The following is a 52,874-nucleotide window of genomic DNA, read 5'->3' as shown; positions in this document are numbered from 1 at the left end:
GGGGCCCGCGGCGGCGGCGCCCCCCGCGGCCCGGGGGGCGCCCCCCCCCCCGCGCGGGGGGGGGGGGGCCCCCCCCCGGGGGCCCCCCCCCCCCGCGCCCGTGGCGGGCGGGTCTCAGACGGTCAGGACGATCTTGCCGCGGGTGCGGCCCGCGGCACTGAGCTCCCAGGCCTTCGCGGCCTGCGCGAGCGGCAGGACGTGCTCCACGTTCACGGTGAGCCGGCCCGAGTCCGCGAGTTCGGCCAGGAAGGTGAGATCGGCGGTGTCGGGGCGGACCCAGAGCTGGTGCGCGCCCCGGGCGGCGGCCTCGTAGTCGGCGATGGACACGACCCGGTCGCGCTGCTTGACCAGGGCTTGGAGGGTCGCGATGACGCCGTCCCCGTAGAAGTCCAGGCCCGCGTCGACCCCTTCGGGCGCCAGGGCGCGGATCCGGTCGGCCATGCCCTCCCCGTAGAGGACGGGTTCGGCGCCGAGCGAACGCAGGTAGTCGTGGTTGTGCGCGCCCGCGGTGCCGATGACGCGCAGGCCCAGGGCGACGGCGATCTGTACGCCGAAGGAGCCGGTGCCGCCGGCCGCGGAGTGGATGACGACGGTCTCACCGGCCCGCAGGCCCGCGCGGGTGAGGGACTGGTAGGCCGTGAGCCCGGCCAGCGGCAGACCCGCGGCCTGCTCGAAGCTCAGCTCGCGGGGCTTGCGGGCGAGGGTGCGTACGGGGGCGGAGACCAGCTCGGCGTAGGTGCCGAGCTCGACCCACTCCTTGCGGACGTATCCGTAGACCTCGTCGCCCACGGCGTAGTCGAAGGTGTCCTGGCCGACGGCTTCGACGACACCGGCGACGTCCCAGCCGGGTATGACCGGGTGGCGCACTTCCAGGATCGGATCGAGGTGTCCGGCTGCCAGCTTCCAGTCCACCGGATTGACCCCGGCGGCCTTGACGCGGACGAGCACCTCGCCCGGCCCGACCTTGGGCTCCGGGACGTCAACGAGCTTGAGGTCCGGGGCAGTTCCGTATGCGCTGTACGTGATGGCCTTCATGATCACCCGAACCGGGCGCGGGGGTCGGCTATTCCCGATCGCCCGGGAGCGACCGGGCGCCGGGGAGCGACCGGGCGCCGGATTCAGGCGGGCAGGGTGTTGCGGTGCGAGCGCCGGCGGGCCGCGCTGAAGAGCGCCTGGATCTGCGCGCCCGACTGCTCGACGTCGTCCAGCGGGGAGGGGAAGGGCAGCCGTACGTCGTGGTGCCCGCGCCGCTCCTCCAGCCGCAGGGTGATGCCGTACCGGTCCAGGGCGAGGGGCAGCGCGCGGACGACGGCCGCGGCGGGCGGCGGCTCGACCAGGCGCAGCAGCAGGGTGACGAGGTCGCTGTGGTCGTCGAGGAGGTGGGTGAGCATGCCCGCCTCGTACTCCGCGAGGGGGTCGGGGCGGGCGGCGTCCAGCTCTTCGAGGCCGATGGAGACGGAGCCGTCGCCGGTCTCCAGTACGGCCTCCGCGAATTCCACGCAGGTGCTGCGGCCGGCCCCGGAGGGGTCGGCCGGGCCGGCCGTGACGTCGGAGCCGGCGTCCGCGTACGGGGTGAGCAGGCGTCCCAGGACGGCCACGCGGGCGCGCACCCGGTCGCGGACGGGGGTGGCGGCGATATCGGTGAACTCCAGCCGGATCACGGGCCCGCCGTCGCGCCGGACGGTGAAGGGCATGCCGGCGGCGGGTTCGGCGGGGTGCAGGTGCAGGCGGCCCAGGACGTCGGTGCCGTCGAGGTGGCGGACCTCGGTGCGCAGGCCGTCGGTGACCACGGTCATGGAATGGGCGGCGGCCAGGATCGACCGGACCCGCTCGGCGGCGGTCGGCCGGTCGGTCGGAGTGGCGGGTGCACCGGGCGTGCGCATGCGGATCTCCCATCGTCCTTTGGTTAGGCTTGCCTAACCTAACCTATCCCGACTCGCCGGAGTAGCCCGCGCGGTCCGTGTCGTTGTTGGGCTGAACGGGTGAAACGCGAGAGGATGGGGGGATGCACATGAAGCGCGCGGCCGAGGCGGCCCGGTGAGCAGGTACGACGTCACCGACGAACAGTGGGAGGGGCTCGCGCAGGTGGTGCCGCTGCGCAGTCGCAACGAATGGCCCTCCCGGGTGGACCACCGCACGATCCCCAAGTCGCCCGGGGCGTCGGCGGCGGAACAGCGGCGCTTCGTCGTGCTCCGCGTCCAGATCTTCGCGGACGCGCGGGAGGTGGCCGAGTACCTGATCGCGCAGATTCCGGTGCTGCTCGACCTCACCGGCGCCGACAGCGAAGTGGCCAAGCGCATCCTGGACTTCAGCAGCGGCGTGGTCTTCGGGCTGGGCAGTGGAATGCACCGGGTCGACCGGAACGTCTTCCTGCTGGCGCCGGTCGGGACCGAAGTCGAGGGCATCGCGGCCGCGGCCGTCCCCCGATCGTAGGAAGGTCGCGGCGACGGAACGGTTCACCGGGCCCTCGGGGGGCCGGGCGGCCCGTACCGTCCGGCGCATGGACGCCACCCTCGACGCACCGACCCCCGCCCCCGCCCTGAACCCCGCCCCGCCGGCACCCGCGCCCGGCGACTCCCGTGTGCCCGCCCGGGCCCGGGTCGCGCCGGGCGGCCCCTGCGCGCCCGCTCCGGCCGAGGCGGTGCCGGAGCCCCGGGCGACCCCCGCGCCCGCGCGGGGCCGGGCCGGTACGACCGCGGACCCGCAGGCCGTGCCCGGTCCCGTACGGTCCGGGGAGGTCCCCCCGCCCCGGGGCGCGGGCGGCCCACCGGTGCGGGCCTCGGGCGTGGTCCCGGCGCAGGCCGGCGGGCCCGCCGCGGCGGAGCCGGAGCGCGGGCACCAGCGGCCCGCCGTCACGGGGTTACGGCTGTCCGCCTTCGGACCGCACCGGGCGGCCGCCTTCGCGCTCGGGCCCGTCACCCTCTTCGCCGGGCCCAGCGGCAGCGGCAAGTCCCAGGCCCTGGACGCCTACGGGGCCCTGGCCCGGCTCGCGTCCGGCGCCACCCTGGAGGAGGCCTTCCCCGACGCGGCCGCCCGCATCCCCGACCGGGCGGTCCCCGACGCCGAGCGGCGCCGCGGATTCCGTATCGGCTGCACCGTCGACGGCCCCGCCGGTCCGGTCCGGCTCGACCTCGCCGTCCAGGCCGAGCCGACCCTGCGCATCGTCGGCGAACGCCTGTCGCGGGACGGGCAGATCCTGCTCAGCACCGCGCTGCGCGATCCCGGCCGGCGCTCCGTGCAGGCCGCCTGGCTGACCGGCGGATCCATCGGCGTCACCCGGGCGCCCCTGCCCGACGACCGGCTCGGCACGGCCCTGCTCCCGCTGCGCGTGGCCGGCGCGACGGCCGGCCAGCGCCAGGTACTGGCCGCCGGCGAGCAGGTCGTCGTGGCCCTGCGCGCGGTGTACCCCTGCGACCCGCGTCCCGAACGGATGCGCACGGCCGTCCCGCCCGGCGATGGCCGGCTGCTGGGCGACTGCGCCAACCTGGCCGACGTACTGCGCCGGACCCGCCACGAGTGCGGTACCCGCCACGCGCTGTTGGCCGAGGCGGCCCGTACCGGGTGCGCCGGACACGTGGCCGGTCTGGACGTACGGGCCTGCGAGGGCGGCCCCGTCACGGCGCTGCTGGACCGGGGCGCCGACCGGCCCGCGACGGAGCTCGGCCGGCTCGGCGCGGGCGAGTTGCGCTTCCTCGCACTGGCCCTGGTGCTGCTGACCGGGCCGGGGGTGCTCGCGGTGGACCCGGCCGCCGAGCTGCTGTCCGCGCGGCAGGCCCTGACGGTGCTGGCCGACGGGTTCGACCGGGGTCTGGACCGGGCGCAGGGAATGGAACTGCTGCGGCTGGCCCTGTTGTCCTGCGGCCGGGGCCACGTCCGGCTGGCCGCGGCGGTGGGGGAGGAGACCGCTGCTGCCGCCCGCGACCTCCCGGGTATCACGGTGGTAGACCTGGGGCCATGAACAACACGACGGACGGCGACCGCGACGAGCGGCTGGACCGACTGCGGCGCCGGCTCGCGGACTTCGCGGCCGCCCGGGGCTGGGAGCCGTACCACACGCCCAAGAACCTGGCGATCGCGCTGAGCGTGGAAGCGGCCGAACTCGTCGAGATCTTCCAGTGGCTGACGCCCGAGCAGTCGGCGGCCGTGATGGACGATCCGGAGACCGCGCACCGCGTGACCGATGAGGTGGCCGACGTGCTGGCGTATCTGCTGCAGTTCTGCGAGGTTCTCGGGGTGGATGTGCTGGATGCGCTCGCCGCGAAGATCGAGCGGAACGAGCTCCGCTTCCCCGTGACGGGCCCCCGGACCCCGGATGGTCACTCTTCGGAGTGATGGCCCCGTCCACAATCACGTTTGTGTCCACAATTTCCGAATACCCCTGGCTTTACTGACGCGTTGCCCTCACTCTGGGTAGTGATGGAACGGTGGGATGTCGTGCGGACGGGGGACGGCATATGGATGCGGTACGGCTCATCGCGGCCGGCCGGCACGCGCTGGCACAGAGCGGGGCTGCGTGGGACATCGTGGGCGAGGCCTGGCAGGCTCAGGCGCTCGCTCAGGGCATAGGAGGCTTTCTGGCGGTCACCGGACCGCCGGAAATGAGAGCGGAGGCCAGAGGGCTGGGAGAAGCGGGAGGCAGAGGCTGCGGGGTGCTCGACCGGGCGGCCCTGCGGGGAGAGGGCAGCGCGCCGGACCATCCGCCGCGGGCCGCGCAGTTGACCCGGGTGACCGACGTCCGCCAGGCGCTGCTCGGACTGCAGGCGCTGCTCGGCGAAGTGGGGATAGCCCTGGTCGGGGTGGCCTGCGGGACGGACGAGGAGTCGCTGTACTGGCAGTGCATAGAGTCCATCGACGCGGCCGACGAGTCGAGCGACCGGGTACGGGCCATCCTGCGCCGTATGACGGTCCGCGAACGGGGCTCGGCCTCAGGGGTCGTCTAGTGCTGTGGCCGGAATCCAGGTACGGCGCGCCGGTGCGGCCGCCGTAGAGGGCCGTGCCCGGCGGGTCCGGTCCGGCCCGATCGCCCCGACGCCCCGCCCCGGCGCGGCGGTGGGGGTTCGGGGTCCCGCCGGAGTGGCGGGAGGCGCGCGGTCGGAACGGCCGTGTGTCGGCGAGGTCGGCGGGCGTGCGGCCGACGACGAGTACGGCCGCGCCCTCGCCCGACCCGCCTGCGCGGTCTGTCGGGGGGTGGACCGTCCGGTTGACGCGGATTCAGCCGGCCGGGGCGGGAGGGGCAGGATGGGGACATGGATCTCCGCGTTTTCACCGAGCCCCAGCAGGGTGCGAGCTACGACACCCTCCTGACCGTCGCCCGAGCTACCGAGGACCTCGGGTTCGACGCCTTCTTCCGCTCCGACCACTACCTGCGGATGGGTTCCGCCGACGGCCTGCCCGGACCCACCGACGCCTGGATCACCCTCGCGGGCCTGGCCCGCGAGACCAGCCGGATCCGGCTCGGCACGCTGATGACGGCCGGCACCTTCCGACTGCCAGGCGTGCTCGCCATCCAGGTTGCCCAGGTGGACCAGATGTCCGGCGGCCGTGTCGAACTGGGCCTGGGGGCGGGCTGGTTCGAGGAGGAGCACAAGGCGTACGGAATCCCCTTCCCGGCGGAGCGGATGGCCCGGCTGGAGGAGCAGCTGGCGATCGTCACCGGGCTGTGGGCCACTGAGGCCGGCGCCGCCTTCGACTACGCGGGCAGCCACTACCGGGTGGAGAACTCGCCCGCCCTGCCCAAGCCCGCCCAGGCGAAGGTGCCGGTCCTCATCGGCGGCCACGGCGCGAAGCGCACCCCGAGGCTCGCCGCGCGGTACGCGGACGAGTTCAACATGCCGTTCGCGTCGGTCGCCGACAGCGAGCGGCAGTTCGGGCGGGTCCGCCGGGCCGCCGAGGAGGCCGGCCGCAAGGCCGACGACCTCGTCTACTCCAACGCCCTCGTGGTGTGCGTGGGCAAGGACGACGCGGAGGTCGCCCGCCGGGCCGCCGCCATCGGCCGGGGGGTGGACGAGCTCAAGGCCAACGGGCTGGCGGGCTCCCCGGCCGAGGTCGTGGAGAAGATCGGGGCCTACGGCGCCGTCGGCTCCTCCCGCGTCTACCTCCAGCTGCTCGACCTCGACGACCTGGACCACCTGGAGCTGATCTCCGCCCAGGTGCTGTCCCAGCTCGGCTGACGGAGGGGGAAGCTCCGATGCCACGCGCGTCCGGCCCGCTCGCCGAGGCCCTGGCCCGCACGGCCGTGCTGCTGGACGGCGGGCTGAGCAACCAGCTCGCCGCCCAGGGCTGCGACCTGCCCGGCGCCCTCTGGACGGGCCGGGTGCTCGCCGACCGCCCGGACCAGGTGGAGGCGGCCCACACCGCGTACGCGCGGGCCGGCGCCGAGGTGCTGATCGCCTCCGGCTACCAGATCGGCTACGGGACGCCCGCCGGCGGCGACCGCGACCCGGCGGCGACCACCGCCCTGCTGCACCGCAGCGTCGCCCTCGCGGCCCGCGCGGCCGAGGCCGCCGGACACCGGGTGTGGGTGGCCGCCTCCGTGGGTCCGTACGGCGCGGTGCTCGCGGACGGCTCCGAGTACCGGGGCCGGTACGGTCTGAGCGTGCGGCAGCTGGCCGCCTTCCACCGCCCCCGGATCGAGGCCCTCCTGGAGGCCGGTCCCGATGTCCTGGCCCTGGAGACCGTCCCCGACCCGGACGAGGCCGAGGCCCTGCTGGACGTCCTCGCGGAGACGGGCGCTCCGGCCTGGCTCAGCTACACCGTCGAGGGCGGCCGCACCCGGTCCGGGGCCTCCCTGGCCGAGGCCTTCGCGCTCGCCGCCGCTTCCCCGCAGGTCATCGCGACCGGTGTCAACTGCTGCGATCCGGCGGAGGTCCTGCCCGCCCTCGAAGCCGCGGCGGCGGTCACCGGCAAGCCGCTCGTGGCCTACCCCAACGACGGCTCCGTCTGGGACGCCGTCACCCGCGCCTGGCACCCGCCGGCGCACCCGCGGCCCTGGCCCACCGCCGCCTGGCACCGCGCCGGTGCCCGCCTCGTCGGCGGCTGCTGCCGGATCGGTCCCGCCCGCATCGCCGAACTGGCCGGGGAACTGCCCGGACACCGGGTCCGCGGAACGGGGCCCACCGGAAAATAGGGCGCGTACCACCCGGGTGACCAGCCACAATCGTTCGTGTGTTCCTGACGATCTCCACCACCGGCTCCCCCGAACGACCCGCGACCGACCTGGGCTACCTGCTGCACAAGCATCCCGGCAAGGCGCAGTCGTTCTCCACCTCCCACGGCACCGCCCAGGTCTTCTACCCCGAGGCCACCGATCAGCGGTGCACGGCGGCCCTGCTGCTGGAGGTGGACCCCGTCGCGCTCGTGCGACGCGGTCGGGGCAAGGGCCGGGGCGGGGCGCCCGACTCCGCACTGGCCCAGTACGTCAACGACCGCCCGTACGCCGCCTCCTCACTGCTCGCCGTCGCCCTCAGCGGTGTGTTCCGCAACGCGCTCAAGGGGCAGTGCACGGCCCGCCCCGAGCTGCCGGAGCGGACGCTGGGCCTGCGGATCGAGATCCCGGTACTGCCCGCGCGCGGCGGTGCGGACCTGGTGCACCGCCTCTTCGACCCGCTCGGCTGGGACCGGGTGGAGACCCGCCCGGTCGTGCTCGACGAGCAGTTCCCCGAGTGGGGCGACTCCCGGTACGTACGGCTCGTACTGGAGGGCGAGTTGAGGCTCGCCGACGCCCTGCGCCAGCTCTACGTCCTGCTGCCCGTACTGGACGACGCGAAGCACTACTGGATCGCCCCCGACGAGGTCGACAAGCTGCTCCGGGCCGGAGACGGCTGGCTCGCCGCCCACCCCGAGCACGCCCTGATCAGCTCCCGCTACCTCGCCCGCCACAAGCGGCTCACCCAGGACGCCCTGGAGCGCCTGGAGCTGGTCCGGCTCGCCGAGGCCGACGGCGGCGAGGTCGAGGACCTCGACAACGCCGTCGACGAGGGCAGCGACACCCCGGAGCGGCCCACCCCGCTCGCGGTCCTGCGCCGCGAGGCGATCCTGACCGCGCTGCGCGCGGCGGGCGCCGCCCGCGTCCTCGACCTGGGCTGCGGCCAGGGCCAGCTGGTGCAGGCCCTGCTGGGGGACGTGTCCTTCACCGAGATCGTCGGTATGGACGTGTCCATGCGGGCCCTGGCCGTCGCGGCCAAGAGGTTGCGCCTGGAGCGGATGGGAGAGCGGCAGAGCGAGCGCGTCCGCCTGCTCCAGGGCTCGCTCGCGTACACCGACCGGCGGCTGGCCGGCTACGACGCGGCCGTGCTCAGCGAGGTCATCGAGCACCTGGACCCGGAGCGGCTGCCCGCGCTGGAGTACGCCGTGTTCGGCTCGGCCCGCCCCCGTACCGTCCTCGTCACCACCCCGAACGTCGAGTACAACGTCCGCTGGGAGACCCTGCCCGCCGGGCACGTCCGCCACGGCGACCACCGCTTCGAGTGGACCCGCGAGGAGTTCCGGGCCTGGGCCGGGGAAGTCGCGCGGCGGCACGGGTACGAGGTCGGGTTCGTCCCCGTGGGGGACGACGACCCCGAGGTCGGCCCGCCGACCCAGATGGCCGTCTTCACCCGGCCGGACCCGACCCCCGCGACCGCGGCCCGCGGCGCCGGCGCCGCCACCACCGACACCCCGAAGGAGGGCGAGGCAGCATGACCACCGAGCACACCGAGCACACCGAGCACACCGCGACCACCGCTACGACCGCGGCGGGCGAGACCCCCCGCAAGCGCGCCCTTCCCGTCACCGACCTCTCCCTCGTCGTCCTCGTCGGGGCCACCGGCTCGGGCAAGTCCACCTTCGCCCGCAAGCACTTCAAGCCCACCGAGGTCATCTCCTCCGACTACTGCCGGGGGCTGGTCTGCGACGACGAGAACGACCAGAGCGTCAGCAAGGACGCATTCGAGGTCCTGCACTACATCGCGGGCAAGCGCCTCGCCGCCGGCCGCCTCACCGTCGTCGACGCCACCAGCGTGCAGGCCGACGCCCGCCGCCGGCTGGTCGAGCTGGCGCGCCGTCACGACGTGCTGCCGATCGCCATCGTCCTCGACCTGCCCGAAGACGTCTGCGCGCAACGCAACGCGGGCCGCCCCGAACGCGCCGGACTGCCCCGGGCCGTCATCCAGCGCCACCGCCGGGACCTGCGCAAGTCCCTGCGCGGACTGGAGCGCGAGGGCTTCCGCAAGGTGCACGTCCTGCGCTCCGTCGAGGAGGTCGAGAACGCCGAGGTCGTGCTGGAGAAGCGCTTCAACGACCTCACCCACCTCAGCGGCCCCTTCGACATCATCGGGGACATCCACGGCTGCGCCTCCGAGCTGGAGACCCTGCTCGCCGAGCTCGGCTACGAGGACGGCGTCCACCCGCAGGGCCGGACCGCCGTCTTCGTCGGGGACCTCGTCGACCGTGGCCCCGACAGCCCCGGCGTGCTGCGCCGCGTCATGGGCATGGTGAAGTCCGGCAACGCGTTGTGCGTGCCCGGGAACCACGAGAACAAGCTCGGCCGTTATCTGAAGGGTGCCAAGGTCCAGCGGACCCATGGTCTGGCCGAGACGATCGAGCAGTTGGAGGGCGAGTCCGAGGAGTTCGTCGCGGAGGTCCGGGAGTTCATTCGCGGCCTCGTCAGCCACTACGTCCTCGACGGCGGCAAGCTGGTCGTCTGCCACGCCGGACTGCCCGAGAAGTACCACGGCCGCACCTCCGGCCGGGTCCGCTCGCACGCCCTGTACGGGGACACCACCGGCGAGACGGACGAGTTCGGCCTGCCCGTGCGCTACCCGTGGGCCGAGGACTACCGGGGCAAGGCGGTCGTGGTCTACGGCCACACCCCGGTCCCGAACACCTCCTGGATCAACAACACCATCTGCCTGGACACCGGCGCCGTGTTCGGCGGGAAGATGACCGCCCTGCGCTGGCCGGAGCGCGAACTGGTCGACGTACCGGCCGAGAAGGTCTGGTACGAGCCGGTCAAGCCCCTGGCCGCCGAGGCGCCCGGCGGGCACGACGGCCGTCCGCTGGACCTGGCCGACGTGCAGGGACGCCGGGTCGTGGAGACCCGGCACCTGGGCAACGTGAACGTGCGCGAGGAGAACGCGGCGGCCGCCCTGGAGGTCATGAGCCGCTTCGCGGTGGACCCCCGGCTGGTCCCGTACCTGCCGCCGACCATGGCGCCGACGGCGACCTCCCGCGAGGAGGGCTACCTGGAGCACCCCGCCGAGGCCTTCGAGCAGTACCGCAAGGACGGCGTGGCCCAGGTCGTGTGCGAGGAGAAGCACATGGGCTCCCGCGCCACGATCCTGGTCTGCCGGGACGCGGCGGCGGCCCGCGAGCGGTTCGGCGTCGGGGGCGGCTGCGATGCCGGCGCGAGCGGGCCCACCGGCTCCGTCTACACCCGCACCGGGCGGCCGTTCTTCAAGGATCTGGCAGTCACCGAGGAGGTCCTCGCCCGGCTCCGGGCGGCGATCACCGACGCGGGCCTGTGGCAGGAGCTCGACACCGACTGGCTGCTGCTCGACGGCGAGCTCCTGCCCTGGTCCCTGAAGTCCGCCGGCCTGCTGCGCAACCAGTACGCCGCCGTGGGCGCGGCCTCCCGCGCCGTCTTCCCGGACGCCGTCGCCGCCCTGGAGGCGGCCACCGCCCGGGGCATCGACACCGGCGCCCTGCTGGAGCGCCAGCGCGAACGCGCCGCCGACGCGGCCGCCTTCACGGAGGCGTACCGCCGCTACTGCTGGACCACCGACGGGCTGGAGGGCGTACGGTTCGCGCCGTTCCAGCTGCTCGCGGCGGCCGACCGGTCACTGGCCGCCGTACCGCACGACGAGCAGCTGTTCTGGCTGGACCGGCTCGTCGCCGCCGACGAGGCGGCCGGCACCGGGCTGCTGCGCCGCACCGGCCGCATCCTGGTGGACACCGCCGACGAGGACTCGGTACGGGCCGGCACCGACTGGTGGCTGGAGCTGACCGCGGCCGGCGGCGAGGGCATGGTCGTCAAGCCGCTCCAGGCCTACGCCCGGGACGGCAAGGGACGGCTGGTCCAGCCCGGGCTCAAGGTGCGCGGTCGCGAGTACCTGCGGATCATCTACGGCCCCGAGTACACCCGGCCGCAGCAGTTGGACCGGCTGCGGCAGCGGTTCCTCGGCCACAAGCGCTCGCTGGCCCTGCGCGAGTACGCGCTGGGGCTGGAGGCGCTGGACCGGCTGGCGGCGCAGGAGCCGCTGTGGCGCGTCCACGAGGCCGTCTTCGCGGTGCTCGCGCTGGAGTCGGAGCCGGTCGACCCCCGGCTCTGAGGGCCCGCGCGTAAAGCCGGCACCCCTGTACGGCCGCTAATTAGGTCGTATGGGGGAACTTTCGCCGCGAACTCCGGGAAAACCACCGGCGGGATCGTTCATCCAGGGCAGCGGAATGTCCGCGACCCTGGAAGGACGGAACGTCACCTATGAAGATGACCGCGCGCGGAAGCATTGCGGCACTCATGACCTGTATGGCCGCGGCCGGCGCGGCCACCCCGGCCGCGGCCGACTCGGTGCCGGTCGGTGTCCCGCTGGACGCCGTGAAGACCACGCTGGGCGTGGACACCCCGCGCCTGGCCACCGGCGTGCCGATCCCGGTCGTCGGAGCGCCGCAGGCTCCCCGCCAGCACACGGGGGACATGCTTCCGACCCCACTGCTCCCGGTGGTCCCGATCGGCACGGAGCTCGGCGAGACGCTCGTCAGCTCCCCGGTTCCGAACCTGCTCGGCCCGAAGGAGACCGACGGCGAGGGCTCCCTCGGTGCGCCGGCCACCACGATGCGCGCCCGCACCCCCGGTGCGGTCGTCGGCTCTCCGCTGACGATGCCGAACGCCGGCAACTTCGGGCTGCCGGACGTGACCGCGCCCGAGCTGGGCCTGACCACCCCGGAGTTGACCGGCGCCCCGGCGGCGCTTCTCGGCCTGCGCTGAGCGCTCTCGTCCGACGCCACCTCAAAAAGCCGCCCGGTCTGCGAACGTGTACGGCATGGGATTCCATGTCGACTCCGAGACCGGGCGGCTTCGCCGCGTCATCCTCCACCGGCCCGACCTGGAGCTGAAGCGGCTCACACCCAGCAACAAGGACGCGCTCCTCTTCGACGACGTGCTGTGGGTGCGCCGGGCCCGCCAGGAGCACGACGGCTTCGCGGACGTGCTGCGCGACCGGGGCGTGGAGGTCCACCTGTTCGGGGACCTGCTGTGCGAGGCCCTCGACATCCCGGAGGCCAGACGCCTCGTGCTGGACCGGGTGTTCGACGAGAAGGAGTACGGGCCGCTCGCCACCGACCACCTGCGGGCCGTCTTCGAGGGGCTGCCCTCCGCCGATCTGGCCGAGGCGCTGGTCGGCGGGATGACCAAGCGGGAGTTCCTGGAGCGGCACCCGGAGCCGGTTTCGGTCCGCTTCCACGCCCTGGAGCTGGACGGCTTCCTGCTGGGGCCGCTGCCCAACCACCTCTTCACCCGGGACACCTCCGCGTGGATCTACGACGGGGTCTCCGTCAACGCGATGCGCTGGCCGGCCCGCCGGCGCGAGACCGTGCACTTCGAGGCGATCTACAAGCACCACCCCCTCTTCACCTCCTCGGGGGCCTTCCACTACTGGTCGCAGGGGCAGGTGGACTACCCGTCGACCATCGAGGGCGGCGACGTGCTGGTGATCGGCAACGGCGCGGTGCTGATCGGGATGAGCGAGCGCACCACCCCGCAGGCCGTGGAGATGCTGGCGCGCGGGCTGTTCGCCGCCGGGTCGGCGACGAGCATCGTGGCGCTCGACATGCCCAAGCGGCGGGCCTTCATGCACCTGGACACCGTGATGACCATGGTCGACGGCGATACGTTCACCCAGTACGCGGGGCTCGGCATGCTGCGCTCCTACACCATCGAGCCCGGTGACTCGGTGCAGGAGCTGAAGGTGACCGACCATCCGCCGGAGCACATGCACCGGGCCATCGCCACGGCGCTGGGGCTGGACGCGGTACGGGTGCTGACCGCCACGCAGGACGTGCACTCGGCCGAGCGGGAGCAATGGGACGACGGCTGCAACGTCCTCGCGGTGGAGCCGGGGGTGGTGGTCGCCTACGAACGGAACGTGACGACCAACACCCACCTGCGCAAGGAGGGCATCGAGGTCATCGAGATCCCGGGCAGCGAGCTGGGCCGGGGCCGGGGCGGCCCGCGGTGCATGAGCTGTCCGGTGGAGCGGGACGCCGTCCAGGGGCTGCCCGGGGCGTAGCGGCCGACCGGCACAGGGGTCTGTATATCAATACGGAGTATCGTATATACTTCCAACATCCCCTGTCACCGTGACGCTGGAGCGACGCCATGGCCACCGACCTCGTCGGCCGCAGTTTCCTCAAGGAGCTCGATTTCACCGCCGCCGAGTTCCGCGGCCTCGTCGAGCTCGCCGCAGAACTCAAGGCGGCCAAGAAGGCGGGCACCGAGCAGCGTCTGCTCCAGGGCCGGAGCATCGCCCTGATCTTCGAGAAGACCTCGACGCGCACGCGCTGCGCCTTCGAGGTCGCCGCCGCCGACCAGGGCGCCCACACCACGTACCTGGACCCCTCCGGTTCGCAGATGGGCCACAAGGAGTCCGTCCGGGACACCGCCCGGGTGCTCGGCCGGATGTTCGACGGGATCGAGTACCGGGGCGACAGCCAGCAGACCGTCGAGGAGCTCGCCGGGTACGCGGGCGTGCCCGTCTTCAACGGCCTCACGGACGACTGGCACCCCACCCAGATGCTCGCCGACGTGCTCACCATGACCGAGCACAGCACCAAGCCGCTGGAGCGGATCTCCTTCGCCTACCTCGGTGACGCCCGCTTCAACATGGGCAACTCCTACCTCGTGACCGGCGCGCTGCTGGGCATGGACGTGCGGATCGTCGCGCCCGAGGCCTACTGGCCGGCCGCATCGGTGGTGGCGGCGGCGCGCGAGCTCGCCGAGAAGAGCGGCGCCCGGATCACCCTGACCGAGGACATCGGGCGGGGCGTGGACCAGGCCGACTTCGTCCTGACCGACATCTGGGTCTCCATGGGCGAGCCCAAGGAGGTCTGGGACGAGCGCATCGCGGCCCTGTCCCCGTACGCGGTCACCATGGACGTGCTGCGCGCGACCGGGAACCCGGACGTGAAGTTCATGCACTGCCTGCCCGCCTTCCACGACCTCGGCACCGAGGTGGCCAGGGAGATCCACCGGCGGCACGGGCTGGAGTCCCTCGAAGTGACGGACGAGGTCTTCGAGTCGGCGCACTCCGTCGTCTTCGACGAGGCCGAGAACCGGCTGCACACCATCAAGGCCGTGCTCGTCGCCACTCTCGCCCAGCCCTGACGGCGCCGCCCGCCCCGGCGTCCCGGGCCTCAGGCCAGGGGGCGAAGCGGAACCCCACTCCGCTGTGTCGCGTTTCTGTGACGGCAGTCACCATCCAGTGATACCGTCGATCGTGTGAGCCCCTTCACCGGTTCCACAGCAGCGACCGAACGGTGGCGCCACCTCCGGGTGACCCGGCAGGACGGCGTGGCCACCGTCACCTTCGACCGCCCCGACAAGCTGAACGCGCTCACCTTCGGCGCCTACGCCGACCTGCGCGATCTGCTGGCAGAACTGTCCCGCGAGCGATCCGTACGCGCCCTCGTGCTCGGCGGTGAGGGCCGCGGCTTCTGCTCCGGCGGGGACGTGGACGAGATCATCGGCGCCACCCTCGCCATGGACACCGCCGAGCTCCTCGACTTCAACCGGATGACCGGCCACGTGGTGCGCGCCGTCCGCGAGTGCCCCTTCCCGGTGATCGCCGCCGTGCACGGCGTGGCGGCCGGGGCCGGCGCCGTCCTCGCACTCGCCGCCGACTTCCGGATCGCCGACCCCACCGCCCGCTTCGTCTTCCTGTTCACCCGCGTCGGCCTCTCCGGGGGCGACATGGGCGCCGCCTACCTGCTGCCCCGCGTCGTCGGCCTGGGCCACGCCACCCGGCTCCTGATGCTCGGAGAACCCGTTCGGGCCGCCGAGGCCGAGCGGATCGGCCTGATCAGCGAGCTCACCGACGAGGGCAAGGCCCACGCGCGGGCCGCCGAACTCGCCGCGCGCCTGGCCGCCGGGCCCGCACTGGCCCACGCACAGACCAAAGCTCTGCTCACCGCCGAACTCGACATGCCGCTCGCCGCGTCCGTGGAACTCGACGCGGCCACCCAGGCCCTGCTGATGAACGGCCAGGACTACGCGGAGTTCCACGCGGCCTTCACCGCGAAGCGCCCGCCGGAGTGGAAGGGCAGGTAGCGCCATGCCGGTCGGCAGCACGTTGCGGGTCGCCGTCGTCGGCGGCGGGCCGGGAGGACTGTACGCCGCCGCGCTGCTGGCCCGGCAGGGGCACCCGGTGGACGTGTGGGAGCGCAGCGCCCCGGACGACACCTTCGGCTTCGGAGTGGTGCTCTCCGACGACACTCTCGGCGGCATCGAGCGGGCCGACACCGAGGTCCACGCCGCCCTGGCACGTGAGTTCGTGCGCTGGGACGACGTGCACGTCGTGCACCGCGGGCGGCTGCTGACCTCCGGCGGCCACGGCTTCGCGGCCCTGGGGCGGCGCCGGCTCCTGGAGATCCTGCACGAGCGCTGCGCCGGCCTGGGCGTACGGCTGCGGTTCCGCACCGAGGCACCGGACGCGGCGGCGCTCGCTGCCTCGTACGACCTGGTGGTCGCGGCGGACGGCGTGCACAGCACGACCCGCGGGGCCGGAGCCCGGCACTTCCGGCCGACGCTCACCAGCGGGAGGTGCCGGTACATCTGGCTGGCCGCCGACTTCGCCTTCGACGCCTTCCGCTTCGAGATCGCGGAGACCGAGTACGGCGTCATGCAACTGCACGCCTACCCGTACGCGGGCCCGCCGCCCGGGCAGGGAGCCGCCCCGGGGTCCCCGGGGTCCCCGGGGCGCCGGCACGGGGCCGGCGCCTCCACGGTCATCGTCGAGATGCGCGAGGAGGTGTGGCGGGCGGCAGGCTTCGACCTGTGCGACGAGACGGAGTCGGCGGCCCGCTGCGCCAAGATCTTCGGCGACGCCCTGCGCGGCGGACCGCTGCACGGGAACCGCTCGGCATGGACGCGGTTTCGTACCGTCGTCAACGAGCGCTGGTCCCACGGCAACGTGGTGCTGCTCGGCGACGCGGCGCACACCGCGCACTTCTCCATCGGTTCCGGCACCAAACTCGCGGTGGAGGACGCCCTCGCACTCGCCGACGCGCTCGCCGCGGAACCGGGCGTACCGGAGGCGCTCGCCGCGTACGAGGCGGCGCGCCGCCCGGCGGTCGCCAGCACGCAGCGGGCCGCCGCGGCCAGCATGCGCTGGTTCGAGGAGCTCCCCGGCTACGTCGCCCAGCCCGCCCGCCAGTTCGCCTTCAACCTCCTCACCCGCAGCCGCAGGGTCACCCACGACAACCTGCGGATGCGGGACGAGCGCTTCACCCGGGCGGTGGAACGCGACTTCGGCTGCCCCGACGAGGAGGCGTCGGGCACGCGGACCCCGCCGATGTTCACCCCCTTCACCCTGCGAGGCCTGACCCTGCGCAACCGGGTCGTCGTCTCGCCGATGGACATGTACTCGGCCGAGGAGGGCGTGCCCGGGGACTTCCACCTCGCGCACCTGGGCGCCCGCGCGCTCGGCGGGGCCGGCCTGGTGATGACCGAGATGGTCTGCGTCAGCGCCGAGGGCCGGATCACCCCCGGCTGCGCCGGCCTGTACACGGCGCGACAGGCGGCGGCCTGGAAGCGGATCGCCGACTTCGTCCACACCTTCGCGCCCGGCACCGCGCTCGGCGTCCAGCTCGGGCACGCGGGGCGCAAGGGTTCCACCCGGGTGATGTGGGAGGGCATGGACGACCCGCTCCCGGACGGCAACTGGCCGCTGGTGGCCGCCTCCGCGCTGCCCTACCGGCCGGGCGTCTCCGCGGTCCCGCGCGCCCTGACCGCGGCCGAAATGGACGGGATCCGCTCCGAGTTCGCGGCCGCCGCCGTCCGCGCGGCGGACTGCGGCTTCGACCTGCTGGAGCTGCACTGCGCCCACGGCTACCTGCTGTCGGGCTTCCTCTCCCCGCTCACCAACCACCGGACGGACGCCTACGGCGGCTCCCTGGAGAACCGGCTGCGCTTCCCCCTGGAGGTCTTCGACGCCGTGCGCGCCGTCTGGCCCGCCGACCGCCCGATGACCGTCCGCCTCTCCGCCACCGACTGGGCGCCGGGCGGAACCACCGCGCAGGAGGCGGTGGAGATCGCCGCCGCGTTCGCCGCCCGGGGAGCGGACGCCATCGACGTGTCGACCGGCCAGGTGGTGGCGGACGAGACCCCCGAGTACGGGCGGTCGTACCAGACCCCCTACGCCGACCGGATTCGCAACGCGCTGGGCGTACCGGTCGTCGCCGTCGGCGCCATCTCCTCGTGGGACGACGTCAACTCGCTGCTGCTGGCGGGGCGGGCGGACCTCTGCGCGGTGGGCCGGCCCCACCTCTACGATCCGCACTGGACCCTGCACGCGGCCGCCGAGCAGTCCTACGCGGGCCCGGCCGCTCCCTGGCCCGCGCCGTACCGGGCGGGCAGCCGGACGCCTCCGACCGGGCGCGGCTGACCTCCGGTCCTGCGGCGGGAGCGACGCCGAACGCGGCGGCCGGGCGGCGGATTCTCGGCGGCGGCTCCCGACCTCGCGGCCACGACCTCAGGCGGCCACGACCTCCGCGCGGTCCTCGACCGGGGTGTAACCGAGCCGCAGGTAGAGGCCGTTGCTGGTGGGGTTGGCCAGGTCCGTGAACAGGAGGACCTGCGAGGCCCCGGCCGCGTGGGCCGCCGCGCCCGCCGCGTGCGTGATCCCGGCCGCGTACCCCCGGCCCCGCAGTTCCGGCGGGGTGTAGACCGGGCCGACGCGGGCGGCCGAGCCGATCGGGCGGGAGAAGGAGGCCAGCGAGACGGGGGTCCCGCCGTGCTCCCACAGCAGCAGCCCGCCGTACGAGAGCCGGTCGCGCAGGGCGCCCTCGGACGCCGGACCCGGCACGCCCGCCTCCTGGTGGAAGGCCGTGATCCACTCCAACAGCAGCGGGAGGTCGGTCTCGGCCGCGGTCCGGGCCGCGCCGGCGGGGGCGGGATCCGGCGCGACGGGGGCGGCCAGCCGGTACAGCCGGTTCTCCTCGCAGACCCGGGCGGGCCGCGTCCAGGCCCCGGCCAGTGCGTCCGCATCGGGCCGGCGGGCGTTGAAGCCGCTGACCCCCGCGAGCAGCGGCTCGGTGGCCAGGGCGTCCGCCAGCGCGCGGACGGCCCCGGCGGGGAGCGCGCCCAGCAGCAGCGGGTGGGGCGGTGTGCACAGCAGGCCGCCGGTGACGGTCCCGTCGGGGCCGGTCCACCAGCCGAAGAAGGGGTCCGCAGCGCCGAAGGCGTGCGGGCCGCGCCGCTCCAGGGCGTCCGCCGTGGTCAGCAGGATGGTGTTCACGACGGGTTGCGCGGCCACGGCGGGCCCCGCTGCGGTCAGGTAGGCCGCCAGGTCCGTACTGAAGGTCCAGGTCATGGCCCATCCTGGCGCGGCGCGGAGCCGGTGCGCACCCGCATTTCCGCACGCGGGGCCGCGCCACGCGCGGCCGCGGCGCCCGCGCCCGGTCACGGTCGCGCGAAGCCCGCGCCCGGATCCCGCAGCCGCGCGTGCAGCTCGGCGAAGACCGCCGCCGCGCGGTCGCCCGGCCAGTCCGCCGGGAGCAGCGCGCGCGGCAGCCCGGGGTCGGCGTACGGGAGGCGGCGCCAGCTGTCCAGGGCGAGCAGGTAGCCCCGGTAGGCCTCCTCGGGCGTCGGCGGCGGGCCCGCCTGCAAGGCCCGTAGAGCCGGTTCGTGCAGGTCGAGGAACTCCTCGTGCTGCTTGGCCAGGGCCGCCAGGTCCCACCAGCGAGCCACCGCCTCCGCCGTCGGGGCGAAGCCCAGGTGGGCGCCGCGGAACAGCTCCACGTAGGCCGTCAGGTGCAGCCGCTCCAAGGTGTGCGCCGTCTCCTCGGCCAGCTGCGCCGGGGCGATCCACACCCCCGGCGCCACCGTGCCGAAGCCGAGCCGGGCCAGCCGGGAACGCAGCAGGTGCCGCTTGTGGCGTTCCTGTTCCGGGACGGAGAACACGGCCACCAGCCATTGCGGCGAGGGCTGCGGGCTGCCGTAGATGCGCCGGTCGCCGTCGTCCAGCAGCTGCCGCGCCTCCGGCGACAGCGCGTACGCCGCCGAGCCGTCCGCCGCCCGCGCGGGCAGCAGGAAGCCGCGCCGCTTCAACCGGGACACCGACGAACGCACCGACGGCGCGTCCACGCCGGCCGCGCCCAGCAGGCGGATCAGCGCGGCCACCGGGACCGCGCCCTCGAAGGAGCGCCCGTAGGCACCGTAGAACGTGACGATCAGGGATCGCGGGGTGTGCTGCTCGGCCACGGGATCACTCTAGATCGCGCAGCCGGAAGCGTTGCAGTTTGCCGGTCGCCGTCCGGGGGAGCGCGGGGAGGAAGACGAAGGAGCGCGGGCACTTGTGCGGGGCCAGTTCGGCCCGCATGAAGGCGCGCAGGAGCTCCTCCGTCAGTACCGCACCCTCACGGGCGACGGTGTACGCCACCACGACCTGCCCGCGTCGCTCGTCCGGGCGGCCCACCACCGCGGCCTCCACCACGTCCGGATGGCGCAGCAGGGCCTCCTCCACCTCGGGGCCCGCGATGTTGTAGCCGGCGGAGACGATCATGTCGTCGGCGCGGGCGACGTAGCGGAAGTAGCCCTCCGGGTCCCGGACGTAGGTGTCGCCGGTCAGGTTCCAGCCGTTGCGCACGTACTCGCCCTGCCGGGGATCGGCCAGGTAGCGGCAGCCCACCGGCCCGCGCACGGCCAGCAGCCCCGGCTCGTTGTCCGCGACCGGCCGTCCGGACCGGTCCACCACCCGCGCCTGCCAGCCCGGTACCACCCGCCCGGTGGTACCGGGCCGGATGTCCTCGTCGGCGGCGGAGATGAAGATGTGCAGCAGCTCGGTGGCCCCGATGCCGTTGATGATCCGCAGGCCCGTGCGCTCGTACCAGGCCTGCCAGGTCGCGGCGGGCAGGTTCTCCCCGGCCGAGACGCAGCGCCGCAGCGCCGACAGGTCGTACGCGCCCACGTCGTACGGGCCCAGGGCGTCCAGCATCGTCCGGTACGCGGTGGGGGCGGTGAACAGGACCGTCACGCGGTGCTCGGCGAGGGCGGGCAGCAGGAACCGGGGCCCGGCCTCCTCCAGCAGCAGCGCCGACGCCCCCGCCCGCAGCGGGAAGACGACGAGTCCGCCGAGACCGAAGGTGAACCCGAGCGGCGGACTCCCGGCGAAGACGTCGTCCGGGCGGGGGCGCAGCACGGTGCGGGAGAAGGTGTCCGCGACGGAGAGCAGGTCGCGGTGGAAGTGCATGCAGCCCTTCGGCCGCCCGGTGGTACCGGAGGTGAAGGCGATCAGGGCCACGTCGTCGGCGGAGGTCTCGACCGCGGGGAAGGGCTCGCGGCCGTACCGCTCGGCGAGGCGCAGCAGGTCCTGGGCGCCGCCGCCCCCGTACGCGGTGATCCGCAGCCCCGGTACCTCGGCCCGGGTCAGGTCGTCCAGCGCGTCCGCGTGGCACACGGCGTGCCCCACCCGGGCCATCGAACAGACCGTGGCCAGCTCCTGCGCGCGCTGCTGGGGCAGTACGGTCACCGCCACCGCGCCCGCCTTCATCACCGCGAGCCAGCAGGCGGCGAGCCAGGGGCCGGTGGGACCGCGCAGCAGCACCCGGTTGCCGGGGACGACGCCGAGGTCGGCGGTGAGGGCGTGGGCGAGGCGGTCGACGCGCTCGCGGAGCCCGCCGTACGTCCACACCTCGCCCGAGCCGCTGCGGAAGGCCGGGCGGTCGGGGCCGAGCCGGGCGATGGTGGCGTCGAGGAGCTCGGCCCCGCAGTTCAGCCGGTCCGGGTAGGCCAGTTCGGGCAACTCGAAGAGCAACTCCGGCCAGGTGTGGGCGGGCGGCAGATGGTCGCGCGCGAAAGTGTCGGCGTGTGCGGAAGGCTTGAGGTCCAAGGCTGGTTCGCCCCCTGGCGACGGTCCGGAATGAGGTGGGGCCGGCCGTGCGGTCGCACCACGAGCGTATCGTGACGGTGACGGCAGTCAACAGGACGCGATAGATGCGGGGACATTCGGATGACCGGATTCGCGCTCGGAGTGGACCAGGAGGAATGGTGCGGGCGACTGCGCGCACTGTCGGCGGAGCGGCTGCGGCCGCTGGCCGGGAAGGGGGAGCCGGGACGGGTCAACCGGCCGCTGCTGCGGGAGTTGGGCGAGTTGGGCCTGCTGGAGCGGGTGTTCGCGGCGGGCGCGCTCGAACTGTGCCTGCTGCGCGAGTCCTTGGCCTACAGCTGCACCGAGGCGGAGACCGCGCTCGCCCTCCAGGGCCTGGGCGCCCATCCGGTGCTCCGGGCGGGCAGCGCGGAGCAGCGGGAGCGGTGGCTGCCGCAGGTGATCGCGGGACGTGCGGTGGCCGCCTTCGCGTTGAGCGAGCCGGGCGCCGGCTCGGACGCGGCGGCGCTGGCACTGGCGGCCGAACCGGACCCCGGGGGCGGCTGGCGCCTGACCGGCGAGAAGTGCTGGATCTCCAACGCCCCGGAAGCGGACTTCTACACCGTGTTCGCCCGAACGGGTGAGGGGCCGGGCGCCAAGGGCGTGTCGGCCTTCCTGGTCCCGGCGGACCGGCCCGGGCTCGGGGGCGAGGCACTGGACATGCTGTCCCCGCACGCCATCGGCTCCCTCACCTTCGACGCGGTGCCGGTCGGCCGGGAGGACCTGCTCGGCGGGCCCGGGCGGGGCTTCGGCGTCGCGATGGACACGCTGAACCTCTTCCGGCCGAGCGTCGGGGCCTTCGCCGTGGGCATGGCCCGGGCCGCGCTGGACGCCACGCTGGAGTACACGGCCGGGCGCTCCGCGTTCGGCGGGGTGCTGGGCGACCTCCAGGCGGTGGCGCACCGGGTCGCCGAGATGGCGACCCGCACCGAGGCGGCCCGGCTGCTGGTCTACGCGGCGGCCGGGGCCCACGACCGGGGCTCCCCGGACGTCCCCCGCCGGGCCGCGATGGCGAAGCTGCTGGCCACCGAGACCGCCCAGTACGTCGTGGACCACGCGGTCCAGCTGCACGGGGCGGTGGCCCTCCAACGCGGCCACCTGCTGGAACACCTCTACCGCGAGGTGCGGGCACCCCGGATCTACGAGGGGGCGAGCGAGGTGCAGCGCACCATCATCGCGAAGGAGCTCTACCGGGAGGCGGCCGCGCGATGAGCATCGAGCGGATCAACCCCCCGGAGCTGTCCCCGGCGACCGGCTTCTCGCACGCGGTGACGGCGACCGGCTCCCGGCTGGTCTTCCTCGCGGGCCAGACGGCCCTGGACGGCGCCGGCAAGGTGGTGGGGAAGGACCTGCCGGAGCAGTTCGAACGGGCCCTGGCGAACCTGCTCGCCGCCCTGGCCGCGGCCGGCGGCGCCCCGGCCGACCTGGCCCGGGTCACCGTCTACGCGGTGGACGTGGCGGCGTACCGCGCGGCGGCCCCCGAACTGGGGCGGATCTGGCGCCGCTCGGCGGGGCGCGCCTACCCGGCGATGGCGCTCGTCGGCGTGGTCCGGCTCTGGGACACCGAGGCCCTGGTCGAACTGGACGGCTTCGCGGTCCTCCCGTAGCCCCGCCGGGCACCGCTCGCCGATACGGCGTACGGTGCCCGGCGCGCCGACCGGCCCGGCGCGCCGACCGGCCCTCGCGGGCATTCGGCCCTCGCGGATCAGCCCCGCGCCGCGTCCAGGAGGGCGCCCATCCACTCCTCGATGCCGTCGACCGTGCGCGGCAGCGCGCCCGACATCAGGCGCGCGCCGTCCGCCGTGACGACCAGGTCGTCCTCGACCCGCACGCCGATGCCGCGCAGCTCCGCCGGCAGCGTCTCGTCGTCCGGCTGGAGGTACAGCCCCGGCTCCACGGTGAGGACCTGACCCTCTTCCAGGATCCCGTCGAGGTAGGTCTGCGCCCGCGCCTTCCCGCAGTCGTGGACGTCCAGGCCCAGCATGTGCCCGCTGCTGCACAGCGTGTAGCGCCGGTGCAGGTCGCCCTCCGCGTCCTTCAGGACGCCCCACTCGGCCAGGCCCTCCGCGATCACCCGCATACCGGCGCGGTGGAAGTCCCGGAAGCTGGCACCGGGCCGCAGCGCCGCCATGCCCGCCTCCTGGGCGGCCAGGACCAGTTCGTACACCTGGCGCTGGACGGGCGAGAAACGGCCCGACAGCGGCAGGGTCCGGGTGATGTCCGCCGTGTACAGGGTGTCGGTCTCCACGCCGGCGTCCAGGAGCAGCAGTTCGTCCCCGTTCAGCCGGCCGTCGTTGCGGATCCAGTGCAGCGCGCACGCGTGGGCGCCGGACGCCGCGATCGTCTCGTACCCGGTGCCGTTGCCCTCGGCCCGCGCGCGCAGGCCGAAGACCCCCTCGATCCACCGCTCCCCGCGCGGGTGGGCCAGCGCGCGCGGCAGGGCCCGTACGACGTCCTCGAAGCCGGCCACCGTGTGGTCGACGGCCAGCTGGAGCTGTCCGACCTCCCAGGCGTCCTTCACCAGGCGCAGCTCCGACAGGGCCGTGGCCAGCTCCGGGTCCGTGGCCGCGTTGCGGCCGGCCGGCGACCCGAGACCGTCCAGGGGCGCGCAGCGGATGCCGGTGAGGCGCTCCGCCTCGGCGAGTTCGGGCCGGCGGCCGATCCAGAACTCCCCGTACCTGCGGTCCCGGTAGAACGCGCCGTCGTCGACGGTGCGGGGCGAGCGCGGCCGCAGGTACAGCACCGCCTCGTGGGCGTGCGGGCCCGACGGCTCCAGGACCAGGACGTGACCCGCCTGGTCCTCGCCGGTGAGGCCGGTCAGCCAGGCGTAGGCGCTGTACGGGCGGAACCGGTGGTCGCAGTCGTTGCTGCGGACCTTCAGCTCACCGGCCGGGACGATCAGCCGCTCGCCCGGGAAGAGCGCCGAGAGCCGGGCCCGGCGCGCCGGGGTGACCGCGTACGCGGCGACGCGGTCGGACTCGGGCAGCGGGGAAGGGGCCCAGTTCCCCGCCATGAACCGGGACAACTCCGGGGATACCGACAGGTCATGGCTGCCGGTGTTGAGGTGCGAGGGGGCGTCGGTCACGGAGGCTCCATCAAGAAGATGCGAACTGGTGGGCGCACAGGTCTTGTCAGTGCAATTTCACATTACTATGTTACAGCTCACACCGCGGCACGTTAATCCCCGTCAAACGCCGCGTGACGCAGGGCAGTTCACGCGCTCCTCACCGGACGCGGCACCGCACGCACCACACCCCCACCTCCCATCCTCATCAGGAGTCTTGGTGTTCCAGCACAGAGCTGTGCGTACGTCCCTCCTCTCGGCCGCCGTCGCGGTCACCCTCCTCGCCACCGCGGGCCAGGGCGTGACCCGGGCCGCCGACTCGGGCGCCCCGGCCGCCGTCGCGGGCAGCGCGGCCCCGGCCGCCTTCACCGGCGGCGCCCCCGCCGCGAACCCGTTCGACGAGGTCGAGCGCTTCGCGAACGCCCAGGAGAACACCCCGGCGCCCGCCCCGGCCCCGGGCACCGGCCAGGCCGCCTCCGCCGCCACCCCCGCAGTTGCCCCGGCCGGCCGGATCCCCGGCGCCGTCCAGGCGGCCCCCGCGGCCACCGAGCGCAGCGAGAAGAGCCGCGAGGCGGCGCAGGCCGCGCCCACCGCGCGGAGCCTCGCCGTCGCCGTTCCCTGCACCCTCGACGGGATCAAGAACCTCACCCCCGAGCAGTTCGCCGACTTCCTCGGCGACCAGGCGGTCACCGCCGACGGCTGCCTGCGGGGCCTCATCTGGACCTGGGACGCCCGGCTGGCCCCGGTGATGTCCGACGCCCACGTGCAGGCGGTCTCCCGCCGGATATCCGCCCTCTCCGCCGCCCACGACGGCCGCAACTCCTCCCACCTGGAGGAGATGTTCACCTATCTCCACGCCGTCGCCTACCACGACTACGCGCGCTCCGAGATCGACGTCACCGACGCCCCGACCGTGAACGCCATGCGCCAGGCCGTCGCCGACTTCGGGAACGCCGCCCGCACCTTCGACGTCACCGCATCCAACGCCCGCACCCTGCGTGAGGCGCTGTACGCGGCGAGCGCGCCGGGCCTGCGCCAGCACCAGCTCGGCCTCATCAAGCGGGTCCTGGCCACCATGGACCCGGCCCACCCGGCCACGCACCTGGACGCCGCCTGGGCCGGTGCCGCCCTCGCCGCGCTCTCCGTCAACTACCTCGGCGTCTACCCGGGCAACCAGGACGCCGCCTTCCACGCGGCGGTGGCCGCCGACCCCTCGTACCGCGCGGCCTTCAAGGCCTTCGCCTCGTACGCGCACCTCAAGGGCACGGGCAACGCCTGGGTCCCGCGCGACGCGCTGAGCGAGTACGGCCGCTTCGGCCAGGTCGCGGGCCTGGAGGCGGAGGTCGTCGCCGACCTCGGAGCCCTGCTGGAGCCCGTCAAGGCCACCTTCGGCAACGGCAGTCCGCAGTGGGCCAAGCTCGTCAACTGGCTGAACTTCTACGAGGCCTGCAAGCCGTACGGGGTGTGCAAGGAGGACATCGAGCGGCAGATCTTCCCGCACACCTTCACCTACGACAACGGCGCGATCAAGGTCCGCACCGGACTCGACCGGGCCACCGTCGACAAGCTCTACTACGCGAGCAAGCAGGTCAAGGCGCAGTACCACCGCGTCCTGGGCACCGACCAGCCGCTGGCCGGCGATCCCAACACCACGCTGAACATCGTGCTGTACGCCTCGCGCGCCGACTACGAGAACTACCACCCGATCCTGACCGGCTACGACACCAACAACGGCGGCATCTACATCGAGAACGGCGCCACCTTCTACACGTACGAGCGGCGCGTCCCCCAGGATTCCTCGCTGACGCTGGAAGAGCTCTTCCGGCACGAGTACACGCACTACCTCAACGGCCGCTTCGCCGTCCCCGGCTTCTTCGGCGAGGGGCCCTGGTACGAGGACGACCGCACCACCGCCATGGACGAGGGCACGGCCGAGTTCTTCGACGGCGCCACCCGCGACAACGGCATCGCCGTCCGCAAGTCCCTGGTCAAGAGCATCATCAACGACACGGCCGGCGGCGGTCCGCGGATGAGCGTCGAGCAGATCCTGAACGCCACCTACGAGGGCGACGGCTTCCGCTTCTACAGCTACGCGGGCACCTTCTTCGAGTTCCTGTGGACCGAGAAGCCCATGGTGCTCCGCGAGATGTACACCCACCTGCGGGCGAACGACGTCAACGCGTACGAGGCCTGGCGCAACCGGCTGGGCTCCGACAGCTACCTCCAGCGCGACTACGACCGCTTCCTGGACGCCCAGATCGCCAAGGTCGACCAGCTCTTCGTACCGAACACCACCTTCACCCCCAACGACCAGTTGCGCGACGCGGCCCTGTCGTCGGTGAAGTCGTCCTTCGCCACGGCCACCTACAACACCCCGGACTGCGTCGAGAACGGCGACCCGGGCAAGCGCCGCTTCACGTGTACGGGCCGGATCACCGCGAACCTGAAGAAATGGCGCAGCGACGACCAGAACTTCAAGGACATGTCCGAGACGGTCGACTACTTCATCCTCGACCGGGCGGGCGCGGCCTCCAACAACCTGGCCGACATGAACTGCTCCTTCGGTCCCGTGGAGATCTGGTCCAACAAGCTCGCCGGTTCGGCGGACTACAGCTGTGAGGGTCCGCTCCGCGGCTGATCGGCGCACCGGGCCGGCCCCTCGTTCGCACGGGGGTGGGGCCGGCCCGGGCTTCCTGCCCGTGCCTTCCCGGGACCTCTGGGAACTCTCTAAAGAATGTGACATATTACTGCCGTGCCCAAGACCCACTCCCCGGACGTCGTCGTCATCGGCGCCGGTGTCGTCGGTGCGGCGTGTGCGTACTACGCCGCCCGCGCCGGACTCTCCGTGGCCGTCGTCGACCGGGGCCCCGTCGCGGGCGGGACGACCGGCGCCGGCGAAGGCAACCTCCTCGTCTCCGACAAAGAGGCCGGACCCGAACTCGACCTGGCGCTGCTGTCCGGCGCGCTCTGGCGCGCACTCGCCGGTTCCCTGCCCCGCGCGATCGAGTACGAACTCAAGGGCGGCCTGGTCGTCGCCCCGGACGAAAGCACCCAGAAGGCCCTGCGGACCTTCGCGGAAGGCCAGCGCGCGGCGGGGGTCGAGGCGGTCGAGGTGCCCGCCGACGCCCTGCGCGAGCTGGAGCCGCACCTGGCCCCGGGCCTCGGCGGCGGTTTCCACTACCCGCAGGACGCCCAGGTCCAGCCCGCCCAGGCCGCGGCCCGGCTGCTGGCCGCCTCGGGCGCCCGGACCTACCTCGGCGAGGAGGTGACGGGCATCCTGCGCTCCGGTGAGGCGGTGCGCGGCGTCCGTACCGCGCGCCGCGAACTCCTGGCCCCGGCCGTCGTGAACGCGGCGGGCACCTGGGGCGGGCGCGTCGCCGAACTCGCCGGAGTCACCCTGCCCGTCCTGCCGCGCCGGGGCTTCGTCCTGGTGACCGAGCCGCTGCCCCGCGTGGTCCGGCACAAGGTCTACGCCGCCGACTACATCGCGGACGTGGCCAGCGGATCGGCCGCCCTCCAGTCCTCGGCGGTGGTCGAGGGGACCCCGGCCGGCCCGGTGCTCATCGGCGCCACCCGCGAACGGGTCGGCTTCGACCGCGCGCTGTCCACCGAGGCCCTGCGCCGGCTGGCCGCCCAGGCCGCCGCGCTCTTCCCCGTCCTCGCCGACGCCCGCGTCCTGCGCACGTACCACGGCTTCCGCCCGTACCTCCCCGACCACCTGCCGGCCATCGGCGCCGACCCCCGCCGTCCCGGACTGCTGCACGCCTGCGGCCACGAGGGGGCGGGCATCGGCCTGGCCCCGGCGACGGGCCTGCTGATCGCCGCCGCCCTGACCGGGGCCGGGCAACCGATCCCCGTCGCCCCGTTCCGCCCGGACCGGGACTTCCCCGCCGCACCGACCTCCTGAGGAGCACCCCACATGCGCAGCCCCCGCTCGCTGGTCGGCGGCACTCCGGCGGCCACCTACCCGATCGACTTCGACGGCCGCGAACTGCCCGCACAGGCCGGCCAGTCCGTCGCCGCCGTGCTCTGGAGCGCCGGCATCCTCGCCTGGCGCACCACCCGCGAGGGCGGCGCCCCGCGCGGCGCGTTCTGCGGGATCGGCAGCTGCTACGACTGCCTCGTCACCGTCAACGGCACCCCGAACCAACGGGCCTGCCTGGTCCCGGCCCGGCCGGGGGACACCGTCACCACCCAGGAGGGAAACGGCCGTGCCGACCTCGCCGTCTGACCCCACCCCGCCGCCGGGGCCCGCCGCGGGCCGCCCGGTCGACCTCGCCGTCGTCGGCGCCGGACCGGCGGGACTCGCCGCGGCCGTCACCGCGGCCGGTTTCGGGCTGCGCGTCACCGTCCTGGACGCGGGGGAGCGTCCCGGCGGCCAGTACTACCGCAGCCCGGCGCCCGGGCTCGGGGCCGCCCGCCCCGAGGCGCTGCACCACGACTGGGCCGACTTCGCGGACCGCGAAGCCGCCCTGCGCGCCCACGAGTCGGCCGGCCGGATCACGTACCTGCCGGGCCACCACGTCTGGACGGTGGTCCGGGACGGCGCAGGAGCCGGCGGCGGGGGAGGCGTCGAAGGGGCCGGCGGGGGATGGGTCCTGCACGCGGTCACCGGCCACGGGGCCGATGAACGCGCGGCGGCCGTCGCCGCCCGGGCCGTGCTGCTGGCCACCGGCGCCTACGAGCGGCAACTGCCCTTCCCCGGCTGGACCCTGCCCGGGGTGATCGGAGCCGGCGGCGCGCAGGCCATGCTCAAGGCCGGGCTCGTGCTGCCCGGCAAGCGGGTGGTCGTCGCCGGGAGCGGACCGCTGCTGCTGGCCGTGGCCGGGTCGCTGGCCGCCGCGGGCGCGGCCGTGCCCGCCGTGGTGGAGGCCGCCGCCTACACCTCGTACGCGGGCGGGCTCCCCGTCCTGCTGCGCAACCCCGGCAAGCTCGCCGAGGCCGCCGTGTACGGCGGGGCCCTGCTGCGCCACGGCGTCCGGCTGCTGACCCGGCACGCGGTCACCGAGGCCCACGGCACCGACCGGGTCGAGGCCGTCACGGTGGCCCGGCTCGACCGCGACTGGCGGCCGCTGCCCGGCACCTCACGCCGCATTCCCTGCGACGCCCTCGCGATCGGCCACGGGCTCGTACCGCAGCTGGAACTCGCCACCGGCCTCGGCTGCGCCACCCGCGCCGCCGCCGACGGCACCGTCGCGCTCGACCTGGACGCAGGGCAGCGCTCCTCGGTCCCCGGGATCTGGTCCGCCGGGGAGACCGGCGGCATCGGCGGCGCCCGGCTCGCCCTCACCGAAGGGGAGATCGCGGCCCACGACATCGCCGGGCGGCCCGTCGCCGCCGTGCTGACCCGCCAGAGGACGCGGCTGCGCGCCTTCGCCGGGGCGATGGCCGCGGCGCACCGGCCCGGCTCCGGCTGGACCGACTGGCTCCGGGACGACGCCGTCGTCTGCCGCTGCGAGGAGGTGCCGGCCGCCCCGGTGCGCGAGGCCGTCCGCGACCTCGGCGCGCGGGACGCCCGTACCGTCAAACTCCTCACCCGGGCCGGTATGGGCTGGTGCCAGGGCCGGATGTGCGGTCCCGCCGTGGCCGCCCTCGCGGGGGTGGAGCCGGCGCCCGACCGGCGGCCGCTGTCCTGCCCCGTTCCGCTGCGGCTGCTCGCCCGACTTCCCCCCGCCGACCACTGATCGGCCGCGTGCGGCTCTTGTGGCCGCATCACACCCACTAGTAAAATGTCACACACCACTCTAGGGAGCTTCTCATGACCTTCGCGCACACCCCCGCGCCCCGCACCCGCCCCTGGCACGGCATCATGGTCGCCACCGCGCTTCCCCTGCGCGAGGACCTCGGCGTCGACTACGACGCCTACGCCGAACACGTCGCCTGGCTCATCGAGAACGGCTGCGACGGCGTGGTCCCCAACGGCTCCCTCGGGGAGTACCAGACCCTCACCGACGAGGAGCGGGCGCGCGTCGTACGCACCGCGGTCGAGGCCGCCGGCGACGGCGCCCGCGTCATGCCCGGCGTCGCCGCCTACGGCAGTGCCGAAGCCCGCCGCTGGGCCGAACAGGCCGCCGAGGCCGGCGCCGGCTCCGTGCTCCTGCTGCCGCCCAACGCCTTCCGCGCCGACGAGGACACCGTCCGCGCCCACTACGCCGAGGTCGCCCGCGCCGGACTGCCCGTCGTCGCGTACAACAACCCCATCGACACCAAGGTGGACCTGGTCCCGTCCCTGCTCGCCCGGCTGCACGCCGACGGCTCGATCGTCGCGGTCAAGGAGTTCAGCGGCGACGTGCGCCGCGCCTACGAGATCGCCGAGCTAGCCCCGGGCCTCGACCTGCTGATCGGCGCCGACGACGTCCTCCTCGAACTCGCCCTCGCCGGCGCGGTCGGCTGGATCGCCGGCTACCCCAACGCCCTGCCGCAGTCCTGCGCCACCCTCTACCGGGCCGCCGTCGCCGGTGACCTCGCCACCGCACTGCCGCTCTACAAGTCCCTGCACTCCCTGCTGCGCTGGGACTCCAAGACCGAGTTCGTCCAGGCCATCAAGCTCTCCATGGACCTGGCCGGCCGCCCCGGCGGCGCGACCCGCCCGCCGCGCTTCCCCCTCACCGGCGAGACCGAGGCCGCGGTCCGCGCCGCCACCGAGAAGGCCCTGGCCGAGGGACTCAACTAGGCCGGTCGCAGGGGACGACGGGCAACGACGGCACGAGAGGACAAGGGACTTCATGCGTACGCGCCACATCTACCACGCGGTGGACTCGCACACCGAGGGCATGCCCACCCGGGTGATCACCGGCGGCGTCGGGGTGATCCCGGGCGCCACCATGGCCGAGAAGCGGCTCCACTTCATCGAGCACACGGACCACGTCCGGACCCTGCTCATGTACGAGCCGCGCGGCCACTCCGCGATGAGCGGCGCCGTACTGCAACCCCCCACCCGGCCCGACGCGGACTTCGGCGTCCTCTACATCGAGGTCTCCGGCCTGCTGCCCATGTGCGGCCACGGCACCATCGGGGTCGCCACCGTGCTGGTCGAGACCGGCATGGTGCCCGTCGTCGAGCCGGTCACCACCGTCCGGCTCGACACCCCGGCGGGCCTGGTGAGCGTCGACGTCCGGGTCGAGGACGGGGCGGCCACCGCCGTCACCCTCACCAACGTCCCTTCCTTCTGCGTCGGACTCGACCTGAAGGCCGAGGTACCGGGCCTGGGCACCGTCACCTACGACCTCGCCTACGGCGGCAACTTCTACGCCTTCGTCGCACTCGACGACCTCGGCCTGCCCTTCGACCGGACCCGCAAGGACGACCTGCTCGCCGCCGGACTCGCGATCATGGAGGCCGTCAACGCCTCCGGGGACCGGCCCGTCCACCCCGAGAACCCCTCCATCGCCGGACTCAAGCACGTCTACCTCGCCGCCCCCGGCTCCGACGCCCGACGCTCGCGGCACGCCATGGCCATCCACCCGGGCTGGTTCGACCGCTCCCCCTGCGGTACGGGCACCAGCGCGCGGATGGCCCAGCTGCACGCCCGGGGGCTGCTGGAACTCGGTACCGACTTCGTCAACGAGTCCTTCATCGGAACCGAGTTCACCGGCCGGCTCGTCGGTGAGACCACCGTCGGCGGGCTCCCGGCGGTCGTCCCCACCGTGACCGGACGGGCCTGGATCACCGGCACGGCCCAGTACTTCCTCGATCCGACCGACCCCTTCCCCGGAGGGTTCCTGCTGTGAGCGGCTCCCTCGTGCGCACCACCGACTACCACACCGCCGGCGAGCCCTTCCGGATCGTCGACACCCGCGACCAGGACCTCCCCGTCCCCGGCGACACGGTCGCGGAGCGCTGCGCCACCGCCATCGGTCCGGGCGGCTCGGGCACCGCGCCCCGCCGCGGCGCCCTGGACGACGTACGGCGGCTGCTGGTCCAGGAGCCGCGCGGACACGCCGGGATGTACGGCGGGTTCGTCGTGCCGGCCGACGACGACGGGGCCCACTTCGGCGTGCTGTTCTGGCACAAGGACGGCTACTCCACCGCCTGCGGTCACGGCGCCATGGCCCTCGGGGTCTGGGCCGTGGACACCGGCCGGGTCACCGCCCCGGACGACGGGGACGCGCCGGTGCGCATCGACGTGCCGTCCGGACGGGTCACCGCCACGGTGCACCGCACCGGCGGGCGCACCACCGGGGTCACCTTCCGCAACGTCCCGGCCCGGGTGGGCGCCCGCAAGATCCCCGTCGCCACCACGCTGGGGCTCACCGAGGTGGACATCGCGCACGCCGGCGCCTGCTACGCCTCCGTCGCCGCGCGCGACCTCGGCCTGGACGTCTCGCGGGCCTCGCTGCCCGCTCTGGTGCGGGCCGGACAGGAGGTCCGGGCCGCGCTGGCCGGCCACCCGGCGACCTGGCACCCGGACGGCCCGCTGCTGTCCGGGGTCTACGGGGTGACCTTCCACGAGGAACTGCCCGGCACCCCCTTCGGGCCGCACCAGCGCAACGTCACCGTCTTCGCCGACGGACAGGTCGACCGCTCGCCCTGCGGCTCGGGCACCTCGGCGCGGCTCGCGCTGCTCGCGGAGGACGGGCGGCTGGGCGCGGGGGAGGACCTGCTGCACGAGTCGGTCACGGGCACGGTGTTCACCGGCCGGCTCCTTCCCGACGGCGTCACCGAGGTCACCGGCACGGCGTACCGCACCGGCGAACACGCCTTCGTGGCCGACCCGTACGACCCGCTCGGGGCGGGCTTCCTGCTGTGACGCGGCCCGCCCCGACAGGCCCGCGGCCGGCGGGGCCGCCGCCGGCCGGTGTTCGGCAGTTCGGCGCGGAGGCCATGGCCGGGCTGATCACCCCGGCCGACGCGGCCGACGCGCTCGCCGCCGCCCTGCGCTCGGGGGTGGATCCCGAGAGCTGCCCGCAACGCACGGCACTGGCCGTCCCCGGCGGCGAACTGCTGCTGATGCCGGCCGCCTCCGGCGCGTACGCCGGGGTGAAGATCGCCGGGGTCGCGCCCGCCAACCCGGGCCGCGGGCTGCCCCGCATCACCGGCTCCTACCTGCTGCTGGACGGCCCCACCCTGCGCCCGCTCGCCCTGTTCGACGGCGCGGCCCTGACCACCCTGCGCACCCCGGCGGTCTCCGCCCTCGCCCTGCGCCACCTGGCTCCCGAGGGACGGGCGCTGCACCTGGTGCTCTTCGGCTCCGGCCCCCAGGCGTACGGGCACCTGGAGGCGACCCTCGCCGTACGGGCGTCGGCCGGGGTCGTCGTGGTCGCCCGGAACCGGGCCGGCGCCGAGGCGCTCGCCGCCCACGCCGAGGGCCTCGGCGTGCCCGCCCGGGCCGGGACCCCGGACGACGTGGCCGGCGCCGACCTGGTGATCTGCTGCACCACGGCGCGGGAGCCGCTCTTCGACGGGCGCCTGGCGGGACCGGGCACCACCGTCGTGGCGGTCGGCTCGCACGAACCGGGCGCCCGGGAGACCGACACGGCCCTGGTGCGACGGGCGGCGGTGTACGTCGAATCGCGCGCCGCCGCCCTGCGCGAGGCGGGGGACCTGCTGGTGCCGGAGGCGGAGGGCGCCATCGGGCCCGGTCATATCACCGGCACCCTCGCCGACCTGGTCGCGGGCCGGATGCCGGCGGGCGGGCGGCCGGGTTGTCCACAGCTCTTCAAGAGCGTGGGCATGGCCTGGGAAGATCTTGCCGTGGCGGTCGCACTGTACGAGGCCGCCGGGGCAAGCAGAGAAACGTGACATTGTACGCTGTTGCTCTGCTCGTCGCGGGTGTCGCGGGTGTCGGAGGAAAAGCAATGGGTGACCTGAAGCAGCACAGTCTCATCAAGGCCCAGGAACGGCTCCGGGACCAGGTCGGCCATGCCCTGCGAGCAGCCCTGATAGCGGGTGAGCTGCGTCCCGGGAGCGTCTACTCGGCGCCCGGCCTCGCGGCGGAGCTCGGCGTGTCCGCCACCCCGGTGCGCGAGGCGATGCTCGACCTGGCCCGCGAGGGCCTGGTCGAGCCCGTCCGCAACAAGGGGTTCCGGATCACCGAGGTCAGCGAGCGCGACCTGGACCAGTACACCGAACTGCGCACGATGATCGAGGTGCCGACCATCGGCCGGATCACGAAGATCGCCACGACCGAGCAGCTGGAGGCCCTGCGCCCCGTCGCGCAGGAGATCGTGACCAGTGCGCGCGAGCACAACCTCATCGGCTACCTGGAGGCGGACCGCCGCTTCCACCTCTCGCTGCTGGGACTCTCGGGCAACGACCGGCTCGTCGAGACGGTCGGAGACCTGCGCAAGCGGTCCCGGCTGTACGGCCTCACCGGCCTGGACGAGGCCGGCAAGCTGGTGTCCTCGGCGGAGGAGCACATCGAGCTGCTCGACCTCATGCTGAGCGGGGACGCCGAGGCGGCGCAGGCGTGCATGACCCGCCACCTCGGGCACGTCCGCTCGCTGTGGGCCCAGGGCCGCGACGAGCCGGTGGGCCGCACGCCGGGCGGCCTCGGCTCGGGCCTTTAGGGGCGCGCGCCCCGACGCGGCAGTGGAGGTCGTCCTCGTCCTCCCCGGCCGGCTCGCGGAGGTGTGCCGGGTCGGGGGGTGCGCTGCGGCCCGCCGCGCCCGCGCCCCCGACCGCGTCCCTCTCGCGGTACGCGTACATGTCCGTGTCCGTTTCCGGGTCCATGTCCATGGCCGGTGATCGTAGGCCACGGCTCAACTCCGCGTAGGGCAAACGGATTTGGACACGGCTGGATAACGGGGGGCTCAACCTCTTGTCAGTGCAATTTCACATTACTATGTTATCGGTCACATCGTAGAGCGCGGCCCTTCACTGGAGTGACCCATGACCAAGCGCACCCAACTCGCCCTCGCCACCGCCCTGGTGGCGGCTCTCGCACTCGGCGCATCGGGCTGCTCCGACCCCAAGAAGGGCACGGGCGGTGCGGGTGCTTCGAACCCGGCCGCCGCCAACGACGGGAAGATCCTCGGCGGCACCCCGGTCAAGGGGGGCACGCTCACGGTGCTGTCGAACCAGGACTTCTCCCACCTCGACCCCGCCCGCAACTGGGTCATGCCGACGATGGATTTCGGCACCCGGCTCCTCTACCGCACCCTGGTCACCTTCAAGGCCGAGCCCGGCAAGGCCGGCAGCGAGCTCGTCCCGGACCTCGCCACCGACCTGGGTACCCCGTCCAACGGCGGCCGCACCTGGACCTTCACCCTCAAGGAGGGCGTGAAGTACGAGGACGGCTCGCCGATCAAGGCCCAGGACATCAAGTACAACGTCGAGCGCTCCTTCGCCCCCGACCTCACCGGCGGCCCCGACTACGCCGCCCAGTACCTGGCCGGCGCCGAGGGCTACAAGGGTCCGCTCCAGGGCAAGCACCTCGACTCGGTCAAGACCCCCGACGACCGCACGATCGTCTTCGAACTCAAGCGGCCCGTGGCCGAGTTCTCCGCCACCGCCACCCTGCCGACCTTCGCACCCGTCCCCCTGGCCCAGGAGAAGGGCACCCAGTACGACGCCCGCCCGTTCTCCTCCGGCCCGTACAAGATCGAGTCCTACGACCGGGACAAGAAGCTGGTCCTGGTCCGCAACGAGCACTGGGACCCGAAGACCGACACCGTGCGCAAGGCCTACCCGGACCGGTTCGTGGTGGTCATGGGCCTCAAGGGCGGCCAGATCGACGACCGCATCATCGCCGGCGAGGGCGCGGACGCCTCCGCCGTCCAGTACGCCGACATGCGTCCCGAGAGCGCCCCCAAGGTGCTGCCCAAGCCGGACGTCAAGGCGCGCCTGCTCGCCGAGTCCCAGGGCTGTACGGAGATGCTCCACCTGAACAACTCCCGCGCCCCCTTCGACGACCCCAAGGTCCGCGAGGCCATGCAGTACGCCGTCGACAAGGAGGCCGTGGTCACCGCGGGCGGCGGCCCGGCCCTCAACGAGGTGGCCACCGCCTACCTGCCCCCGGCCCTGTCCGGCGGCAAGCAGGCCGACACCCTGAAGATCGCTCCGGCGGGCGACCCGGCCAAGGCCAAGGAGCTCCTCAAGGCCGCGGGCAAGGAGGCCCTGAAGGTCTCCCTCGCCGTGTCCACCGGCGACAAGGGCAAGGCGGAGGCCATCCAGCAGGGCCTGTCGCGCGCCAGCATCGAGGTCGTCGTCGACACCGTCGACCCCGGCGCCTACTACGACGTCATCGGCGACCTGTCCACCACCCCCGACATGACGCTCACCGGCTGGTGCCCCGACTACCCGTCGGGCTCCACCTGGCTGCCCTTCGTCTTCGACGGACGCACCATCAAGGACAAGGGCAACCAGGGCAACTACAGCCAGTTCCGCGACGAGGCCACCATGAAGCGGATCGACGAGATCAACGCCATGGCCGACGCCGCGCAGGCCAACCAGGCCTGGATCGACCTCGACGCGGCCCTCATGGCGAAGTCCCCCTCCGTCCCGATCCTGCTGGAGCGCAAGCCCCTGCTCGTCGGCCCCAACATCGCGGGCGCCTTCGGCCACCCCGTGTGGACCGGCACCATCGACTACGCCACCGTCGGGCTCAAGGACCCGTCGAAGAGCCAGGGCTGAGGGCGGCCGGGCCCGACGGCATCCCGACATCCCGACATGACGACATGACGACCACCACCGCACCTGCCGACGGCGCCCCGCAGGTGAAGGAGGTCCCCCCGGGCAGCAGCCCCTGGCAGCTCGCCCGGCGGGAACTCCGCCGCCGCCCCGCCGTCCGCGTCAGCCTCGGCCTCGTCCTGCTCTTCGTCCTGACCGCCGTCACCGCGCCCTGGCTGGGCGCGCTCGGCGGCTGGTCCCCCGAGCAGTTCGACAAGACCGCCATCGACCCCTACCTCGGCGGCCAGCCCCTCGGCTCCTTCGGCGGGATCAGCTCCGAGCACTGGCTCGGCGTCGAACCCGTCACCGGCCGCGACCTGTTCGCCCGCGTGGTCCACGGCGCGCAGGTCTCCCTCCTGATCGCCTTCGCCGCCACCGCCATCGTGGTCCTCGCCGGCACCGCCGCCGGGATCGCCGCCGGCTACTTCGGCGGCCGCACCGACACGATCCTGTCCCGGCTCATGGACCTGACCATGTCCTTCCCCTCGCTGATCTTCATGATCGCGATGCTGTCCGTGGCCAAGGACGTCAACCGGATCGTCCTGATCACCGTCGTGATCGGCGTGTTCGGCTGGCCCGGCGTCGCCCGCGTCGTCCGCGGCCAGACCCTCTCCCTCAAACACCGCGAGTACGTCGACGCCGCCCGCGTCGGCGGCTCCGGCTCCTGGCGGATCCTGACCCGCGAGATCCTCCCGGGCGTCTCCGGGCCAGTGATCGCCTACACCACCCTGCTCATCCCCGGAATGATCAGCACCGAGGCCGCCCTCAGCTACCTCGGCGTCGGAGTCCGCCCGCCCACGCCCTCCTGGGGCCAGATGATCGCCGAGTCCGTGGCCTTCTACGAGACCGACCCCATGTACTTCGTCATCCCCAGCGTCTTCCTCTTCCTCGCCGTGCTCGCCTTCACCCTGCTCGGCGACGCCCTGCGCGACATCCTCGACCCGAGGGGCGGCCGCAGTTGATCCTCTACCTCGCCCGCAGGCTGCTCGCCCTCGCCGGGGTCCTGCTCGCCATCGCCGCCGTCACCTTCCTCATCTTCTACGTGCTGCCCGCCGACCCGGCCGCGGCCGCCTGCGGCAAGACCTGCAGCGCCGAGCGACTGGCCGACGTACGGGCGTACCTGGGCCTCGACCAGCCCCTGTGGCGGCAGTTCGCCGACTTCCTCACCGGCATCTTCACCGGCCGCACGCTCGGCACCGGCCAGTACGCCGTCGAGTGCGGCTTCCCGTGCCTGGGCTACTCGTACGAGAACTCCCTGCCCGTGTGGGACCTGCTCATGGACCGGCTCCCCGTCTCCGCCTCCCTCGCCGTCGGAGCCGCCGCGCTGTGGCTCGTCCTGGGCCTGGGCGCCGGAGTCACCGCCGCCCTGCGCAAGGACACCGTCACCGACAAGGCCCTGATGGTCGGAGCGGTCGCGGCGGCCTCGCTGCCCGTCTACTTCACCTCGGTGATGCTCATCTACGGCGTCATCCGCATCGCCGGCCTCCTGCCCTACCCCACCTACCAGGCCTTCTCCGAGGACCCGCTCGCCTGGGCCTCCAACCTGCTCCTGCCCTGGACCGCGCTCGCGCTGCTCTACGCCGCCATGTACGCGCGCCAGAGCCGCGGTTCGATGATCGAGGCGATGGCCGAGCCGTACATCCGCACGGCCCGAGCGAAGGGGATGCCCGAACGGGTCGTCGTCGTCAAGCACGGGCTGCGCTCCGGGATGACCCCCGTCCTGACCATCTTCGGCATGGACCTCGGCGGCCTGCTCGCGGGCGCCGTCATCACCGAGTCCATCTTCGGACTCCCCGGCGTCGGCCGGCTCTTCTACGGGGCGCTGGTCAACTCCGACCAGCCCGTGGTCCTCGGGGTCACCCTGCTCGCCGCCTTCTTCATCGTCGTCGCCAACCTCGCCGTCGACCTCCTGTACGCCGTCATCGACCCGAGGGTGAGGTACTGATGAGCGCTCCGCTCCTCGCAGTACGCGATCTGCGCGTCACCTTCACCACCCCGCGCGGCTCCGTGCGCGCCGTCGACTCGCTCGGCTTCACCGTGGAGGCCGGCCGCACCCTCGGCATCGTCGGCGAGTCGGGTTCCGGCAAGTCGGTCACCTCGCTCGCCGTCATGGGCCTGCACCGGGGCGCCGAGGTCAGCGGGTCCGTGGCCCTGGCCGGACGCGAGCTGACCGGACTCTCCGAGCGGGAGCTCTCCACCATTCGCGGGCGGCGGATGGCCATGATCTTCCAGGACCCGCTGTCCAGCCTGCACCCCTACTACACGATCGGCGAGCAGATCTCCGAGCACTTCCGGGTGCACTTCAAATCGGGACGGGCCGCGGCCCGCAGGCGGGCGATCGACATGCTCGGCGAGGTCGGCATCCCCGAGCCGGCCCGCAGGGCGGGCGAGTACCCGCACCAGTTCTCCGGCGGCATGCGCCAGCGCGCGATGATCGCCATGGCCCTGGCGTGCGAACCCGACCTGCTGATCGCCGACGAGCCGACCACCGCGCTCGACGTCACCGTGCAGGCGCAGATCCTGGAGCTGATCGCCCGGCTCCAGCAGGAGCGCGGCCTCGGCGTCGTCATGATCACCCACGACCTGGGCGTGGTCGCCAGGGTCGCCCACGAGGTACTGGTGATGTACGGCGGCCGGGTCGCCGAACAGGCGGAGGCCGAGGAGCTGTTCGCCGGTCCCGCCCACCCCTACACCCGGGGCCTGCTCGACTCGCTGCCGCGGCTCGACACCGCCGACGACGAACCCCTGCCCTTCATCCCGGGCTCCCCGCCGTCCCTGCTCGCCCCGGCCCCCGGTTGCGCCTTCGCCCCCCGCTGCCCGCGCGCCGCCGCGCGCTGCGTACGGGAGCGTCCGCGGCCGGTCCCGTACGGGGACGGGCCCGGCCGCACGGCGGCCTGCCACTTCCCCGGAGTCCGCACCGCCGAGGAGGCGGCCCGATGACCCGTACCGAACCGCTGCTGTCCGTACGCGACCTCACCATGACCTTTCCCGGCAAGCGGTCCGCGACCGGGCGCCGGGGGGCTCCCGTGCGCGCCGTGGACGGGGTCTCCTTCGACCTGGAGGCCGGCCGGACGCTGGGTCTGGTGGGGGAGTCGGGCTGCGGGAAGTCCACCACCGGCCGCATGCTCGTACGCCTGCTGGAGCCCACGTCCGGGCGGGTCGCCTTCGACGGCACGGACATCACCCGGCTGTCCCGGGGCGCCCTGCGACCGCTGCGCAGGAACATCCAGATGATCTTCCAGGACCCGCACTCCTCCCTCAACCCCCGCCAGACCGTCGCCCGGATCATCTCCGACCCGCTGCTCGTACAGGGCTGGGGCGCGCGGGACGCCCGCCGCCGGGCCGCCGAGCTGATGGAGCTCGTCGGACTGATCCCCGAGCACATCGACCGCTACCCGCACGAGTTCTCCGGCGGCCAGGCCCAGCGCATCGGGATCGCCCGGTCGCTGGCGACCAGTCCCCGCCTGATCATTGCCGACGAACCGGTCTCCGCCCTGGACGTGTCCGTGCAGGCGCAGATCGTCAACCTGATGGAGCGGCTGCGCGCGGAGCTCGGCCTGTCGTACGTGTTCATCGCGCACGACCTGTCGGTGGTCAAACGGGTCAGCGACCGGGTGGCCGTCATGTACCTGGGCCGGATCGTCGAGATCGGCGACAAGAACGCCCTGTACTCCAGTCCTCAGCACCCCTACACCCGGGCGCTGTTGTCCGCCGTACCGCTGCCGGACCCGGTGGCGGAGCGGCGGCGGGAGCGGATCGTGCTGCTCGGCGACCCGCCGAGCCCGGCCGCTCCACCCCCCGGCTGCACCTTCCACCCGCGCTGCTCCAAGGCGCGGGACATCTGCCGCACCGAGCGGCCGTTGCTGCGGATCGCCGCTTCGCGCGAGGTGGCCTGTCACTTCCCGGGTGACTGACGGGGATCCACGGGAAGACGAGGGCCCCGGAGACAACGGCGTCTCCGGGGCCCTGTGCGTCGCCTTCGGCCCACTCAGGCCAGCTCGCGGCGGAAGAACTCCAGCTCCTGCGCCATCACCTTCTCGCGGGCCCCGCCCGGGGTCATGTGCGTGACGCCGGGCAGCGCGAGCAGCTGGTGCGGGCGGCCCGCGTCCGTCAGCGCCCGCGACAGCCGCAGGGTGTGGGACGGGTGCACGTTGTCGTCGGCGAGGCCGGTGATCAGCAGCAGCGGCCGGATCAGTTTCGGCGCGTCGGGGATCAGCGAGTCCCGCTCGTAGACCTCCGGATGCTCCTGCGGGAGCCCCAGGTACCGCTCGGTGTACGCGGTGTCGTAGTGCCGGAAGTCGGTCGGCGCGGCCCCGGCCGCCGCCGCGTGGAAGACGTCCGGCCGGCGCAGCACCGCCAGCGCGGCCAGGTAGCCGCCGTAGGACCAGCCGCGCACCCCGACCCGGCCGAGATCCAGGTCCGGATGCCGGTCACCGAGCGCGCGGAGCGCCCCGACCTGGTCCTCCAGGGTGACCTCGGAGAAGCCCCGGTACATGGCGTGGGTGAAGGCGGGGGAGACGTACGGGGTGCCCCGGTTGTCCGTGGTGACGACCGCGAAGCCCTGGTCGGCCCACCACTGGCGGTGCTGCCAGCGGCGGGGCTCGGCGCTGACGTCCTGGAAGCCCGGGCCGCCGTAGCTGTCGAGCAGCACGGGCAGGCGCTGCCCCGGCACGTGCCCCCGGGGCAGGGTGAGGGCCGTCGGGACACCGTGTTCGGTGACCCGCTCCAGGACCGGGACCACCCGGTGGGGCAGCGGCTCGGACAGGTCGAGGGGGGTGAACTCCCGCCCGTCGGCGGTGCGTACGGTCCGTCGTATCCCGTCGGCGTCGGCGGAGGTCAGCAGCAGGTTCCCGGCCGAGGCCTGGACGCCGTGCACGCCGGGGCCGTCGGCGAGCGGGGTGCACTCCCCGGTCACGGGGTCGAGGAGCAGCACCTGCTGCTCGGAGGGGTCGCGCTGCCCGGCCTCGATCAGCAGCAGGCCCTCGTGGACCCCGGCCACGCGGCGCACCTGCGTCCCGTCGCCCGTGAGCGGCTCGCCGTCCACCGCGAGGGCGCGGGCGGCCCCGCCCGGGGTGTCGACGGCGGTCAGCATCCGGCCGTCGGCCAGCCGGGCCGGGGTGCCGGGGAGCATCGGGTCCACCCACTGCGGGTGCGTGGTACGGGAGAGTTCCCGGGTGCGGCCGGTGGCCGGGTCGGCGGTGAGTAGCAGGACGTTGCGCTGGAGCCGGTCCTGGACGGTCAGCAGGATCTCCCCGGGCGACTCCCAGCCCGCGTCGGAGACGTACGGGTAGCTCTCCTCGTCCCAGTCGAGCCGGACCGGGTCGCCGTCCTCGCGCAGCACCCACAGCTGGACCCCGGCGTTGGGGCCGCCCGCCTCGGGGTAAGCGAAGTCCTCGGCCGGCAGCTCGGGGTGCGCGGGGTCGGCGAACCAGCGCCGCTGGAGGGCGGACTCGTCGACGCGGGCGGCGAGCAGCGTGACCCCGTCCGGGGACCACCAGTGGCCCCGGGCGCGGCCCAGCTCCTCGGCGGCCGCGAACTCGGCGACGCCCCAGCGGGCCCCGTCGTCCGGGCTCACGCGGTCGCCCGGGCTGACGTACAGGGCGTCGCCGCAGACGTACGCGGTGCGCGAGCCGTCCGCGTTGGGCCGGGGGTCCAGCGCGGGGCCGGCGACCGGGAGCCGGGCGGCGCCGGTCCCGTCGGGGGAGACCGCGTAGAGCTGCCCGTAGAGGGGGAAGACGGCGCGGCGGCCGTCGCCGGAGAGCGCGTACGAGCCGATCCCGGCGGCGACGAGCCGGATGCGCTCGCGCAGTCGGCGTTCGGCGACGGGGAGCGGACCGGGCTCCGGGCACAGTTCACGGGGATCGGCGAGCCGGGACTCGGCGCCGGTCGTCGTGTCGAGGACCCAGAGGCTGTCGAAGGGGTCGGTGGGACCGCCGGAGCGGAGGAACCAGAGCAGCCTGCCGTCGTCCCCGAAGGTGAACGCGCGCGGGGCGCCGTACGTGAAACGGGCCGTCTTCGCGGAGAGCCTGAGGAAGTCATCCATGATCGTAGTGTGACATGTGATATATCACCGGCACTAGGCTGTTCGAGTGGTGGCCTCCCGGGGCCGGGCTTAGCGTCGTGAGGGTGGACCGGAACCCGCTGCCGAGCGCGAACGGGACCCACGGCAAGGGCCGTGGCGGTACGCACGGCCTCGCGCTGTTCGTCATCGCCTCCTGCCAACTCATGGTGGTCCTCGACATCACCATCGTGAACATCGCGCTGCCGCACATCCAGGCAGACCTGGGCTTCTCCACCGAGAGCCTGTCCTGGGTCGTCAACGCCTACACGCTCACCTTCGGCGGCCTGCTCCTGCTGGGCGGCCGCGCGGGCGACATCCTCGGCCGGCGGCGCGTGTTCGTCTTCGGCGTCCTCCTCTTCGGCCTCGCCTCGCTGCTGGGCGGACTCGCCCAGAACGACGTGCAGTTGCTGGCCGCCCGCGCCCTCCAGGGCGTCGGCGGGGCCATCGCCTCCCCGACCTCCCTCGCGCTGATCACGACCACCTTCAGGGAAGGCCCGGAACGCAACCGGGCCTTCGGCGTGTTCGCGGCCGTGTCGGCCGGCGGCGGCGCCATCGGCCTGCTGGCCGGCGGCATGCTCGTCACCTGGCTCGACTGGCGCTGGGTGTTCTTCGTCAACGTCCCGATCGCCCTGCTGATCGCGGTGATGGCCACCCGGGTCATCCGGGAGTCCGAACGACACCCCGGACACTTCGACCTCGCCGGCGCGCTGACCTCGACCGTGGGCATGGTCGCCCTCGTCTACGGCTTCATCCGGGCCTCGCAGGACGGCTGGGGGGACGCGGTCACCCTCGCCTCCTTCGCCCTGGCGGTCGTGCTGCTCGCCGCGTTCGTCCTCATCGAGCGCCGCTCGCCCCAGCCCATCACCCCGCTGCACATGTTCGCCGACCGCAACCGGGCCGGGACGTACGCGATCATGCTCTTCCTCGCCTGCGCGATCTTCGGGATGTTCTTCTTCCTGACCCTGTTCGTGCAGAACGTCCTGGGCTTCAGCCCGCTGCGGGCCGGCCTCGCCTTCCTCCCCATCAGCGCGGTCATCGCGGTGGGCGCGGGCGTCACCTCGCACCTGCTGCCGAGGTTCGGACCCAAGCCCTTCATGGTGATCGGCGCCCTGTGCAGCGCCGCCGGCCTGGCCTGGCTGACGCTGACCGACGTCGACTCCACGTACCTGGGCAGCATCCTGGGCCCGATGCTGCTGTTCGCCCTCGGCATGGGCATGCAGTTCGTGTCCCTGACGCTGATGGCACTGTCGAACGTCCCCGACCGGGAGTCGGGCGCGGCATCCGGTCTCCTCAACGCGATGCAGCAGATCGGCGGCTCGCTCGGACTGTCCATCCTGGTCACCGTGTTCGGCACGGCCAGCCGCAACGAGGCCGAGGCGCAGGTCCCGGCCTTCCTCGGCCAGGCCACCCCTGCGCAGCGGCTCCTCTTCGAACGCACCGGCCGGCTCCCCGACCCCTGGGGCGACTACGTACTGACCTCGGGCGTGTCCGCCGCCTTCGTCACGGCCTCGATCTTCACCCTGGTCGCCGCCGTGATCGCACTGTTCGCGATCCAGGTCCGCCCCTCGGACCTCGAACGCCTTAAGGGCAACCACACGCCGACGGCGGTCTGACGACGGCGGTCCGCCGGCGGGGTCCGGCCGGACGCGGGAACCGTGCCGGGGCGGTGCGGATCGGGCAGGGTCGGCGAGGGGCGCCCGGGCGTCACGCGTTCACGCGCCGTACCCGGCAGCGGGCCGGGCCGTCGGTCCGCAGGGTGATGCCGGCGCCGACCGGGACGTCGGTGTCCACCGCCTCGAACTCGTACGCCCGCAAGGTCATCGCCAGCGCGATCACCGACTCCAGCATCGAGAAGTGCTGGCCGATGCAGGCGCGCGGGCCGCCGCCGAAGGGGAACCACGCATAACGCGGGCGCAGCGCCTCGGCCTCGGGGGTGAACCGGTCGGGGTCGAAGCGCTCCGGGTCCGGCCAGTACCGCGGATGCCGGTGCGTCACCCAGGGCGCCACGACCACGTCCGCGCCCGCCGGGACCGCCACCCCGCCCACCACGGTGGCGGCGACGGCCTTGCGGCCGATGACGGGCGCGGCCGGGTAGAGCCGCATGGCCTCCTTGAGGACCCGGGTGAGGTACGGCAGCCGGTCCAGATCGGCGGCTTCGGGCGTACGGTCGCCGAGGACCCGGGTCACCTCCTCCCGGGCCCTGCTCTGCTGCTCCGGGTGGCGGGCCAGCAGATGGAGGGCGAAGGCCAGCGAGGTGGCGGTGGTCTCGTGGCCGGCCAGCAGGAAGATCAGGACCTGGTCGCGCAACTCGACGGCGTCGAACGCGGCGTCGCCCGCGGTACGGGCCGCGGCGAGGAGGCTCAGCAGGTCCGCGGCCGGGCCGTCGTTCGCGGCGTCCGGGGAGGCGTCCGGAGCGGTGGCGGCTCCGAGCCGCTGTGCGACGATCGCGTCGCACACCGCGTGGAGCTCGCCCATCGCGGCGGCGGCCCGCCGGTTGCCCGGGGTCGGCCAGCCGCGGGGCAGGTTGGCGGGGGAGTAGGCGCGGCGCAGTACGTAGTCCGTGATGACCGGGAAGCACCGGTTCACGACGTGGGCGGTCGCCTCGACGTCGGCTCCGAAGAGGATCCGGGTGACCGCGCGCAGGGCCAAGTGCGTCATCTCGGCGCCCACGTCGACGAGGCCGTCGCGGGCCTCCTCCCAGGCCAGCAGCACCGAGGCGGTCTCGGCGGCGACGGCCCCGGCGTACCCGTCGACCCGGCGTCGGGTGAACAGCGGTTGCACGAGGCGGCGTTGGCGCAGATAGTCCTCGTCCTGGCTGGTCAGCAGTCCGTTGCCGAAGGAGTAGCGGACCTCCTGGTAGAAGGCGTTGTCCTTGCGGAAGTTGGCCGACTCCGAGGCGAGCACCTGCTGGGCGCCCTCCGCGGAGAACACGCAGTACAGCTCGGCGCGCAGCACGGGCGGGCCGACGGTGATCCGCACGACGTCACCGTGCCGGTGCCGGGCCCGCAGGAAGGTGCCGAGGGAGTCCGACTTCAGGTCGCGCAGCGATCCGAGCAGCGGGTGCCCCGCGAGTACGGGGGCCGGTGGCGCGGGCGCACCGACCGTCCCCGACGTCACCGCGGTAGCAGCCGCGCCCCCCGTACCCGCCGTACCCGCCGTACCCGCCGTACCCGCCGTATCGGCGTCCCTCTGCGTTCCGGCTGACATGACCGCCCCCTTCGTCCCGACTCGTGGCGCTCGATTCTGCCGGGCCCTACCGCCGGTGGCGAGGATGCGTACGACATCGGACCGGATATCGCCGTGCCGCGCCCGGCCCCGCCCGGCCCGTGCCGCGCCCGGCGGGGTGCCGGCGGCTGGGGACGGTGAGCGGCGGTGGAAGACTGGGCGGCGTGATGGAACTGGACGGAGCCGCGGCCGACCCGGAGGCGGTGCGGGCCCTGGCGCTCGTCAACTACGGGCACTTCACGACGATGCGCGTCGAGGACGGACGGGTACGGGGCCTGGCCGCGCACCTGGAACGGCTGCGGCGGGACTGCCGTGCGCTGTTCGCGGCGGAGCTGGACCTCGACCGGGTACGCGAGTACCTCGGCCGCGTGGTCGCCCCCGGCGGCGAGGGCGCGTGCGTCGTCCGCGTCACCGTCTTCGACCCGGCCCTGGACCTGGGCCGGCCCTCCGCGCCGGCCACCCCGCACGTACTGGTGACCACCCGCCCGGCGGGGCCGCCGCTCCCCCTGCCCCCGATGCGGGTCGGGTCCGTCCCGTACGTGCGCGACGTGCCGGCGGTCAAGCACACCGGCCTCTTCGGAACCCTCCACGGCCGCCGGACCGCGCAGCGGGCCGGCTTCGACGACGCGCTCTTCCACGGCCCCGACGGACTCGTCTCCGAGGGCCCCACCTGGAACGTCGGATTCGTGGACGACTCCGGCACCGTGATCTGGCCGGCGGCCGACGTCCTGCCGGGCGTCACGATGGAGCTCCTGCGCCGCCACCACCCCCACGTCGTCGCCCCCGTCACCCGGGAGTCCGCCCACGGCATGCGGGCCGCCTTCGCCACCAACGCGGGCATGGGCGTCCGGGCCGTCACGGCGATCGACACCGCGTCCTTCGCACCCGACGACCCGGCACTGTCCGCCCTGCGCGAGACCTACCGGTCCCTCCCGACCGACCCCCTCCGGTCTCCCTGACCGACCCCCCACGAGGCGAACCTCGGCCTCTCCTCGGACAAGATCGTCCCCTCGTGTCCCGGCGGGAGATCCGGAAGCCCCCTTGCCGCCGTGTCCCGGGAGCACGGTGCGCGGGTCCGCGCCGCTTCGCGACCTGGCGCGGACCCCGCGCGCCGTCAGATGTCGCGGAAGATCTCGATCTGGGCGCCCACCGAGTTGAGGCGCTCGGCCAGTTCCTCGTAGCCGCGGTTGATCACGTAGACGTTGCGCAGGACCGAGGTGCCCTCGGCCGCCATCATCGCGAGGAGGACGACCACGGCCGGGCGGAGGGCCGGCGGGCACATCATCTCCGCCGCGCGCCAGCGGGTGGGGCCCTCGACCAGGACGCGGTGCGGGTCCAGGAGTTGGAGGCGCCCGCCGAGGCGGTTGAGGTCGGTCAGGTAGATGGCCCGGTTGTCGTACACCCAGTCGTGGATCAGGGTCTGGCCCTGGGCCGTGGCGGCGATGGCCGCGAAGAAGGGGACGTTGTCGATGTTCAGCCCGGGGAAGGGCATCGGGTGGATCTTGTCGATCGGGGCTTCCAGCTTGGACGGACGCACGGTCAGGTCCACCAGGCGGGTGCGGCCGTTGTCCGCGGTGTACTCCGCCGAGCGGTCGTGGTCGAGGCCCATCTCCTCCAGGACCGCGAGCTCGATCTCCATGAACTCGATCGGCACCCGGCGGATGGTCAGCTCCGACTCCGTCACGACCGCGGCGGCGAGCAGGCTCATCGCCTCGACCGGGTCCTCGGAGGGGGAGTAGTCCACGTCCACGTCGATGTTCGGGACACCGTGGACGGTGAGCGTGGTGGTGCCGATGCCCTCGACCTCGACGCCCAGCAACTCCAGGAAGAAGCACAGGTCCTGGACCATGTAGTTGGACGAGGCGTTGCGGATGACGGTGACCCCGTCGTGCCGCGCGGCGGCCAGCAGGGCGTTCTCGGTGACCGTGTCCCCGCGTTCGGTCAGCACGATCGGGCGGTCGGGGGAGACCCCGGCCTCGACCTGCGCGTGGTAGATGCCCTCGGTCGCGGTGATGTCCAGGCCGAAGCGGCGCAGGGCGATCATGTGCGGCTCGATGGTGCGGGTGCCGAGGTCGCAGCCGCCGGCGTACGGCAGGCGGAAGTGGTCCATGCGGTGCAGCAGGGGACCGAGGAACATGATGATGCTCCGGGTCCGGCGGGCCGCGTCCGCGTCCATGGCCTCCATGTCGAGCCGGGCGGGCGGGACGAGCTCCAGGTCCACGCCGTCGTTGATCCAGCGGGTGCGGACGCCGATGGAGTTGAGGACCTCCAGCAGGCGGTAGACCTCTTCGATCCGGGCCACCCGACGCAGGACCGTACGGCCCTTGTTGAGCAGGGACGCGCACAGCAGGGCGACGCAGGCGTTCTTGCTCGTCTTGACGTCGATGGCGCCGGAGAGGCGGCGGCCGCCGACGACGCGCAGGTGCATCGGGCCGGCGTAACCCAGAGAGACGATCTCGCTGTCGAGCGCTTCGCCGATGCGGGCGATCATCTCCAGGCTGATGTTCTGGTTGCCGCGCTCGATCCGGTTGACGGCACTCTGGCTCGTGCCGAGCGCGTCGGCCAGCTGACTCTGTGTCCAGCCACGGTGCTGCCGGGCGTCACGGATGAGCTTGCCGATGCGTGCGAGGTAATCGTCTGCCATGGGTGCACCGTATCTCAGATATGAGATACGGCTCGCGTGGGGCGTGGCGTGCGGGTGTTACCGACCGTCAACTGCCATCGTGCGCCCCGCTCGGGCGGGCGGCGCGACGAGCCTGGTCAGAGGGGGCGGAGCCTTCTCCTGCGAGGTAAGGGTCAGTTGGCCCGGCGGGTGTGTCACCGCATGGGCGCCATTGGGCCATTTGGGGTATCTATTCAACCCATACCCTCTTTGGTCATTTTCGTGCGATTCATCCCGCGCGTGTCCGGATGTGGCGGCCGGTCGCCGTCGCGCCCGCCGCCGGCCCCGCCCGTCGGCGCCCCTCAGCGCAGGTCGAGGCGCATCAGGACGCGGGGGTGGCCGGCGAGCACGGAAGTGGTGTCGGCGGCGTGGGTGAAGCCGGCGCGTTCGAAGTTCTTCCGGATCCCGGCGTACGCCATGGTCAGGTCGACCCGGGCGGCGCCGTTGTCGAGCGGATACGCCTCGATCGCCGGCGCGCCGTGGGCGCGGGCGAACTCGACCGCGCCGGCGATGAGGGCGTGCGAGATCCCCGCCTTCCGGTGGCCGGGGCGTACGCGGATGCACCACAGCGACCACACCGGCAGGTCGTCGACGTGCGGGATCTTCCGGTTGCGGGCGAAGGAGGTGTCCGAGCGCGGTGCGACGGCGGCCCAGCCGACGGGGCGGTCACCGTCGTAGGCGAGTACCCCCGGAGGCGGCTCGGCGCGGCACAGCCCGGCCACGTACTCGCCCCGCGCCGGTCCGCGCAGCTCGTTGTTGAGCTTCGAGGGGATCCGGTAGCTCAGGCACCAGCAGACATCGGCCCCGGGAGACTTCGGGCCGAGTACGGCGCGGACGTCCTCGAAAGCCGCGGCCGGGCGCACGTCGATGACCATGGCCCCACGATGCCACGAGCCCCTGACGCCGGCCGACCCGCCACCCGCCGGAGCCGCCCCCGCCGGACCCGACCCGCCCGAGACGCCCCCTGACACCGGCCGCCTCCCACCCGTGAGCAATCTCACCGGCCGACCCGCCCTCCGGCGCGGCCGGTCGTATCGGGACGAGTCACCCCGCGCCGGGACAGGTCGGCGGGGTGCGTACCTCGTCCCTTCGGTGCGACATGTACTAGAGTTATCTCGACATCGAGATATCTGCCGAAGGCGAACCGCAGCCGCCCCCGCTGGTAAGGGTGACCTAACTTAGCCCTACCTTAGCGGATTGGCCAAGGGGCGTGGCGGCAGGATGCGGTAAACGCGCGAAATTCATGCATGAAGGAGACTGTCGTGTCGGCGAACAGCTTCGACGCCCGCAGCACGCTGCGGGTGGGCGACGAGTCGTACGAGATCTTCCGGCTGGACAAGGTTGAGGGCTCGGCCCGCCTTCCCTACAGCCTGAAGGTCCTGCTGGAGAACCTGCTCCGTACCGAGGACGGCGCGAACATCACCGCCGACCACATCCGGTCGCTCGGCAACTGGGACTCGCAGGCCCAGCCCAGCGAGGAGATCCAGTTCACGCCGGCCCGCGTGATCATGCAGGACTTCACCGGCGTCCCCTGCGTCGTGGACCTCGCCACGATGCGCGAGGCCGTCAAGGCCCTCGGCGGCGACCCGTCCAAGATCAACCCGCTGGCCCCGGCCGAGCTGGTCATCGACCACTCGGTCATCGCCGACAAGTTCGGCACCAGCGAGGCGTTCGCCCAGAACGTCGAGCTGGAGTACGGCCGCAACAAGGAGCGCTACCAGTTCCTGCGCTGGGGCCAGACCGCCTTCGACGAGTTCAAGGTCGTCCCCCCGGGTACCGGCATCGTCCACCAGGTCAACATCGAGCACCTGGCCCGTACGGTGATGGTCCGCGGTGGCCAGGCCTACCCCGACACCCTCGTCGGCACCGACTCGCACACCACCATGGTCAACGGCCTGGGCGTGCTGGGCTGGGGCGTCGGCGGCATCGAGGCCGAGGCCGCGATGCTCGGCCAGCCGGTCTCCATGCTGATCCCGCGCGTCGTGGGCTTCAAGCTCACCGGCGAGCTGCCGGCCGGCACCACCGCCACCGACCTGGTGCTGACGATCACCGAGATGCTGCGCAAGCACGGCGTCGTCGGCAAGTTCGTCGAGTTCTACGGTGAGGGCGTCTCGGCCACCTCCCTCGCGAACCGCGCCACCATCGGCAACATGTCGCCGGAGTTCGGTTCCACCGCCGCGATCTTCCCGATCGACGACGAGACCCTGAAGTACCTGCGTCTGACGGGCCGCGACGCCCAGCAGGTCGCGCTCGTCGAGGCGTACGCCAAGGAGCAGGGCCTCTGGCTGGACCCGGCCGCCGAGCCGGACTTCTCCGAGAAGCTGGAGCTCGACCTCTCCACGGTCGTCCCCTCCATCGCCGGCCCGAAGCGCCCGCAGGACCGCATCGTCCTCGCCAACGCCGCCGAGCAGTTCGCGCAGGACGTGCGCAACTACGTCAACGACGACGAGGAGGCCGGCAAGGAGTCCTTCCCGGCGTCCGACGCCCCGGCGTCCTCCAACGGTGTGCCGACCAAGCCCACCCCGGTGACCCTGGCCGACGGCACCTCCTTCGAGATCGACCACGGCGCCGTCACCGTCGCCGCGATCACCTCCTGCACCAACACCTCGAACCCCTACGTCATGGTCGCCGCGGCGCTCGTGGCGAAGAAGGCGGCCGAGAAGGGCCTGACCCGCAAGCCCTGGGTCAAGACCACCCTCGCCCCGGGTTCGAAGGTCGTCACCGACTACTTCGACAAGGCCGGCCTGACCCCGTACCTGGACAAGCTGGGCTTCAACCTGGTCGGCTACGGCTGCACCACCTGCATCGGCAACTCCGGTCCGCTGGACGAGGAGATCTCGAAGGCGATCAACGAGGCCGACCTCGCGGTCACCTCGGTGCTCTCCGGCAACCGCAACTTCGAGGGCCGGATCAACCCCGACGTCAAGATGAACTACCTGGCCTCCCCGCCGCTGGTCGTCGCGTACGCCATCGCGGGCTCCATGAAGGTGGACATCACCAAGGACGCCCTCGGTATCGACCTGGACGGCAAGCCGGTCTTCCTGGCCGACATCTGGCCCTCCGAGGCCGAGGTCAACCACGTCGTGGCGAACGCCATCGGCGAGGACATGTTCAACAAGTCGTACCAGGACGTCTTCGCGGGCGACGCCCAGTGGCAGGCGCTGTCGATCCCGACCGGCAACACCTTCGAGTGGGACCCGCAGTCCACCTACGTCCGCAAGCCCCCCTACTTCGAGGGCATGACGATGGAGACCACCCCGGTCTCCGACATCGTCGGCGCGCGCGTGCTGGCGAAGCTGGGCGACTCGGTCACCACCGACCACATCTCCCCGGCCGGTGCGATCAAGGCCGACACCCCGGCCGGCAAGTACCTCACCGAGCACGGCGTCGAGCGCCGCGACTTCAACTCGTACGGTTCCCGCCGCGGCAACCACGAGGTCATGATCCGCGGTACCTTCGCCAACATCCGCCTGCGCAACCAGATCGCGCCGGGCACCGAGGGCGGCTTCACCCGCGACTTCACGGTCGAGGGCGCGCCGGTCTCCTTCATCTACGACGCCTCGCAGAACTACCAGGCCGCCGGCGTCCCGCTGGTCATCCTGGCCGGCAAGGAGTACGGCTCCGGCTCCTCGCGCGACTGGGCGGCCAAGGGCACCGCGCTGCTCGGCGTCAAGGCCGTCATCGCCGAGTCCTACGAGCGCATCCACCGCTCCAACCTGATCGGCATGGGCGTCCTGCCGCTGCAGTTCCCGGAGGGCGCCACGGCGGCCTCCCTGGGCCTCAGCGGCGAGGAGACCTTCGCCTTCACCGGGGTGGAGGTGCTGAACGACGGCACCACCCCGCGCACGGTCAAGGTCACCACCGACACCGGCGTGGAGTTCGACGCGGTCGTCCGCATCGACACGCCGGGTGAGGCGGACTACTACCGCAACGGCGGCATCATGCAGTACGTGCTCCGGAACCTCATCCGGGGCTAGGCACCCGCCGGCCGAGTGAATCGGTGGCCAAAGGGCCGCATCCCCGTCGAGGGGGTGCGGCCCTTCGGTATGTCCTGGTGGCAGTGTCAGATGACGGACAGGTCTCAACTCGGAAAAACTGGCGGTCATCCTTGTGCACGATCTTGCTCAGGCGAGCGGAAGTGGA

The 52,874-nt window shown here is 73.3% G+C and carries 42 protein-coding genes; 32 read left to right on the top strand and 10 right to left on the bottom strand.

What is annotated here, in order from left to right; genetic code table 11:
* Positions 1 to 114: 114 nt before the first annotated feature.
* Positions 115 to 1,035, bottom strand: a complete 921-nt coding sequence (locus ACWFQ8_RS07630) for an NADP-dependent oxidoreductase (protein ID WP_453785279.1) — start codon at positions 1,033 to 1,035, stop codon at positions 115 to 117.
* 83 nt (positions 1,036 to 1,118) lie between these two features.
* Positions 1,119 to 1,883 carry a DUF2470 domain-containing protein gene (locus ACWFQ8_RS07625; protein ID WP_453785278.1) on the bottom strand — a complete coding sequence of 255 codons (765 nt, stop codon included), beginning with the start codon at positions 1,881 to 1,883 and terminating at the stop codon, positions 1,119 to 1,121.
* A gap of 154 nt (positions 1,884 to 2,037) precedes the next feature.
* Between ACWFQ8_RS07625 and ACWFQ8_RS07620 the strand changes: the two genes are divergently transcribed.
* From ACWFQ8_RS07620 to ACWFQ8_RS07560, 13 genes are all read left to right on the top strand, one after another.
* The gene (locus ACWFQ8_RS07620) at positions 2,038 to 2,433 is read left to right on the top strand and encodes a cell division protein SepF (RefSeq protein ID WP_453785277.1); all 396 of its coding nucleotides are present in this window, start codon (positions 2,038 to 2,040) and stop codon (positions 2,431 to 2,433) included.
* Positions 2,434 to 2,500: 67 nt separating this feature from the next.
* Complete coding sequence (locus tag ACWFQ8_RS07615) at positions 2,501 to 3,958, top strand: AAA family ATPase (RefSeq protein WP_453785276.1); 1,458 nt, start codon at positions 2,501 to 2,503, stop codon at positions 3,956 to 3,958.
* Entirely contained in the window at positions 3,955 to 4,332 is a 378-nt protein-coding gene (locus tag ACWFQ8_RS07610) for a nucleotide pyrophosphohydrolase (protein WP_453785275.1), read from the top strand. The genes ACWFQ8_RS07615 and ACWFQ8_RS07610 overlap by 4 nt, the downstream gene beginning before the upstream one ends.
* Before the next feature lie 122 nt (positions 4,333 to 4,454).
* Positions 4,455 to 4,940, top strand: coding sequence for a DUF6099 family protein (locus tag ACWFQ8_RS07605; RefSeq protein ID WP_453785274.1), 486 nt, complete (start codon positions 4,455 to 4,457; stop codon positions 4,938 to 4,940).
* A 306-nt stretch (positions 4,941 to 5,246) separates the two neighbouring features.
* The gene (locus ACWFQ8_RS07600; RefSeq protein WP_453785273.1) at positions 5,247 to 6,170 is read left to right on the top strand and encodes an LLM class F420-dependent oxidoreductase; all 924 of its coding nucleotides are present in this window, start codon (positions 5,247 to 5,249) and stop codon (positions 6,168 to 6,170) included.
* Between the two features lie 17 nt (positions 6,171 to 6,187).
* Entirely contained in the window at positions 6,188 to 7,126 is a 939-nt protein-coding gene (gene mmuM / locus ACWFQ8_RS07595) for a homocysteine S-methyltransferase (RefSeq protein WP_453785272.1), read from the top strand.
* A 38-nt stretch (positions 7,127 to 7,164) separates the two neighbouring features.
* Positions 7,165 to 8,679, top strand: coding sequence for a 3' terminal RNA ribose 2'-O-methyltransferase Hen1 (locus ACWFQ8_RS07590; RefSeq protein WP_453785271.1), 1,515 nt, complete (start codon positions 7,165 to 7,167; stop codon positions 8,677 to 8,679).
* On the top strand, positions 8,676 to 11,306 hold the full coding sequence (locus ACWFQ8_RS07585) for a polynucleotide kinase-phosphatase (RefSeq protein WP_453785270.1): 2,631 nt from the start codon (positions 8,676 to 8,678) through the stop codon (positions 11,304 to 11,306). The genes ACWFQ8_RS07590 and ACWFQ8_RS07585 overlap by 4 nt, the downstream gene beginning before the upstream one ends.
* 185 nt (positions 11,307 to 11,491) lie before the next feature.
* The gene (locus tag ACWFQ8_RS07580) at positions 11,492 to 11,959 is read left to right on the top strand and encodes a hypothetical protein (protein ID WP_453785269.1); all 468 of its coding nucleotides are present in this window, start codon (positions 11,492 to 11,494) and stop codon (positions 11,957 to 11,959) included.
* A gap of 55 nt (positions 11,960 to 12,014) precedes the next feature.
* Positions 12,015 to 13,259, top strand: a complete 1,245-nt coding sequence (locus tag ACWFQ8_RS07575; RefSeq protein WP_453785268.1) for an arginine deiminase — start codon at positions 12,015 to 12,017, stop codon at positions 13,257 to 13,259.
* An 89-nt stretch (positions 13,260 to 13,348) separates the two neighbouring features.
* On the top strand, positions 13,349 to 14,353 hold the full coding sequence (argF, locus tag ACWFQ8_RS07570) for an ornithine carbamoyltransferase (protein WP_453785267.1): 1,005 nt from the start codon (positions 13,349 to 13,351) through the stop codon (positions 14,351 to 14,353).
* 114 nt (positions 14,354 to 14,467) lie between these two features.
* Positions 14,468 to 15,295 (top strand): enoyl-CoA hydratase family protein, encoded by an 828-nt coding sequence (locus tag ACWFQ8_RS07565; RefSeq protein ID WP_453785266.1) that lies wholly within the window; start codon positions 14,468 to 14,470, stop codon positions 15,293 to 15,295.
* 4 nt (positions 15,296 to 15,299) lie between these two features.
* Entirely contained in the window at positions 15,300 to 17,630 is a 2,331-nt protein-coding gene (locus ACWFQ8_RS07560; RefSeq protein ID WP_453785265.1) for an oxidoreductase, read from the top strand.
* Between the two features lie 87 nt (positions 17,631 to 17,717).
* Here the strand turns inward: ACWFQ8_RS07560 and ACWFQ8_RS07555 are convergent, their stop codons facing one another.
* The 3 genes from ACWFQ8_RS07555 to ACWFQ8_RS07545 all read right to left on the bottom strand — a co-directional run bounded on the left by ACWFQ8_RS07555 (position 17,718) and on the right by ACWFQ8_RS07545 (position 21,074).
* On the bottom strand, positions 17,718 to 18,557 hold the full coding sequence (locus ACWFQ8_RS07555; RefSeq protein ID WP_453785264.1) for a GNAT family N-acetyltransferase: 840 nt from the start codon (positions 18,555 to 18,557) through the stop codon (positions 17,718 to 17,720).
* An 89-nt stretch (positions 18,558 to 18,646) separates the two neighbouring features.
* Positions 18,647 to 19,447 carry a PaaX family transcriptional regulator gene (locus ACWFQ8_RS07550; RefSeq protein ID WP_453785263.1) on the bottom strand — a complete coding sequence of 267 codons (801 nt, stop codon included), beginning with the start codon at positions 19,445 to 19,447 and terminating at the stop codon, positions 18,647 to 18,649.
* Positions 19,448 to 19,451: 4 nt separating this feature from the next.
* Positions 19,452 to 21,074 carry an AMP-binding protein gene (locus tag ACWFQ8_RS07545; RefSeq protein ID WP_453785262.1) on the bottom strand — a complete coding sequence of 541 codons (1,623 nt, stop codon included), beginning with the start codon at positions 21,072 to 21,074 and terminating at the stop codon, positions 19,452 to 19,454.
* A gap of 120 nt (positions 21,075 to 21,194) precedes the next feature.
* Here ACWFQ8_RS07545 and ACWFQ8_RS07540 point away from each other — a divergent pair, with 120 nt between their 5' ends.
* Complete coding sequence (locus tag ACWFQ8_RS07540; RefSeq protein WP_453785261.1) at positions 21,195 to 22,322, top strand: acyl-CoA dehydrogenase family protein; 1,128 nt, start codon at positions 21,195 to 21,197, stop codon at positions 22,320 to 22,322.
* Positions 22,319 to 22,717: a RidA family protein gene (locus ACWFQ8_RS07535; protein ID WP_453785260.1), complete on the top strand. Its 399-nt coding sequence runs from the start codon at positions 22,319 to 22,321 to the stop codon at positions 22,715 to 22,717. Before ACWFQ8_RS07540 ends, ACWFQ8_RS07535 begins: the two co-directional genes overlap by 4 nt.
* Before the next feature lie 98 nt (positions 22,718 to 22,815).
* Here ACWFQ8_RS07535 and ACWFQ8_RS07530 read toward each other — a convergent pair whose 3' ends face one another.
* Positions 22,816 to 24,195, bottom strand: coding sequence for an aminopeptidase P family protein (locus ACWFQ8_RS07530; RefSeq protein WP_453785259.1), 1,380 nt, complete (start codon positions 24,193 to 24,195; stop codon positions 22,816 to 22,818).
* Positions 24,196 to 24,412: 217 nt separating this feature from the next.
* On the opposite strand from ACWFQ8_RS07530, the gene ACWFQ8_RS07525 reads away from it, so the two are divergent.
* From ACWFQ8_RS07525 to ACWFQ8_RS07460, 14 genes are all read left to right on the top strand, one after another.
* Positions 24,413 to 26,812, top strand: a complete 2,400-nt coding sequence (locus ACWFQ8_RS07525; protein ID WP_453785258.1) for a collagenase — start codon at positions 24,413 to 24,415, stop codon at positions 26,810 to 26,812.
* A gap of 114 nt (positions 26,813 to 26,926) precedes the next feature.
* Complete coding sequence (locus tag ACWFQ8_RS07520) at positions 26,927 to 28,081, top strand: NAD(P)/FAD-dependent oxidoreductase (protein ID WP_453785257.1); 1,155 nt, start codon at positions 26,927 to 26,929, stop codon at positions 28,079 to 28,081.
* A 12-nt stretch (positions 28,082 to 28,093) separates the two neighbouring features.
* Complete coding sequence (locus tag ACWFQ8_RS07515; RefSeq protein WP_453785256.1) at positions 28,094 to 28,405, top strand: (2Fe-2S)-binding protein; 312 nt, start codon at positions 28,094 to 28,096, stop codon at positions 28,403 to 28,405.
* On the top strand, positions 28,386 to 29,858 hold the full coding sequence (locus ACWFQ8_RS07510; RefSeq protein ID WP_453785255.1) for an FAD/NAD(P)-dependent oxidoreductase: 1,473 nt from the start codon (positions 28,386 to 28,388) through the stop codon (positions 29,856 to 29,858). Before ACWFQ8_RS07515 ends, ACWFQ8_RS07510 begins: the two co-directional genes overlap by 20 nt.
* A 74-nt stretch (positions 29,859 to 29,932) precedes the next feature.
* A complete protein-coding gene (locus tag ACWFQ8_RS07505) occupies positions 29,933 to 30,847 on the top strand; it encodes a dihydrodipicolinate synthase family protein (RefSeq protein ID WP_453785254.1) in 915 nt (304 codons plus the stop codon).
* 52 nt (positions 30,848 to 30,899) lie between these two features.
* Entirely contained in the window at positions 30,900 to 31,904 is a 1,005-nt protein-coding gene (locus ACWFQ8_RS07500) for a proline racemase family protein (protein ID WP_453785253.1), read from the top strand.
* The gene (locus ACWFQ8_RS07495) at positions 31,901 to 32,923 is read left to right on the top strand and encodes a proline racemase family protein (protein ID WP_453785252.1); all 1,023 of its coding nucleotides are present in this window, start codon (positions 31,901 to 31,903) and stop codon (positions 32,921 to 32,923) included. The genes ACWFQ8_RS07500 and ACWFQ8_RS07495 overlap by 4 nt, the downstream gene beginning before the upstream one ends.
* 74 nt (positions 32,924 to 32,997) lie before the next feature.
* Positions 32,998 to 33,915: an ornithine cyclodeaminase family protein gene (locus ACWFQ8_RS07490; protein ID WP_453785251.1), complete on the top strand. Its 918-nt coding sequence runs from the start codon at positions 32,998 to 33,000 to the stop codon at positions 33,913 to 33,915.
* Between the two features lie 56 nt (positions 33,916 to 33,971).
* Positions 33,972 to 34,682, top strand: a complete 711-nt coding sequence (locus ACWFQ8_RS07485; RefSeq protein ID WP_453785250.1) for a GntR family transcriptional regulator — start codon at positions 33,972 to 33,974, stop codon at positions 34,680 to 34,682.
* 322 nt (positions 34,683 to 35,004) lie between these two features.
* Positions 35,005 to 36,747, top strand: coding sequence for an ABC transporter substrate-binding protein (locus ACWFQ8_RS07480; protein WP_453785249.1), 1,743 nt, complete (start codon positions 35,005 to 35,007; stop codon positions 36,745 to 36,747).
* A gap of 44 nt (positions 36,748 to 36,791) precedes the next feature.
* Positions 36,792 to 37,745: an ABC transporter permease gene (locus tag ACWFQ8_RS07475; protein ID WP_453785248.1), complete on the top strand. Its 954-nt coding sequence runs from the start codon at positions 36,792 to 36,794 to the stop codon at positions 37,743 to 37,745.
* Positions 37,742 to 38,728 (top strand): ABC transporter permease, encoded by a 987-nt coding sequence (locus ACWFQ8_RS07470; protein WP_453785247.1) that lies wholly within the window; start codon positions 37,742 to 37,744, stop codon positions 38,726 to 38,728. The genes ACWFQ8_RS07475 and ACWFQ8_RS07470 overlap by 4 nt, the downstream gene beginning before the upstream one ends.
* Positions 38,728 to 39,723, top strand: coding sequence for an ABC transporter ATP-binding protein (locus ACWFQ8_RS07465; protein ID WP_453785246.1), 996 nt, complete (start codon positions 38,728 to 38,730; stop codon positions 39,721 to 39,723). The genes ACWFQ8_RS07470 and ACWFQ8_RS07465 overlap by 1 nt, the downstream gene beginning before the upstream one ends.
* Positions 39,720 to 40,697: an ABC transporter ATP-binding protein gene (locus ACWFQ8_RS07460; RefSeq protein ID WP_453785245.1), complete on the top strand. Its 978-nt coding sequence runs from the start codon at positions 39,720 to 39,722 to the stop codon at positions 40,695 to 40,697. The genes ACWFQ8_RS07465 and ACWFQ8_RS07460 overlap by 4 nt, the downstream gene beginning before the upstream one ends.
* Before the next feature lie 74 nt (positions 40,698 to 40,771).
* Here the strand turns inward: ACWFQ8_RS07460 and ACWFQ8_RS07455 are convergent, their stop codons facing one another.
* Entirely contained in the window at positions 40,772 to 42,826 is a 2,055-nt protein-coding gene (locus ACWFQ8_RS07455) for a prolyl oligopeptidase family serine peptidase (RefSeq protein ID WP_453785244.1), read from the bottom strand.
* 182 nt (positions 42,827 to 43,008) lie between these two features.
* Between ACWFQ8_RS07455 and ACWFQ8_RS07450 the strand changes: the two genes are divergently transcribed.
* Positions 43,009 to 44,457, top strand: coding sequence for an MFS transporter (locus ACWFQ8_RS07450; protein WP_453785411.1), 1,449 nt, complete (start codon positions 43,009 to 43,011; stop codon positions 44,455 to 44,457).
* A 91-nt stretch (positions 44,458 to 44,548) separates the two neighbouring features.
* Here the strand turns inward: ACWFQ8_RS07450 and ACWFQ8_RS07445 are convergent, their stop codons facing one another.
* Positions 44,549 to 46,051: a cytochrome P450 gene (locus ACWFQ8_RS07445; protein WP_453785243.1), complete on the bottom strand. Its 1,503-nt coding sequence runs from the start codon at positions 46,049 to 46,051 to the stop codon at positions 44,549 to 44,551.
* 185 nt (positions 46,052 to 46,236) lie between these two features.
* Between ACWFQ8_RS07445 and ACWFQ8_RS07440 the strand changes: the two genes are divergently transcribed.
* Positions 46,237 to 47,028: an aminotransferase class IV family protein gene (locus ACWFQ8_RS07440; protein ID WP_453785410.1), complete on the top strand. Its 792-nt coding sequence runs from the start codon at positions 46,237 to 46,239 to the stop codon at positions 47,026 to 47,028.
* A gap of 155 nt (positions 47,029 to 47,183) precedes the next feature.
* On the opposite strand, the gene ACWFQ8_RS07435 is transcribed toward ACWFQ8_RS07440, so the two are convergent.
* On the bottom strand, positions 47,184 to 48,713 hold the full coding sequence (locus tag ACWFQ8_RS07435; protein WP_453785242.1) for a helix-turn-helix domain-containing protein: 1,530 nt from the start codon (positions 48,711 to 48,713) through the stop codon (positions 47,184 to 47,186).
* A gap of 320 nt (positions 48,714 to 49,033) precedes the next feature.
* Positions 49,034 to 49,606 carry a GNAT family N-acetyltransferase gene (locus ACWFQ8_RS07430; protein ID WP_453785241.1) on the bottom strand — a complete coding sequence of 191 codons (573 nt, stop codon included), beginning with the start codon at positions 49,604 to 49,606 and terminating at the stop codon, positions 49,034 to 49,036.
* A 387-nt stretch (positions 49,607 to 49,993) separates the two neighbouring features.
* Between ACWFQ8_RS07430 and acnA the strand changes: the two genes are divergently transcribed.
* Positions 49,994 to 52,708 carry an aconitate hydratase AcnA gene (gene acnA, locus ACWFQ8_RS07425; protein ID WP_453785409.1) on the top strand — a complete coding sequence of 905 codons (2,715 nt, stop codon included), beginning with the start codon at positions 49,994 to 49,996 and terminating at the stop codon, positions 52,706 to 52,708.
* Positions 52,709 to 52,874 lie beyond the last annotated feature (166 nt).

This window comes from Streptomyces sp. NPDC055254, assembly GCF_053606025.1.
This window is presented reverse-complemented; position numbering and strand designations above follow the sequence as displayed.

Bases quoted from the DNA above. Each gene is read 5' to 3' on its own strand.
- ACWFQ8_RS07450 (WP_453785411.1), top strand. From the start codon at position 43,009: ATGGTGGTCCTCGACATCACCATCGTGAACATCGCGCTGCCGCACATC.
- mmuM (WP_453785272.1), top strand. From the start codon at position 6,188: ATGCCACGCGCGTCCGGCCCGCTCGCCGAGGCCCTGGCCCGCACGGCC.
- ACWFQ8_RS07575 (WP_453785268.1), top strand. From the start codon at position 12,015: ATGGGATTCCATGTCGACTCCGAGACCGGGCGGCTTCGCCGCGTCATC.
- ACWFQ8_RS07500 (WP_453785253.1), top strand. From the start codon at position 30,900: ATGCGTACGCGCCACATCTACCACGCGGTGGACTCGCACACCGAGGGC.
- ACWFQ8_RS07630 (WP_453785279.1), bottom strand. From the start codon at position 1,035: ATGAAGGCCATCACGTACAGCGCATACGGAACTGCCCCGGACCTCAAG.
- ACWFQ8_RS07490 (WP_453785251.1), top strand. From the start codon at position 32,998: ATGGCCGGGCTGATCACCCCGGCCGACGCGGCCGACGCGCTCGCCGCC.
- ACWFQ8_RS07505 (WP_453785254.1), top strand. From the start codon at position 29,933: ATGACCTTCGCGCACACCCCCGCGCCCCGCACCCGCCCCTGGCACGGC.
- ACWFQ8_RS07600 (WP_453785273.1), top strand. From the start codon at position 5,247: ATGGATCTCCGCGTTTTCACCGAGCCCCAGCAGGGTGCGAGCTACGAC.
- ACWFQ8_RS07435 (WP_453785242.1), bottom strand. From the start codon at position 48,713: ATGGCAGACGATTACCTCGCACGCATCGGCAAGCTCATCCGTGACGCC.
- ACWFQ8_RS07480 (WP_453785249.1), top strand. From the start codon at position 35,005: ATGACCAAGCGCACCCAACTCGCCCTCGCCACCGCCCTGGTGGCGGCT.
- argF (WP_453785267.1), top strand. From the start codon at position 13,349: ATGGCCACCGACCTCGTCGGCCGCAGTTTCCTCAAGGAGCTCGATTTC.
- ACWFQ8_RS07625 (WP_453785278.1), bottom strand. From the start codon at position 1,883: ATGCGCACGCCCGGTGCACCCGCCACTCCGACCGACCGGCCGACCGCC.
- ACWFQ8_RS07445 (WP_453785243.1), bottom strand. From the start codon at position 46,051: ATGTCAGCCGGAACGCAGAGGGACGCCGATACGGCGGGTACGGCGGGT.
- ACWFQ8_RS07560 (WP_453785265.1), top strand. From the start codon at position 15,300: ATGCCGGTCGGCAGCACGTTGCGGGTCGCCGTCGTCGGCGGCGGGCCG.
- ACWFQ8_RS07615 (WP_453785276.1), top strand. From the start codon at position 2,501: ATGGACGCCACCCTCGACGCACCGACCCCCGCCCCCGCCCTGAACCCC.
- ACWFQ8_RS07605 (WP_453785274.1), top strand. From the start codon at position 4,455: ATGGATGCGGTACGGCTCATCGCGGCCGGCCGGCACGCGCTGGCACAG.
- ACWFQ8_RS07485 (WP_453785250.1), top strand. From the start codon at position 33,972: ATGGGTGACCTGAAGCAGCACAGTCTCATCAAGGCCCAGGAACGGCTC.
- ACWFQ8_RS07515 (WP_453785256.1), top strand. From the start codon at position 28,094: ATGCGCAGCCCCCGCTCGCTGGTCGGCGGCACTCCGGCGGCCACCTAC.
- ACWFQ8_RS07475 (WP_453785248.1), top strand. From the start codon at position 36,792: ATGACGACCACCACCGCACCTGCCGACGGCGCCCCGCAGGTGAAGGAG.
- ACWFQ8_RS07610 (WP_453785275.1), top strand. From the start codon at position 3,955: ATGAACAACACGACGGACGGCGACCGCGACGAGCGGCTGGACCGACTG.
- ACWFQ8_RS07460 (WP_453785245.1), top strand. From the start codon at position 39,720: ATGACCCGTACCGAACCGCTGCTGTCCGTACGCGACCTCACCATGACC.
- ACWFQ8_RS07465 (WP_453785246.1), top strand. From the start codon at position 38,728: ATGAGCGCTCCGCTCCTCGCAGTACGCGATCTGCGCGTCACCTTCACC.
- ACWFQ8_RS07540 (WP_453785261.1), top strand. From the start codon at position 21,195: ATGACCGGATTCGCGCTCGGAGTGGACCAGGAGGAATGGTGCGGGCGA.
- ACWFQ8_RS07440 (WP_453785410.1), top strand. From the start codon at position 46,237: ATGGAACTGGACGGAGCCGCGGCCGACCCGGAGGCGGTGCGGGCCCTG.
- ACWFQ8_RS07555 (WP_453785264.1), bottom strand. From the start codon at position 18,557: ATGACCTGGACCTTCAGTACGGACCTGGCGGCCTACCTGACCGCAGCG.
- ACWFQ8_RS07455 (WP_453785244.1), bottom strand. From the start codon at position 42,826: ATGGATGACTTCCTCAGGCTCTCCGCGAAGACGGCCCGTTTCACGTAC.
- ACWFQ8_RS07430 (WP_453785241.1), bottom strand. From the start codon at position 49,606: ATGGTCATCGACGTGCGCCCGGCCGCGGCTTTCGAGGACGTCCGCGCC.
- ACWFQ8_RS07535 (WP_453785260.1), top strand. From the start codon at position 22,319: ATGAGCATCGAGCGGATCAACCCCCCGGAGCTGTCCCCGGCGACCGGC.
- ACWFQ8_RS07585 (WP_453785270.1), top strand. From the start codon at position 8,676: ATGACCACCGAGCACACCGAGCACACCGAGCACACCGCGACCACCGCT.
- ACWFQ8_RS07580 (WP_453785269.1), top strand. From the start codon at position 11,492: ATGACCTGTATGGCCGCGGCCGGCGCGGCCACCCCGGCCGCGGCCGAC.